Raw genomic sequence first — 40,850 nt, 5'->3', positions numbered from 1 at the left:
GGGCTTTGGCAAAGGCCTGCGCCGAGACTTCTCGTGCCAGGTCGGCGCGGTTCGCCAGGTTGGCGAAGAAGGCGTCCAGTTCAGACTGCACTTTGGACGTGTACCCACCGAGCAGGCAGGCGATCAGGCGGGGAAAACTGAGGATGCCTGTTCGGGAGAAAGCCTTCTCCGTCAAACGCGACTGAATGAAAAAAGCTTGAGAAAAAAGGAAGTTAGAGAACGAGTCAACGACATTGACATAAAGATCTTGGCATATAAAATCTTACCTGGGTATCAAGGGGATAGGCATTTTGCCAGGAGCCTGCCCGACGTGCAACCGGGTATCTGACCGTTGATCAAATTATGACAATGGCGCGTTACGTTGAGAGCATTGAGGCGAACCCCTGCATAAAACCAACTCACGTTACACCGCCAGTCGCCCCTGATGTCCTGGTGCAACGGTTCGCTGATATGGCCATTCTGCAAGGTCTGTAGCACTTGGCGGCGGCCAATGCGGCGCTCTTTCATCCGCAACTCCGCATGTTCAGTGAAAACAAGGCGGCGCTTTTGGCTGCCGGCCTCCTTGACCCACTCGATAGCTTGCTTATCGGTCGGCTTGATGCAGGAAATCTTGCTCATGGCAATACATTGTATGCCTCAGATGGCAATAGTTCAACGCAGGCACATCTACCTTGCCTGAACTGTCAGACAGCATTGACGACTCGCAGGCCGTGCCCCCGATCTTCGGCCGGTTGCTCGATACCGGCTTGATCGAGAATCCAGCCTTCAATCTTCGTGTGCCACTGGCGCAACAGGTCGAGCGGGCGAACCCGGTAATGCTTCTCCGCGGTGGCGCTTGGCTTGTGGCCCATGATCTGCGCAGAGACTCCCGCGGGGCATTCCACCCACTCGGCCAGCGTACCAAAGGACCGGCGCAGGCCGTGTATGCTCAGTGCTGGCAGCCCGGCAGCGGTCAATGCCTTGTTGTGCATGATGCGCGGCTCCTGCAGCCTGCCTGATGCCGCTGTGGGGCTGCTGAATACCCATTCATTGCGACGGGGCAGGGCGGCCAGCAGCGAAGCGACGTAGGGCGTCAGCGGGATAGTGCGCTCGCCCTCAACCTTGTCCTTGATGGTCAGGGCCTTCCACTGGAAGTCCACATCTTCCCAGCGGATACTGGCTACCTCTTCACGGCGCGCGCCAGTCAGCAGGGCCGTTTGCAGGTAGGCGGCGATGACGGGATTCTGAATCTGGCGCACGGCGGCGAACCATGCCGGCAGTTGCTCGCGTTGCAGGCAGTCGTCCTTGGTGGATTTCTTCGGCAGTTCGTCGCGGGCCATGCGCGTGATGCAGGCGTCGGTGCGTGCTTGGTCGCGGTATTCGGGGCGATCTGAGCACCAGTTCAGGAAAGCGCGCAGCAGGCCGAAGGCAAGGCGGGTATGGGTCGGGCGCTTGGCGGATTCATCTTGCAGCCAGACGCGCACGCGGTCAGCGTCGATCTGTTCCAGAGGAAGGGCCAGTAGCGGGCGCAGGATGCCCGGCAGAGTCTTGTCACTCTCGCCGGGTCGGCGCCCTTGGGTGCGGTGCTCCCCTCCTTCCTTGCTCACGGTCGCATGGTCGCCGAGATGGCTTTGACTCCACCGCGGGGCGCGCGCTTCGATGTACTTCTGCCAGGCTTCCATTGCCGGCGCGGCGATGCGCTCCAGCTCGATACGCTTGGCATCGGCTTCGGCGCGCTTGGCCTCGGCTTCGGCTATCCGGTCGCGCTTCTCTTGGCGCGGATCGTTACCTGAGTCAATGAGCACTTGCAGGCGCCGGGCCTCGTCGCGTGCGGCGCCAAGGGTCCATGCCTTGGTGCTGCCGATGGTCAGCCGAACCGATGCGCCAGACTCCAAGCGGCTCTGCAAGACGTAGACCTTGCTGCCGCCGGCTGACGCCTTCAGGCCGAGTCCGGTCGATTCGGTGTCCCATAAAAAGGACGCTGCTTTGCCTGCCTCGCAGACAAACTTGGACACTCGCCCGGCAGTGAAAGGAACCTTGTTTTCGCTCATCTGATGGCCTCCGGTTTTGCTTACCAGCGGAATCCAGTAAGCACATAGTAAGCAGATTATAGCAATTCCGTTCAACGTCGTGCAACGTCAATTTACGCTAGATTGTTGTTTTTACGACGTTTAACATTCTTCCGTACATCCCTTTCAACGCCGAAAAATGCCTAGAAGTTGGGATTCATAACCCATAGGTCGGTGGTTCAATTCCACCCATCACCACCAAAGAAACAAGCACTTAGCCTAACTCGCAAGGTTGGGCTTTTTTGCGGGGTTACGCCGGGAACATCCTCTTCAGTCACCGGCTGCATGCCAAGGGTGGCGGCGACGTACACCATGGCACTCCGGACGAGATCGTCGAGCAGGTGCTGCTGTGGGACAAGGTGAAGGACCAACTGAAGCGCAAGGCGACCGAACTCTCCCTGGAGGAACAGCAGAAACTCTGCATCGCGCGCCTGCTGCCGGTGAAGCCGAAGATGCTGTTGATGGACGAGCCCTGCTCGGCGCTCGATCCCAAAGGCACCGAAGCGGTCGAGGAACTGCTTTGGGAACTGCGCGGCCAGTATACGATTCTCATCGTCACCCACAACATGGCGCAGGCCCGACACGCCAGTGAGGAGTGCGTGTTCATGCTGATGGGCAAGGTGGTCGAACATGCGCGCACCGATGAAATGTTCGTCACCCCTGCGCACAAGGTTATTCGCACTCGGTATCGAACGCCAGTGAACGAAATTCTCGATTGACTGCGGCTACCACGGCCGGCGATACTTTCGAGCGTGCGGTTGAATCTCCAATTCCTCCCATTGCTCCCATTGCTTATTTGTCCATGCCCCAGGAACATCTGATCATATTCGCCGCGCGTCTCGTCGAGATGGCTGGCGTGGCCGCGCTTCTTGTCGGTGCGATACTGGCTGCCGTTACCTTCGCTCGGCGTCTGGTGCGGCGCGCGGTTTTCGAGGAGGCTTACCTGGGCTTGCGTGCCGATCTCGGCCGCGCCATCCTGCTGGGGCTGGAGCTGCTGGTAATCGCCGACATCATCGGTACCGTGGCGATCAAGCCCACGTTCGAGAACCTCGGCGTGCTCGCGGCCATTGTGGCCATCCGCACGCTCCTCAGCTTCACGCTCGAGCTCGAAGTAAGTGGACGATGGCCGTGGCAGCGTCGGGAATGAGAACTCAAAGGAGTAACCATGCGCTCTTGTCTTGTTCTCGTGTTGCTGCTGTGCCCGCCTGGCGTGCTCGCGCAAGTTGCTCCGCCGTCCACCGAACGTCAGAAGCAACTCGTGCATCTGGTCCGTCAGGATTGCGGTTCGTGCCACGGCATGACGCTGCAAGGCGGTCTCGGACCCTCGCTGAGACCGCAGGCCCTGCAGGACAAACCGGTTGATTCGCTGGTTGCCACGATCTACAACGGTCGGCCAGGGACGCCGATGCCTCCCTGGCGGCGCTTCCTGAGCGAGGCCGAGGTGCGCTGGATCGTCGAACAGTTGCAGGCGGGATTTCCCGAATAGCAGTTATACTGTTCTGTTGCGCAGCAAACGGTTTGAAGACAAGGAGAGCAGCATGGGACTACTGGATGGCATCTTGGGTGACATTTTGGGAAAAACGACGGGTGCAGCGCGGCAGACGCCGACAGAGGATGGCAACAGCAATCTGCTGATGGCTCTCCTGCCAGTCGTCCTGGGGATGTTGATGAACCGCCAAGGCAACGCTGGCGGTACGGGCGGTGGTGGTCTCGGAGACCTGCTCGGCAGCATGCTGGGCGGACGTTCCGGCCAAGGTAGTGGAATTGGCGATGTTCTCGGCGGTACCGGTGGCAGCACTGCTGGTGGTGGACTCGCTGCGGTGCTGGGTAGCGTGCTCGGTGGCGGTGCCAGCGGCGAGGGAGGTTCCATTGGCTTGCCTGGCCTGGGTGGCCTGCTCGAACAGCTCCAGCGTGCTGGCTTCGCCGAGCAGGCCAGTTCATGGGTGGGTAGCGGGCAGAACCTTCCCATCGCGCCGGAGGCAATGGGCCAGATCTTTGGCAGCGACGCGTTGTCGCAGATCGCCCAACAGGCTGGTGTCAGCGAATCAGAGGCGTCCGAGGGTCTGTCGCAGCTTCTGCCTGAAGTAGTCGACCGTCTCACTCCCGACGGCAACGCGCCGGACCTCGATCAACTGCGGACCAGTGTCGACTCCCTGACCCGGCAATTCGGCGGCTGAGTTTGCCGCAGCGAGCTGTTTGACCGGGCTTCTTGCGACTGCCGCTCGCGCAGGACTCCGAATCATCCAGCCAACGACAGAACCGCCTCGGCGAATAGCAACTACAAGTTCTACAGCAACGACCCACAGTGGCAAGTGATGGCTACCGGGCTCGGTAATACCGGTGCGCCATATACGGGGAGCGCGGCTGACTTGACATTGCTCACCAACGAGATCGTTGATGCTAACGGTGGTGGCAATTCGTCACTTGGATGGGTCGGGCTGACCGCTGGCCCTGCCAACGGTGGTGGGCCATGGGGCGCTAGACCAGGCATCGACGCCGCCGCGCGCTGGGTCTGGTACAGTAGTAATGGGGATCCGGATCCGACCACACCCGGATTCAATCATGATGAGTGGTTGGTTTTCCGGGTTGCCGTGGACGCGCCCGCAACGGTTCCCGAACCGGGCAGCCTGGCGCTGGCCGGACTGGCTTTGGCTGGGTGGGATAGGGCGGCGCAGAGGCTGATCGCAGTCAGACGCGCCCTGGATGGCAGCTGGCTCAACGCCGCCGTAGTCTTCCTGCGTGTGATCGTAGCAGAAACCATAACCCATCCGTGACGGGTCATGGTACTACTCATCACACACGCAATTCACTGGTCAGCCGCTGATCATTGCTGACGTGGCAAGGCTTCTCTGGTGATCCTGGCGCTGCCGCTGATGCATGGCAGGTGCTCGATCAGGCTTGAGCGGCAAAGCAGGGCTGGCGGTGTGCCGAGGAGCAACTGGACCGATCGAAGTCCCTGGATTGCAGGACGGAGATGAACAACCTGTCATCCTCACTGATGTGGCGTTCAAACCAGTACTCGCAGTAGCGCAGGAAGGAATGCGCGTCCTGCCCACCATTGATGACTTCACCCAGGGCCTTGTGCAGCAGGCACAGTGTATCGGTGTGAATCCTGGCATGATCGGTGAAATCCAGTCCCGCCTCGTCCGCTATCCGTTCTTCAGTGGCGAAATGCCTCGCGAACTTATCGATGAGCTTGCCGAATTCGTCGATCGGCACGTAGCTGAGCTCAAAACAGTTGGTCTTGAGCGAGTCGATATGGTTAAAGATGTCCTCATGCTGAGCGTCGACTTCCGGCAAATCGACCAACAGCGCTTCCGGAAGCAAGCCGGGAATGTACATTGTCATTTCAGGTCTCCTTTGGCAACGGATAGGTATCTTTTGTTATCCCTACAGTATAGGAGGAATGCCTGTAGAATTCCAGAGAGAAATTGGATTTAAGTCAGGCAAATATCTTCCTGGTCGTTGCTTGTCGGCCAGAATCATGCGCTCCTTGGCGAGCAACTCAAGCGCGCCGAGGCTTACATGGACAAGTCGCGGCAGCAGCGGCTGCGCACCTTGTCCACTTCTGGCGTCGAAGGTCCGGTCAAACTGTAGTCATCTCGTTCGCGGCACTGCCATCCAGAAAGGAGGATTCACCATGCCTCAGAAGTATCTGATTGACCAGCGGAGCAGGACGAGCGGCGGTGGTCCGCCCGACTTTCCTGCCTTGGCGCGCAAGGCCGCGGTCAGCGGGCGGCCAATCAGATTCTTCCGGTTTGCACGTTCCAGTCGCTCGGCCAGCCGCGGACTCGGCGGCGGTGCTTGCCGGCGACGCGGCGATGCGCGCGAAGGCAATTCCCCCACGACCCATTTGTCGCGCCCGCGCGGGTTAGTCATTCTTGCCTTGCCGCCATTCTCAGGCCGGTTTTCTTGAGAATGCCGGTCGAAAACAGTACATCATGCGAACGGCAGTCGCTCCCGATGATCTCGGCGATGCTCGCCACCTTGGCCAGAACCTCGGCGCGTGAACCGCCATGCACCATGGCAAACAGGTTGTATGGCCATTCGGGGAGCCGGCGCGGCCGGTGGTAGCAGTGGGTCACGAAATCGAGCCCGCCGACGCGTACGCCGAGTTCGTCGATACGCTCGTCCGGCACGTCCCAGACGCTCATGCCGTTGGCGGTATAGCCGATTGCGTAGTGGTTGGGCACCGCGCCGATACGGCGGATGACGCCGCTCTCGAGCAGGCGGGTCAGGCGCACCATCACTTCCTCGGGTGCGATGCCGATCGCTTCGGCGAGCTGGTGATATGGCCTTGTGACCAGCGGCAGGCCGTTCTGGGTGGCAATGACGAGACGGCGATCGGTCGCATCGAGAATGGCGGCGGCTTGAGTGCTCACGACCGCACCGCCAGCTTCATTTCGACGAAGTATTCCTGCAGCTTCGGAAAGGGAAAGACCGGCAGGCCGCTGGCCTCCTCGATCCGGCGTACCGCGGTGTCGATGCCGTCGGCGGTCTCGGTGGCGAGCACGAACCACATGTTGAACTCACAGTTGCGGTCGCTTTCGCGGCGGTAGTTGTGCGCTACCTCGGGAAAGGCATTGACGATTTCGAGGACGCGCAGCCACTCTGCATCAGGAACGCGCATTGCCGCCAGAACGAAGGCACCGCCCATGCGCTCGACCTGAAACATCGGGCCGAAGCGGGTCAGCACGCGCGTTGTCAGCATTCGCTGCAGGCGTTCGAGGAGTTCCGTTTCGCTGATGCCGAGCCTCTCGGCAATTTCGGCGTAGGGCCGTTCGCAGATCGGGAATCCGCCCTGCAGGCCGTCGATGATCGCGCGATCGGTCGCGTCGATGCTCGCCGCTTCACGCATAACGGGCACCGCACTGCTTGAAGCGGGTCAGCGAGAACAGCACCGCGTGCGCGTAATCGGTCAACTGCAGGCGTGCTCGCAGCTCGGCGATGCGGGCCTCGACTTCCGCCCGTGCCTGGCCGTGGATCATGCAGAACAGGTTGTAGCGCCAGGTCGGCGGCACGCGCGGGCGCCGATAGCAGAGATTCACCCCTGATTCGCACGCCAGGCGCTCGCCGATGGCGCTGACGCTGGCGTCGGGAATGTCGTGCACCAGCATCGCATTGGCCGTATAGCCGAGTTCGTGATGCCTGACGATCACCCCGAAGCGCTTGATGATTCCCTCTGCGCACCAGCGACGGATGCGTTCGAGCACTTCGTTCTCGTCGCAGCCGACCCGGCTGGCCAGCACCGAGAACGGCCGAATGAACAGCGGCAAGCCTTCCTGCAGGGCCATCACCAGACGACGTTCGAATTCGTCGAGCGGCGTCGGTGCAGCGAAAGGCTGACTGCACACGCGTACCTTGCTCGGCCTCTCATTCTGGCCGTCAAGCGCAAAACCCAGGTCGATGTGGTATTCCTCGAGCAGCGGCAGCTTCAACACCGGCCAGCCGGTCATTTGTTCGATCGCGCCCAGGGCCGCCTGCAGGCGCCCTTCCGACCCGGCAGTGGCGACGAACCAGAGGTTGTAGCAGTGCTCGCGTTCGTAATTGTGGTTAACCTCGGGAAAGCGGTTGACCGCCGCGGCAACCATGGCCAGTTTGTCTGCCGGTACCGCCATCGCTGCCAGCGTACTGGCGCCGATGCGTTTAGGAGCGAAAATGGCGCCGACGCGCGCGATCTTGCCTTCGCGACGCAACGCTTCCAGTGCCCGCAACACGGCTCCCTCGGCAACTCTGAGCCGGGAAGCCAGTTCGGCAAATGGCGCCGAACAGAGCGGAAAATCCCGCTGAAAGTCGTTGAGCAGGCGAAAGTTGATCGCTTCGTCAAGCGTGTTGTCGAGTCTGTTCATCAGAAGCCCGTGCGATTGGCGCGACTGGTGAAGAAAATCCCGCTCGGCGCCTGTACGTCCAGTTCGCCGAGCTTCGTGAACGTCGCCGTATCGTAGATCAGTACGCGGTTGTCGTCGCGAGCGGAAATCCAGATCTGCTCACCGCGCGGTGTGAACTCCATGTGCAGGACAGCCTTGCCCGGTGCGAGCGTTTTCACCACTTTCCCGCTCAGCGTATCGATCACTTCGACCCAGCCGTTGTCGGGAAACGCGTAATTGACCCACACCTGCCGGCCATCCGGCCGCGCCATCACGAACACCGGTTGCCCCTTGACCGGGATGTGGGCGATTTCCTGCCAGTTGCCGCCGGCAACGACCAAGACCTCGTGGCGGCCGATCGCCGGCAGGTAGGCGTTGCCCTGTGCCATGGACCAGCCGCGCAGGTGCGGCATCTTGAATACCGGCAGCTTTTCCTGGCCACGCCCATAGTTCCCGAGAATTCGCCGCGTGCCCTGTTCGGGCCGCCAGGTGTCGAGCAGGGCGACACCGTCCTCGCCGAACAAGCCGGCCAGGTAATATCGGCCATCGGGGGTCACCAGCCCGTCGTAGGGCTGTAGCCCCGCCGGATAGCGTTGCGTCTGCGGCTGCCGAGGGTCGGAGAAATCGCTGACCCAGATCTCGCCGCCATCGAAGAGCGCGTAGGCGAAACGCTGACCGACGAGATCGGCGAGGCCGACGACTTTCGAAAAACTTCCCGGCGCATACTCGGCAGGTACTTCGGAGAGCAGTTCGAGGGTTTCGGCGTCAAAAGCCTTGATGCCGCCGGGCGTGTAATTCTGCGCGACGACGATGCGGCCGTCCTGCGAGATCGCGCCGCCGATGGCGTTGCCCGACTGCAGCACGCGCTTGACGATACGTGCTTCGAGCAGATCGACCTTGCTCAGTCCGCCGTCACGCCCGAAGACGTAAGCATAGCGACCATCGCGCGCATAGACCACCGAGGCGTGCGAGAGGTCGCCGAGGCCACCGATGCGCGCATAGACATCTCGCCGGCTGGTATCGACGAGGCTGATCTGCCCATGCGCGCGCTCGATGACCACCCCGAGGTCACCGGTACCCCGCAGAGTCGGCGCGGCGCAGGCCGCGAGCAGGATAATCGACAGCAGGGTCAGTAATTTTTTCATGTTCATCACTCCAGAGGCGCCGCTGGCGCTCAGATGTTTTCCGCCGCGCAGCGCCAGGGCGCTGCTTGATGATCATTGCCCGCGCAGCACGCCGGCCTATTTCTTCCTGGACGGCGCACTGGCCTTGCACATCCTGCCGGGCATCAGCAGACTCGCCTGATAGGCCGAAATGGCGAGCAGTTGATCATTGTCGTACTTGCTGATGATTCTGAGCATCTCCGGGTTGGCGTTGCGGCGCTTGCCGTCGCGGATCTCGGTCATCTGGCGCAGCAGATATTTGTAGTGCTGCCCGGCGATCACCGGATAAGCCTTGTCCCTGAAGCCTTCGCCGCTGGCCCCATGGCATGCCCGGCACTCCTTCTCGTAAAGCACCTTGCCGGTCGCCACTTGCTGAGCGACGTCCTGCCCCTCGTATCGGCCATGCTCGACGGGAATACACAGCCCCTCGATGTAGGCAGCGACGTCGGCCAGCTCCTGCGGATCGGTCAGGAGCGCAGCAAACGGGTACATCGTCGGGTTGTCGCGCACACCGGCGCGGATGTCGGCCATCTGTTTGATCAGCACACTGCTGTGCTGGCCCGCAAGCTGCGGGATGCTGCCGTCGGAAAGTCCGCCTGCCGACGGCAGGTGGCAGCTACGGCACAACTCGTAGATTTCCTCACCACTCTTCCTGTTGCCCTTGAGCTCGAGCGCCTCGCTCTTCTCGCCTGCCGGCGCCTGCCATGGGTAATTCCTGACCTCGATGCCCGCAGCCCTGGGTCCCGGCGGCTCGGCATGCGCAAGCGCCGCGGCAAGCATTGCCAGAGAAAATCCCAGAACCCGTTTGTTCATTGTCCACTCCCTGCTGTTTGAGAACGGTATCGACCGCCGCCGGTCAACAGTTCACCGCGGCAATATGCCACAGATGGTGAATGCTGGCACTGCCGGATAATTTGATCTGAGTAAAATATTCTGGCAGCGGCCGCCGGCCTCTACCCTGAATCGCTCGTCCGCCGCCTGGCGGCTGCCTTGTTCGCCAGGGAAGCGCGCGCAGACGATAATGTGCCGCCGCCGCAAACACCAACCGATGCCCTTCCCGATGACCAAGAACCTGTTTCTCGATGCCGCCATCCTGCTCGCAATCACCATCCTCGGCGGCCTCGGGTACCAGCTGGCACCACTGCTCAATCCGAAAGCCGACATCGCGTTACCGCTGTCCGGCTGCAATCTCGACCGGCAGGCCTGCGTCGCAGCGCTGCCAGACGGCGGTCAGCTCGAGTTCTCGATTGAACCACGACCGATCCCGGTACTCCAGACATTGCAGTTGCAGGCCAGCTTCCAGGGTACCGAGGTGCGCAAGGTCGAAGTCGATTTTACCGGCAGTACCATGAATATGGGCTACAACCGACCGCGCCTCGAAAGGCAGGGCGGCAGTGAGCGCTTCACCGCGTCGGCCAGCCTGCCGGTGTGCATCACCGGCAGCATGGAATGGGATGCCACCGTGCTCGTCGACACCGGCAAGGCCGTCGTCGCCGTCCCCTTCCGCTTCGTCACCGGCCACTGAAACCGCGAGAGCCGATGCCGCGGCAGCGAAGCTTCGATTTCCGAGCCTTGCCGTGTGCGGCCGCGCCGACGACAGCATTTACGTGCTTCGCGAGTGAAGGGATGGGCAGTCGGAATGCGGGAATTCGGACGAAATGGTACGCCAGGATTTCGGGATGATTGAGTTGGCCGCCAGCCCCCCTTGGGCAGCATACTAGCTGGCAGCCGTTCCTTGCGCACGGATCAGCTACCCGTAGCGTGGTGATTGCTTCCTCGCTTACTGGCAATCTTCTCGTCCTCTTCCTCATCGCCCTGCGAATCGAGTACTTCCTGCAGGTCGTCGAGATCCTTTCGGTTTTGCCGTAAAAAAAAAGACCATCCCCCAGCCCAGCGTTGCAGCGATGACAGCGACCAGCGCGACGGCACCCCAATCGAGACTGGCCAGCGATCCAGAATCCATTGATCTCTCCTCTTTGTGACTGCGAACATTATGCTTCTTGCGGCTGATTGGCGCAGCATCTTCGGTCTGGATATGGCAAACGACAGAGAAATCAATTATCCTCGGGCCTCCAGAACATAATTAAAGATGGAGTTTGAAGGATGACCAACAAAGGGCAACTCTTACAAGACCCGTTTCTCAACACCCTGCGGCGTGAGCGGGTGCCGGTTTCGATCTACCTGGTGAACGGCATCAAGCTGCAGGGTCAGGTCGATTCGTTCGACCAGTATGTCGTCCTGCTCAAGAACTCGGTGACTCAGATGGTCTACAAGCATGCGATCTCGACGGTCGTTCCGTCGCGCCCGATCACCATCCAGCAGGACAGCGACAGCGAGGCATGATGCACTCTGCAACATCCTTGACCGGCTCGCCGCTGCTGTGGATAGCTGCGTCAAGCCCCTTCTTTTGCCCTTCACTGACGGCTGCAGCTTGCGGCAGCCTTTCCTAGATCATCGGCATGGTTGAACGCGCGGCCGCCAAAGAACGGGCGGTCATCGTCCAGCTCGACTTCGGTCGTGAAGACCTTGCCGAACAGCTTGCCGAAGTCCGATTGCTGACCCGGTCGGCGGGTGCTGCGGTCTGTGCCATCGTGCAGGGGAGTCGCCACAGCCCGGATGCAGCGACCTATGCCGGCAAGGGCAAGGTCGAGGAAGTGGCTGCCGAGATCAACGTGCACCAAGCCGATCTGGTGATCTTCAATCATGAACTCAGCGCCGGCCAGGAGCGCAACCTGGAACGCAGGCTGCAGTGCCGCGTCATCGACCGGACCAGTCTGATCCTCGACATCTTCGCGCAGCGGGCGCAAAGTTCGGAGGGCAAGCTGCAGGTCGAACTGGCTCAGCTCGAACACCTGTCGACACGACTGGTGCGCGGCTGGACCCACCTGGAACGGCAGAAAGGCGGTATCGGCCTGCGCGGCCCAGGAGAAACGCAGCTCGAAACCGACCGTCGCCTGCTCGGTATCCGCGTCAAGCTGCTCAAGGAACGCCTGGCCAGGCTCGAACGCCAGCGTGGCGTGCAGCGCAAGGCGCGCGGCCGGGGAGAGTTGCTGAACGTTTCGCTGGTGGGTTACACCAATGCCGGCAAATCGACGCTGTTCAATGCGCTGACGCATGCCGGCGTTTTTGCCGCTGACCAGTTGTTCGCTACTCTGGATACGACCACACGCAAATTGTGGCTGGGCGAGGCCGGCCATATCGTGCTTTCCGATACCGTTGGCTTCATCCGCGACCTGCCGCACTCGCTGGTAGCCGCTTTCCATGCCACGCTCGAAGCCACGGCCGAGGCGGATCTGCTGTTGCACGTGGTTGATTCGGCAAGTCCGGCGCGCGACGACCAGATCGCTGACGTCAACAAGGTGCTGGCCGAGATCGGCGCTGCCGATGTGCCGCAACTGACGGTGCAGAACAAGCTAGATCTTACCGGGCTGCCACCGGCGGTCGAGCGTGACGAGTATGGTAGAATCTCGCGCGTTCGCCTTAGTGCTGTCTCCGGCGATGGTTTACCCCTGCTGCGCGAGGCGCTTTCCGAACTGGCTCTGGCGAAGACGCGGGACTTGCAGGACCTACGGGATTTGCAGGAGTTGCGGGACAGCCGCGAGCGGGCAGCAGGTGCTGCCACTGTGCAGAATGTCGATAGGATTCTCGATTCAGATGGTTCCCCATGATTTATAGCCTTGGAGTTTTTATGTCGCTCAATGACCCACAGTGGGGCAATCGCGGCAACGATGGCGGCGGTGGCAAGCGGCCCAATCAGGGGCCGCCCGACCTTGAACAGTTATGGCGCGACCTCAATCGCAAGCTGTCCGCAATTTTCGACAGGAAGCGTTCTGGCAGCAACCAGGGCGGTGATCGCGGTGGCGATCGTCCCCCGATCCAGTTCAACAGCAGGTTCCTTGGCGGCGGCATTGGCTTGCTCCTGGCGCTGGTCGTGGTGGTCTGGCTGGCCAGCGGTTTCTATATTGTCGACGCATCGCAAAGGGGCGTCGTGCTCGAGTTCGGCCGCTACAAGGAGAGCACCGATCCGGGTTTGCGCTGGCGACTACCGTATCCGATCCAGGCGCATGAACTGGTCAACATCTCCGGCGTGCGCACCGTCGAGATCGGCTATCGCGGCAGCGAAAAAAAACAAGGTACTCAAGGAAGCACTGATGCTGACTGACGACGAGAACATCATCAACATCCAGTTCGCCGTGCAATGGTTCCTCAATGACCCCGTCGAGTATGTCTTCAACAACCGCCATCCGGACGATGCGGTGATGCAGGTCGCAGAAACAGCGATTCGCGAAATCGTCGGCAAGAACAAGATGGATTTCGTCCTCTACGAGGGGCGCGAGCAGGTCGCAGTCAATGCCGCAAAACTGATGCAGGAAATCCTCGATCGTTACAAGACCGGCATTCTGATTTCCAAGGTCACGATGCAGAATGCACAGCCGCCGGAGCAGGTGCAGGCGGCGTTCGACGATGCGGTCAAGGCATCACAGGATCGCGAACGTCAGAAGAACGAGGGTCAGGCCTACGCCAATGACGTCATCCCGAAAGCTCGCGGCACCTCCGCGCGCCTGCTCGAGGAGGCAGAGGGTTACAAGAAACGCGTCATCGCCACTTCCGAGGGAGATGCAAGCCGCTTCCGGCAGATCTACACGGAATACGCCAAGGCGCCGGAAGTGACGCGCAGTCGCATGTATCTCGATACCATGCAGCAGGTCTATTCCAGCACCAGCAAGGTGCTGGTCGATGCCAAGGGGCAGGGGAACCTGCTGTACCTGCCGCTCGACAAGCTGCTGCAGGCGTCCGGAGCCGCTGCAGCGGCCGCGCCTGCCGCTGGCAACCAGGAGCTGCCGGCAGCGGTGAGGCCGGCGCCGGTGGTTTCCAACGAGGTGCCGCCACAGGTGGTCGAGAAAAATGAAGCACGTTCGCGTGAGACGCTACGGCAGCGTGATCGGGAGTCTCGCTGATGAAAGCAAGCATTAATATCGTTGCGGCCGTTTTCGTGGCCGTGCTGGTGGTGCTCGGGGCGACCATTTTTACGGTTGATCAGCGTCAATACGCGATCATCTTTCAGCTCGGCGAAGTTCGCAATGTCATCGAGGAACCGGGCCTGTACTTCAAATGGCCGCTGATCCAGAACGTGCGCTATTTCGACAAGCGCATTCTCACCCTGGATAGCACCGAACCCGAGCGTTTCATCACCTCGGAAAAAAAGAATGTTCTCGTGGATTCCTTCACCAAGTGGCGAATCATCGATCCCAAGCTCTACTACATCTCGGTTGCCGGTGACGAATCGCGAGCCAAAACGCGGCTGACGCAGACCGTCAATGCCGGACTGCGCGAGGAATTCGGCAAACGCACCGTGCATGATGTGGTTTCGGGGGAGCGCGACAAGATCATGGCCCAGATGCGCGAGAAGGCCGACCTCGATGCCCGCAAGATTGGCGTGCAGATCGTCGACGTGCGTGTCAAGCGTGTCGAATTGCCCAGTGACGTCAGCGAATCCGTGTATCGCCGCATGGACGCAGAGCGTAAACGGGTGGCCAACGAATTACGTTCGCAGGGTTCCGCCGAGGCCGAGAAGATTCGCGCCGACGCCGACAAGCAACGCGAGGTGATCGTTGCCGAAGCCTATCGCGACGCACAGAAGATGAAGGGGGAAGGCGATGCCAGGGCCTCGGCGATTTATGCGCAAGCCTTTGAAGGCAGCCCGGAGTTCTACGCTTTCTATCGCAGCCTCGAAGCCTATCGCAACAGCTTCAAGGGCAAGAACGACCTGATTGTCGTCGAGCCCAACTCCGATTTCTTCAAATACATGAAGAGCATCAGCCGGAGTGGCGACAAAGCCGGCAAATGATCGATCATCTGCTGCTTGCCTTTGCCCTGATGCTGGTGCTTGAGGGGCTGCTGCCGTTCGTGGCGCCGAACGCCTGGCGTGAAACCTTCCGGCGTCTGATTCGCTTTTCCGACGGGCAGATCCGTTTCATCGGCCTGACCTCGATGCTGGTCGGGCTGGTACTGCTGATGATTTTCCGATGAACTGGCTACTGCCCGAACATATTGCCGATGCCCTGCCGTCAGAAGCTGCGCAGATCGAGCGGCTGCGCCGGACGCTGCTGGATCTGTTCCGCGTGCATGGCTACGAGTTGGTGATGCCACCGCTGCTCGAACACCTGGATTCCCTGCTCACCGGCTCCGGGCACGATCTGCGGCTGCGGACCTTCAAGCTGGTCGATCAATTGTCGGGACGGACGCTCGGCGTGCGCGCCGACATCACGCCGCAGGTTGCCCGCATCGACGCCCACCTGCTCAATCGCCAGGGGGTGACGCGGCTGTGTTACTGCGCCAGCGTGCTGCATACCCTGCCGGCATCGCTGACCGCGAGCCGCGAACCGATCCAGCTGGGAGCCGAACTGTATGGCCATGCCGGCGTCGCCGCCGACCGCGAAGTCATTCGCCTGATGGCCGCCGCGCTCGACGCTGCCGGCGTCCCGGCAGCGCGTATCGATCTTGGTCACGTTGGTGTTTTTCGCTCGCTGGCGGCAGCGGCCGGCATCGATGCCGAACTCGAGGGAACACTGCTGCAGTTGCTGCAAGCCAAGGACGTGCCGAGTCTTCGCGAGCCTTGCGGCCAGCTCGACGAACCGCTACGTTCTGCGCTGCTGGCGCTGCCCGACCTCTATGGCGGCGTCGAGACCCTTGCCGCGGCAGCCAGGGCGCTGCCCGCCTTGCCGGAAATCACTGCGGCGCTGGACACCTTGCGGCAGTTGCAGGAGTCTCTGCCCGATCTGCCGCTGTCATTCGATCTCGCGGATCTGCGCGGCTACCACTACCACAACGGCGTGGTCTTCGCGGCCTATTGCCCGGACTTCTCGAGTGCCATCGCACGCGGTGGGCGTTATGACGGCGTCGGCAGGGCTTTCGGCCGGGCGCGGCCAGCAACCGGTTTTTCGATGGATTTGCGCGAACTGGCGCGGCTGGCGGCGAATGGTACGCAGGGTACGCAGCCCGGGGCGATTCTGGCGCCTGATGCGGCGGATACGGCGGCACTGGCGGCAGCGATTGCCGCGCTGCGCGCGCAGGGCGAGGTCGTCGTCGAACTCCTGCCGGCCGAAATGAGCAGCGAAGGGCCACGGTGCGACCGCCAACTGGTCGAACGTGACGGGCAATGGCTTGTTGAGGCAATCACTGGAATGGATCACGGGAATGGCTAAGAATGTGGTAGTCGTCGGGACGCAATGGGGCGACGAGGGCAAAGGCAAGATCGTTGACTGGCTGACCGATCATGCCAGGGGTGTCGTTCGCTTCCAGGGTGGCCACAACGCAGGGCACACGCTGGTGGTCGGCGGCCAGGTCTACAAGCTCAACCTGGTTCCCTCCGGGATCGTGCGTGCGGGCGTCGATTGCTTCATCGGCAACGGTGTCGTGCTCGACATCCATCATCTGATCAGCGAGATCAAGGTACTCGAGGCGGGCGGCATCGACGTGCGTTCGCGGCTCAAGGTCAGTCCGGGCTGTCCGATCATTCTGCCTTATCATGCGGCCCTCGATCATGCACGCGAGGCGGCGAAGTGTGCGGATTTGCGCATCGGTACCACCGGCAAGGGCATCGGCCCGGCCTATGAAGACAAGGTGGCGCGGCGGGCGCTGCGGGTCTATGATCTGTTCTATCCCGACCGTTTCGCCGAACGGCTGAAGGACAATCTCGATTACCACAACTTCGTCCTGACCCGCTATCTCGGGGCCGCGGCGGTCGATTTCGATGCCGTATTCGCGCAGGCGATGGCTGATGCCGAAGAGATCAAGCCGCTGGTCACCGATGTGTCGGCAGCGCTGCATGCGCTCAACCAGGCAGGTCACAATCTGCTCTTCGAAGGCGCCCAGGGCGCCTTGCTCGACATCGATCACGGTACTTATCCCTTTGTCACCTCCTCGAACTGTGTTGCCGGCCAGGCCGCCGCCGGATCGGGGATCGGTCCGGGGATGCTGCATTACGTGCTGGGAATCACCAAGGCGTATTGCACACGCGTCGGCGGCGGTCCCTTCCCGAGTGAACTCGACATCGAAACAGCCGGTCAGCCAGGGCACCAGATGTCGCAGAAGGGGCGTGAAGTCGGTACCGTCACCGGTCGCAAGCGGCGTTGTGGCTGGCTCGATGCGGCAGCACTCAGGCGCTCGATCCAGATCAACGGCGTCACCGGCCTGTGCATCACCAAGCTCGACGTTCTCGATGGCCTGTCGGAGCTGAAGATCTGTGCCGCTTATCGGCTGGACGGCAAGCTCGTCGAGCTGCTGCCGATGGGCGCCGACGAGGTTGCTGCCTGTCAGCCCGTGCTGGAGACCTTGCCAGGCTGGTCCGAGTCCACGGTCGGTGCCAGCACGATGGAGGCCCTGCCGGCAGCGGCGCGTGCCTATCTGGCGCGCATCGAAGAAATCTGCGACATTCCGATCGACATCATTTCGACAGGACCGGAGCGTGCCGAAACGGTGCTTCGCCGACATCCTCTGGGGAACCCGGTATAGCAGCAGTCAGTCGATAGCAAACGAGGGAATCCGGCTGCATCTTCGTGAAAGCCGGGAGCCGAATCGGCAAGCATCTGATTCCCGTCGGTGCGGAGAGGGTGCAGCCAGAACTTTGCGGGAGGTGAACATGGGCATTCTCGATTGGTTCAAGAACCGGCCGGCGCAATTCGACCCGGATGGTGTCTCCGAGGAAATGGTGCGAGCGGCGGTCGACAAGGCGATCACCTTGACCAACCCGCGTCTGGCGGTGCTGCCTTCCTGCCACCGCCGCCTGACTCCGGCAGTCGAGACGGCCATCGAATTCCTCCGCACCCTGGTACAGGCGCTGCCCAGCGTGCACACCCTGTCGGCGACGATCTGGTCGGCCGATCCGGCCTTGCGGGCCTTCTTTGTCGCGCCGACGGATATCCCGGTGGTGCTCGGGCGATCCGACAATCTGCGCACCCTGTTCAACAAATTCCCCGAACTCGATGAGGCTTGCCTGGTCCTCGGCATGGCGTTCAACGAGCAGCGAACCTTCGGGATGGCGCTGCAAGGGGAGATGGTGCAGCGTGATGTGGTGCAAACCAGCGTCAGCTTCTCGGACCATCGCGCACATCTCTGTGGTCGCGACGAATCCCGCTTGCGGCGTGTCGTGGGGGTACAGGTTTTCGAGTACCTGCTGGCACAGGCCCTGTCGGAGATCGGCGAGGAACGCGTCGAAAGACAGGAACTGGAGGGCAACCGTGCGCTGATCCGGGCACGCCTGCGCCTGCTGCAGCAACAGGGACCGGGCCTCGGTTCAATGTTTGGCTCACAGCCGGCAGCACGTGGTGAGCAAGCCAGGCTGGAGGCAGAATTACTGGACAACGAACGGCAACTGCAAGCCATAGGTGGCGGCGAAACGGCGTTGGAAGCAGAACTCGAATGTCTGCAGGCGGTACTGGAAAACCCTGGCCGCTATCTGCGCGTCGAGCAGAAGCAGTTGCGGCTGACCACGATGAACGTCGTGACCGAGAAAACAAGCAATGAAATGGCCGCCGAGATCGATTTCGCCATCGCGGAGCTGACGGGTGCCCAGAAGGTGCGGCGGGCTTTCGTGCTCGCACGCGTCGCACGCAGCGAGGTGCCGTCCCCGGCAAAGATCAATTTTGACGATGCCGCGCGTTATCTCTGAGGCTTGCCCGGCAGCTTGCGGCGAAGGCATGTGCGCCGCGCCGCGGCTTGCTGGCGCCGTCCACAGCAGGGTGCATTACAAACCAGGACATTGGACGTGTGTTTTCACGTCCGCCATACGCCGAGGAGCGTCAGAATGACTCAAGAGGAACTCCGTGACCAACTGCTTTCGCCAGTCCTGCAATGGACCCGGCTGGGGCGGCAGAGCAGCGAATTGATCGTCGGTTCGCTGGAGGTGATCAGCGAACGCAGCAACGGTCTGCTGCGCGGCGCCATGCGGCGTGACCCGCATGACTGGAACGAAATGGGTCTGATGACCAGGGAGAAGCTGACGGTGCCGATCGAGGCCGCGGTCGCCATGCTCTCGGCGATCCCGAGCCAGGTGCAGCAGTTCGTGAGCGAGAGCACTGCGGCAAGCTCGGCAGTCGCCGGCAGTGCCCTGGCGCTCGCCAGCAGTCGCAGCCCCGCGGAGTTCAGCGCCCGCCAGGCAGCGTTTTGCAGCGCCCTGACCGGTCTCGCGGTGAATTGGTATCAGCTCTGGGGCCGCGCTGGCGCGGTCGTCGAGGAAGGATTGCGGCCGATTCTACGTCAGGTCAAGAGCAACGCGGAACGACTTGGCGACCGCTAGTTTTGGCATTGCCGTCAGCGGGACGGTGGCTTGAGCCGCGCTCCCGCGTACCCGAATCAAACCGCCATCACGATTGCGCCGTAGCTCGCCACGGTGGCGTCGCGCGACAGCAGCCGCATGGGCTCGGCAGTAGCCTGTGCAACGAGAATCCGGTCGAACGGATCGGCATGCCGCGGCGGCAGGGTTTCGACCACGACGGCGTGCCGCCAGGCTACTGGCAGTTCCCGGTAGCCGGCTGCGGCGCACAGCTCGGCAGCACGAGCTCCGCTCACCGGCATTTGGCCGCGCCCAAGTGCGTGCTTGATGGCAATTTCCCAGATCGAAGCGGCACTGACATAGATTTCGTTCCCCGGGTCGGCGATCAGGTCGTGCGCCATGGCACCCAGCCGGGCGGACCCGGTCAGCGCCCACAGGACAATCTGCGTATCGAGCAAGAGTCGCACGATTACTGTCCGCCGAGGAACAACGATGCCACTTCGGCGTTGTGTGTGTCGATGTTCTCGGGTACCTCGAACTCGCCCCGCGCCAGTCCGATGCGACGGGATACATCCTCCTGGATCGGCACGAGGCGCGCCACCGGCTTGCCGTTGCGGGAAATCACGATCTCGTTTTCTGCGCCCGTGGCGATCTGATCGATCAGGCGCGAGAGATGGGTTTTGGCGTCGAACAGGCTGACGGTTTGCATGCGCTTGCTCCAGAAATTGATTTGACTAGTCTAGTCAAACCAGACTAGTCAAACCAGAAAGTTCTGACAAGATCTTTGTAATCTTTCAAAGAGGTGGTTCTGGCGGCATGGACGCCGCCGCTGGTGTTGACACTGACCGGCTGTCCGGACGCTTCAGTCATTGCGGCGGCCGCCGGCGATGGCGCGCAGGAACTCGTTGCGCAACTGCGTCGAGCGCTCGAATTCTCCGCTGAACGACTGGGTGATCACCCGCTCGTCGCCGCGCCGGTCTTCACCGAGCAGCAGACACAACTGCTCGGCTTCGACCACGCAGGCCGCACCTCGTGCCTTGCCGTGCTGCATCAGCGCGTCGGCGATGTCGCGGGTCATCCATTCCTGGTAGGTGAAGCGATGACCAATCGCGTCGACCAGGCGGGCGATGCGGCCAAAGCCGTGCAGGCGACCGCCGGGCAGGTAGGCGACATGCGCGACGCCGCGAAAAGGCACCAGATGGTGCGGGCAGACGCCATGCACGGCAATGCCGCGCACCACCACCAGGTCGCTGCGCAGATCGGCAAAGCCGTCGCCGAGCGCGGTCGCCGGGTCGAGGTCGTAACCGCCGAGCAGGCGGCGCTGCCAGAGTTCGCGGACACGCTGTGGGGTTCGCCCGATGTGCGTGGCGTCCGGAGCAATCCCGCAGGCGGTCAGCAGATCGCCGACCGCGCGCTCGAAAGCGGCCGGGTCGAAGGCCTGCTGGCGCGGGATGCCGATCTCGCTTGCGGATACGGGTGCTGGGTCGTGTTGGCTGCAGTCAGACATGGCATGCTTCCTGTGTGCATGGGGGGAGGGTGATCATACGCCGTGCGTGGCGATGCTGATCGCGATTTCGTTTGCTGCAGCGGGCCATGGAGGCCGTTGATGAGCGATAATGCCGGGCTTGGGTTTCATGACCATTGGGAAGGACACGCATGAAGAGCGTTGATGATTTCCGTCTGCAGTTTGGCAACAAGGAACTGGTGCCGATCGTGATCGGTGGCATGGGTGTCGATATTTCGACCGCCGAACTGGCGCTCGAAGCCGCTCGACTCGGCGGCATCGGACATATTTCCGATGCCATGATCAATACCGTTGCCGATCGGCGCTTCAACGCCAAGTTCGTCAAGGACAAGCTCAGGCAGTACAAATTCAACGTCGCCAATACCGACAAATCGATGGTTCGCTTCGATCTCGGGCAACTCGCCGAGGCGACCCAGATGCACGTCGGCAGGACCATGGAAGCGAAGCGTGGCGAGGGCCTGATTTTCGTCAATTGCATGGAGAAGCTGACCATGAACGCCCCGCGCGAGACGCTGCGTGTGCGCATGGCGGCAGCGCTCGACGCCGGCATCGACGGCATCACGCTCGCCGCCGGCCTGCACCTCGGCTCCTTCGCGCTGATCGAGGAGCATCCACGTTTCCGCGATGCCAAGCTCGGAATCATCGTCTCCTCCCTGCGCGCGCTGCAGCTGTTCCTGCGCAAGACCGCCCGCTGCAAGCGACTTCCCGACTATGTGGTGGTCGAAGGACCGTTGGCCGGAGGACACCTGGGTTTCGGCATGGACTGGGCGAATTACGATCTGGCGACGATCTTCGCCGAGATTCATCACTATCTGCAGAGCGAGCAACTCGATATTCCCCTGATTCCGGCGGGCGGGATCTTTACCGGCAGCGATGCCGTGTCGTTTCTCGAAAGCGGTGCGGCTGCCGTCCAGGTGGCGACGCGCTTTACCGTGTCGAAGGAATGTGGCTTGCCGGAAGACGTCAAGCAACGTTATTTCGAGGCCAGCGAAGACCAGATCGAGGTCAACCAGATTTCCCCGACCGGCTACCCGATGCGCATGTTGAGCAACAGTCCGGCGATCGGCGACGGAATTCGACCCAATTGTGAGGCCTACGGCTATCTTCTCGACAGTACCGGCAATTGTTCGTACATCAGCGCGTACAACCGTGAGGTGGAAGCGAATCCCGGCGTCAAAAAAAATAGTGGTCCGCGACAAGACCTGTCTGTGTACGCAAATGCGCAACTTTGATTGCTGGACCTGTGGCCACTATGCGTACCGTCTGAAGGACACTTCCAGGCGCTTGCTGGACGGCAGTTACCAGTTGCTGAGCGCAGAGCACATCTTCCACGATTATCAGTTCAGTACCGACGGCAAGATCGCGGTGCCGGCATAGTGCCGCCGGGTGTTGCGGCAGCCGCCACCGCGAAGGGAGATTGACCGATGCTGAGCTATCGTCACGCTTTCCATGCCGGCAACCACGCCGATGTCCTCAAACATCTGGTGCTGGTGCAATTGACACGCTACCTCGGGAAGAAGGACACCGCCTTCTGGTATGTCGATACGCACGCCGGGGCGGGGTCTTACGCGCTCGATTCCGGGCATGCGGCCAAGCTGGCCGAGTATCGGGACGGTATCGGACGGTTGTGGGGGAGGAAGGATTTGCCGTCGGCCCTGCAGGATTATCTCGGACTGGTGCGCGCAATCAATCCCGATGGCCGCCTGAAAATCTATCCGGGTTCGCCTTCCTTCGCGCTGGCGACGATGCGGGTGCAGGACCGCTCGCGTCTGTTCGAGCTGCACAGTCGGGACGTGCTGCGTCTGCGGGAGAATTTCTCGACTTTCGGAAAACGCGTGATCGTTGAGGAAAGCGACGGATTGGCGGCCCTCAAGGCCTTGTTGCCGCCGCCGCCGCGGCGAGCGCTGGTCCTCATCGACCCGTCATACGAAGAGCGGCGCGATTATGATCGGGTGGTGCATTCGCTCAGAGAATGCCTGTCACGCTTTCCGGAGGGCACCTACCTGCTGTGGTATCCACAACTGACCCGGCTTGAAGCGCACGCTTTGCCGCCGCGCCTGAAGCGCCTGCCGGCAAGCTGCTGGCTGCAGGTCACACTGCGTGTCAGAACGCCAGCCAGCGACGGCTTCGGGATGCACGGCAGCGGTCTGTTCGTGATCAATCCACCATGGACCCTGCAAGCAACCTTGCAGGAAGTGATGCCCTGTCTGGTCGAGCTGCTCGGGCAGGATGCGGAAGCGGCTTACACGCTCGAAAGTCGGGATTCAGCCCGATAGGGGTCTGGATATCCCAGCGCAGCCAGTACCCGGCGCTCCTGGTTTTCCATTTCCCGGGCCTCCTTCTTGCCCGTTTCATGGTCGTAGCCCTGCAGATGCAGCATGCCATGGACGATCAGATGGGCGTAATGGGCTTCGAGCGACTTGCCCTGGGCGCTCGCCTCGATCGCAACGACCGGCGCACAGAGCACGAGATCACCGCAGAGCGAGGGTTCCTGCTGATAGGGAAAGGACAGGACGTTGGTCGCGTAGTCTTTGGACCGGTAGGTACGGTTCAGGCTGCGGCCTTCGTCGGCATCGACAAAGCGTACGGTGATCTGTCCGCCACCGCCGCAAGGGACTGCAGCGGCACGTGCCCAGCGACGAACCTGCGATTTCCTGGGGAGGTCCGGCCAGTCACCGGCGTACTGTACGCTGACCTGCAGCCGCCGCTCACGCTTCGCCATGCCCGGCCGGCGCGGCTGCGTGGGCTTCCAGCGCAGCGGTGTGCGCTTCGTAGGCCGAGACGATGCGCGCCACCAGCGGATGACGCACGACGTCTTCCTTGAGGAACTCGGTGAAGGCGATGCCGCGGACTTCCCTGAGGATCTGGCGGGCCTCGATCAGGCCGCTCTTCTGGCCACGCTGCAGGTCGATCTGGGTGACGTCGCCGGTGACCACTGCCTTGGCGCCGATGCCGATGCGCGTCAGGAACATCTTCATCTGTTCGGGCGTCGTGTTCTGCGCCTCGTCGAGAATGATGAAAGCGTGGTTCAGGGTGCGGCCGCGCATATAGGCCAGCGGTGCAATCTCGATCGCGCCGCGTTCGAACAGCTTGCCGACACGCTCGAAGCCCATCAGATCATAGAGCGCATCGTAGAGCGGTCGCAGATAGGGATCGACCTTCTGTGCAAGGTCACCCGGCAGAAAGCCGAGGCGCTCGCCGGCCTCGACTGCCGGACGGGTGAGCACGATGCGCTGCACCAGTTCGCGTTCGAAGGCGTCGACCGCCGAAGCGACGGCAAGATAGGTTTTGCCGGTACCAGCCGGGCCGGTGCCGAAGGTGATGTCGTGTTCCTGGATGTGCTTCAGATATTCGATCTGGCGTGGTGTGCGGCCGTGCAGCTCGGTCTTGCGGGTCAGCAGCGCCGGCGCCAGGCCGCCGCCCGACGCGATGTGGCGTACCGGTCGGTTGAGCAGTTCGATCAGGCCGAGCTGGATGTCATCGACCGACAAGGTGTCCTTGGCCTGCGCATAGAATTGTTGCAGCGCCTCGGAGGCGCGCGCCCGCTGTCCGGCTTCGCCGCGCAGTGTAAAACGTTCGCCGCGGCGGGCAATCGAAACGTCGAGGGCGGTCTCGATCTGGCGCAGATTCTCGTCGAGGGCGCCGCACAGATTGGCCAGTTGCTTGTTGTTGACTGGCGACAGCAGCAGTTCGGTGGCCCGGCTTTTCGGCGGCGAGTGGTATGCAGCAGCCTGTTCGGAAGCGTGTGTGTTGATCATGCGGTTTCCCCGACGATCTCGCCGCGCAGCGAGTGCGGCATGGCGGAAGTGATGCGGACATTGAGGAAGCGGTCGAGGAGGGGCGTGTTTCCGCCAGCCTCACCGGCAAAATTGACGACGCGGTTATTGTCGGTACGCCCCGCCAGTTCCCGGCAGTCCTTCTTCGACACGCCTTCGACCAGCACCCGCTGGACGCTGCCGACCATCGCTGCCGAAACCGCCTGCGCCAGTTCGTCGATGCGCTTCTGCAGGCGCAGCAGACGTTCGAGCTTGAGCGATTGCGGCGTATCGTCGGCAAGCTCGGCCGCTGGCGTCCCTGGGCGTGCGCTGTAGAGAAACGAGAACGATGCGTCGAAACCGACCTCGTCGATCAGTTTCATCGTTTTCTCGAAATCGTCGGCGGTTTCGCCCGGAAAACCGACAATGAAGTCCGAGGACAGCGAGAGATCAGGACGCGCAGCGCGCAGCCTGCGCACCAGGCTCTTGTACTCGAGCGCCGTGTAGCCGCGCTTCATCGCCGCCAGGACCCGATCGGATCCCGATTGCACCGGCAGATGCAGGTGCGAGACGAGCTTTGGCACCCGGGCATAGGCGTCGATCAGCCGTGCCGACATCTCGCGGGGATGCGATGTGGTGTAGCGAATGCGCTCGATGCCCGGAATTTCGGCGATGTATTCGATCAGCAAGGCGAGGTCGGCCGCCTCATCACCGGCGAGTGCCTGCCCGCTGCCCAGCATGGCGCCGCGATAGGCGTTGACATTCTGCCCGAGCAGGGTCACCTCCTGGACGCCCTGCGCGGCCAGCCCGGCGACTTCGGTGAGGACATCGTCGAAAGGCCGCGACACCTCTTCGCCGCGCGTGTAAGGCACGATGCAGAACGAACAGAACTTGCTGCAGCCCTCCATGATCGAGACAAAAGCCGAAGCGCCTTCGACCCGCGCTGGCGGCAGATGGTCGAACTTCTCGATTTCCGGGAAGGAGATATCGACCTGCGACTTGCCCAGGCGACGCCGGTCGGCAATCAACTGCGGCAGCCGATGCAGGGTCTGCGGTCCGAAAACCACATCCACATAAGGTGCGCGGGCGACGATCGCCGCGCCTTCCTGGCTCGCTACACAGCCGCCGACACCGATCACCAGATCGGGATTGGCGAGTTTCAGCAGGCGTACCCGACCGAGGTCATGAAAAACGCGCTCCTGCGCTTTCTCACGTATCGAGCAGGTGTTGAAGAGGATGATGTCGGCGTCGTCGGGCGTATCGGTGTGGACGATGTCTTCGGATGCAGCGAGCACGTCGGCCATCTTGTCCGAATCGTACTCGTTCATCTGGCACCCGAAGGTGCGGATGAAGAGTTTTTTTGGCCATGTTTACTATGTTTTATTGATTGATTCGTTAATGTGAAAGTCGCGTCAGCGACTCACGAATCTCCCCTCTCCACTCGCGGGGAGAGGGGGTGGGGGGAGAGGGTAACGGTCATGTCTTCCATGATCGGAGGCGCCTGGAAAAGTCATGACCGTTAGCGCGATCGCGACACCGAGGCTTCGCTCGGCGTCAGCATCCAGACGCGATAGATTGCGCCGGAAGCGTCGGTGAGATAGACGACCTCGACGGGATCCTGAATCTGTATCGGCAAAACCAGCAGGTTCTGCCGATTACGAAACTGCGCCGTCGGAGCGAGCGGCCATTGCTGGCCACTGATGGTCAGAAAACCATCTCCGGTCGGTGGCTGCAAGACCCCTTGCCTGGCCGCTTCAGGTAGTGTCCGCGCCATGGCCATCGGTTCATGCAGCAATCGCGGGTCAGGGGAGGGCGCCAGTGCGGCTTCGGCGATGGCGCTGAGAATGCTGTACAGGAGTGTTGCAGGAAGATCCATCGGCGCATTATAGACAAGCCCAGGCCACGCTGTCAGCGGATCTTGTACAAAACGCCGCTGCCTGGCTTGTTCCGGGCCGTAGGCGTGTCCCCTTGCAGTACAATCACACTTTTGCCGTAGTTACAATCTCTGAGAAAGGACGTCGCTGTGCTGGAATCCTATCGTGCCCATGTTGCCGAACGCGCTGCGCTCGGCATTCCGCCGCTGCCGCTGACTGCCAAGCAGACCGAGGAACTCATCGGACTGCTGAAGAACCCGCCACAGGGCGAAGAAGCAGCTCTCGTCGAGTTGATCACCTACCGCGTGCCGGCCGGCGTCGATGATGCCGCCAAGGTCAAGGCCGAATTCCTGGCGCGGGTCGCCAAGGGTGCAGAGTCCTGCGCGCTGATCTCGGCGGAAAAGGCCACCGAACTGCTCGGCACGATGCTGGGTGGCTACAACGTCAAGCCGCTGATCGACCTGCTCTCCGGTCCCACCGGAACGATCGCCGCGGCAGCCTTGAAGAAGACACTGCTGGTCTTCGATTTTTTCCATGATGTCAAGGAACTTGCCGGGCAAGGCAATGCGAACGCCAAGTCCGTGCTGCAGAGCTGGGCCGACGCCGAATGGTTCACCTCACGCCCCGAAGTGCCGGCTGCGCAAAAACTCACCGTCTTCAAGGTCACCGGCGAAACCAACACCGACGACCTGTCGCCGGCGCCGGACGCCTGGTCGCGTCCCGACATTCCGCTGCATGCGCTGGCGATGCTCAAGAACCCGCGTCCCGGAATCGACCCCGACAAGGCTGGCGAGCGCGGTCCGATCAAGCAGATTGAAGCACTTGCCAGCAAAGGCCATCTGATCGCCTATGTCGGCGATGTCGTCGGTACCGGTTCGTCGCGCAAGTCGGCGACCAATTCGGTGCTGTGGTTCACCGGCGAAGACATCCCCTACGTCCCGAACAAGCGTTTCGGTGGCGTCTGCCTGGGCTCCAAGATCGCGCCGATCTTCTTCAACACCATGGAAGACGCTGGTGCGCTGCCGGTCGAAATCGACGTCGGCCAGATGGACATGGGCGACGAGATCGAACTCAGAATCGACGCCGCCACATCGAAGGTCACCGCCTTGAAGAACGGTGCCGTGATCGCGGAATCACAACTGAAGACGCCGGTGATTCTCGACGAAGTGCGCGCTGGTGGCCGCATTCCGCTGATCATCGGGCGCGGCCTGACGATGCGTGCGCGTGAAGCGCTCGGCCTGCCGGCATCGACATTGTTCTGCCTGCCGCAGAATCCGGCCGATCCGGGCAAGGGCTACTCGCTGGCGCAGAAGATGGTTGGACGCGCCTGCGGTCTGCCCGAAGGCAAGGGCGTGCTGCCCGGCACCTACTGCGAACCGCGGATGACCACCGTCGGCTCGCAGGACACCACGGGCCCGATGACCCGCGATGAATTGAAGGATCTCGCCTGCCTCGGTTTTTCGGCGGACATGGTGATGCAGTCGTTCTGCCACACTGCTGCCTATCCGAAGCTGGTCGATGTCAAGATGCACCGCGAGCTGCCGAGCTTCATCAGCACACGTGGCGGCGTTGCCCTGCGTCCGGGCGACGGCGTCATCCACTCCTGGCTCAACCGCCTGCTGCTGCCCGACACCGTCGGCACCGGCGGCGATTCGCACACGCGTTTCCCGATCGGTATCTCGTTCCCGGCCGGTTCGGGCCTGGTCGCTTTCGCCGCTGCCACCGGCGTGATGCCGCTCGACATGCCGGAATCGGTGCTGGTGCGCTTCAAGGGCTCGCTCGCCGAAGCCGGCCAGCGCGGCGTGACGCTGCGTGACCTGGTCAACGCGATTCCCTACTATGCGATCCAGGCCGGTCTCCTGACGGTCGAGAAGAAGGGCAAGAAGAACATCTTCTCGGGGCGCATCCTGGAAATCGAAGGGCTGCCGGATCTCAAGGTCGAGCAGGCTTTCGAACTCTCCGACGCCGCCGCCGAGCGTTCGGCCGCGGCCTGCGCGGTGTCGCTGAACAAGGAACCGATCATCGAGTATATGCGTTCGAACATCACGCTGATGAAGTGGATGATCGCCAACGGCTACTCGGATGCGCGCAGCCTCGGTCGCCGCATCAAGGCGATGGAAGCATGGATCGCCAACCCCGAACTGCTCAGGGCCGACGCCGACGCACAGTACGCCGCGGTGATCGAGATCGACCTGGCCGAGGTCACCGAGCCGCTGGTCGCCTGTCCGAACGATCCGGACGACGTCAAGCTGCTCTCCGCGGTCTCCGGTACCAAGATCGACGAAGTCTTCATTGGTTCGTGCATGACCAACATTGGCCATTTCCGCGCTGCCGGCAAGGTCCTCGAAGGCCGGACCGACATCCCGACGCGGCTGTGGATCGCGCCGCCGACCAAGATGGACGCGATGATTCTCAACGAGGAAGGCTATTACGCGATCCTCGGCAAGTCCGGCGCGCGCATGGAAATGCCCGGCTGTTCGCTGTGCATGGGCAACCAGGCGCAGATCAGGAAAGGCAGTACCGCGATGTCCACCTCGACGCGCAACTTCCCGAACCGTCTCGGCATCGACACCAACGTCTTCCTGGGATCCGCCGAACTCGCCGCCGTCTGCGCGCTGATGGGCCGAATCCCGACGCCGGCCGAGTACCTCGAGCAGGTACAGACGGTCAACACCAAGGCCGCGGACGTCTATCGCTACATGAACTTCGACCAGATCAAGGAGTTCAGTGACGTGGCGGATACGGTGACGGTGTAAGCTTTCCCGGTCGCGTAGTACCACTCAACGGCCCGCCAGGCTTCGCCTGCGCGGGCCGTTGTACGAGATGGTCCAGCCGTTCCTATTTGCCGTTCAGTTCTCCCTATCCTGCAGGGTCGACTGCGCCATGGCCCTGACCACCGGACGAAGCTCCAGCCACCATTGTTCCTTGGGGCGAAAGTGAATCCAATCGACCATTTCAGACATTCTGCCCAGCGGGAAGAGCGTCACCTTGCCTTCGACGAGGCCAATGAACGCGCCGTCCGCCGAGCCGCTTGCCAGTTGTCCGCTCAGGAAGTTGATGCAATGCGCGGCCAGTCTGGTCCCCAGAATGCGATCGTACGGCGAAGGGTTACCACCTTGCTGGAAATGGCCCAAAACAGAGCGACGCACATCAAACAGGCCACGACCTTCCTCCTCGAACAGCGCGCACATGAAGTCGGTCGTGTATTGCGGGTTGGCTCGCTCGTTGCGGATGGTCAGATAGAGCCGTCGGCCAGCGTGGAAGGCTTTGACCATACGCTCGACCTCGGCTTGCAGGTCTTTCAGCGTGACCCCTTCCTCGTGCAGATAGACGCGCTCCGCGCCACCGGCGAGACCGCTCATCAGCGCCAGGTAGCCACAATAGCGCCCCATGGTTTCCACCACGAAACAACGCTTCGCGGCCATCGCCGATTGTTTGACGCGATCCAGAGCGGTGACAATGGCGTTGAGCGCACTATCCGCGCCAACGCTGAGTTCCGAGCCGGGCAAGTTGTTATCGATCGTCGCCGGCAGGCAGATCATCGGGATCTTGAAGGCTGGATAGCGGTCGCGTTCGCTGTGCAGTTGATAGGCTGCCTTGTAGGCCATCCAGCCGCCGATGATCAGCAGGCCTTCGATCCGATGGGTTTCAATGGCACGAGCAACGGCGTACAGTTCCTCGATGCCGGGAATATGGCGATTGGTGCCCAGTTCACAACCCCCCAGGCCGGCCCACCCTTCAACATCGCCCCAGGTCAGTTCCTCGATTCGGCCGGCAAGCAATCCCTCGAAACTGCCACGCACTCCCAGTAGTGTATGGCCGCGGTCCAGGCCGAAGCGCACCGCGGCGCGCACGGCAGAATTCATTCCCGGCGCTAGTCCGCCCGCATGAATGATCGCCAGGCGGCGGGGCTGGCTTGGCGTGGTGACACTCGGTGACGCCTCGGCAATTGCCCTGAAAACTTCGAACATCTCGGTAAAACTGCCGCCACGCAATTCCATTGCCGTGGAGTACTCCTGTTCGGCAATCTTCTGCGCAACGGCACGGGTCTGCTCAACGCACTGCATCAAGGGCACCCGCTGAATGCGGTTACAGCGAATGCCGATCAGTTGCGGTTCACTTTCCGGTGTTGCAGACAGCACCTCCTGAACGGCGGCATGACCGAGCAGGGTGCTCATCCAGCGGTCGAAGCTGCTCGGGGTTCCGCCACGCTGCACATGTCCAAGAATGGTCACCCGGGCATCCTCACCGAGTCGCTCTTCCAGAACCTGCCGCACATAGTCGCAACTGATGGGATTGCCGGCACGGTCCTGGGCGCCTTCGGCGACCACGACAATGCTGTCGCGACGACCAGCGGCGCGCCCGTTGCGCAACAAGCCGCACATCTGTTCCTCCCAGCCATTGGGCGGAGGATTTTCGGGGATGAGCACGTAGTCGGCACCGCCGGCGATGGCGCTCATCAAGGCCAGATAGCCACAGTGTCTGCCCATGACCTCGACTACGAAACTGCGCTGATGACTGGCGGCGGTGCTGGCGATGGCGTCGATCGCTTCAGTGATCCGATACAGGGCGGAGTCGGCACCGATCGTCATGTCGGTCCCGACCATATCATTGTCAATCGATCCGACCAGGCCGGCAATCATCAGTGCCGGATGCTGGCAGGCCGTCTGCTCATCGATCTGTCCGTTTTGCACCAGTTCCGCCACCAGTCCGGGCCATTCCCGGCGAAAGGTGTCCGCGCCGCTCAGGCTACCGTCACCACCGATGATGACCAGCCGGTCGATACCGTGCTGGAGCAGGTTGTGGGCGGCGCGCAGGCGCCCGGCGCGTTCGCGGAAGGCTGCGCAGCGAGCCGTGCCGATGATCGTGCCGCCGCGATGCAGGATACTGCCCACATCATCCCAGAACTGTGGCCGGATGCGCTCGCCGCCGTCCACCATACCTTGATAACCTTCGTAAATGGCGTACACCACGGCACCCTGATGCAGCGCCGTGCGGACCACTGCGCGTACTGCCGCGTTCATGCCTTGGGCATCACCGCCGCTGGTGAGGACGCCGATACTCAGGGGGGGGACTTTTGTTGTTCATATTCATGTGGGCAATCTCGAGAAGGAAAGGAGGGTCATTGGTGCCGGGAGGAGTATAGGTGGCCCTGTCGACAGCGGTCAATCCGGGTTCCTTGCCGGGGTGGGAATCAAAGTGGTCAAGCGCAACGGACTCCAGACTCCACGACCAGCCAGCGGTTAGCGCCACCAGGCGACTCCCTCGCATCAGGCACACCAGACCGCGATTCCCCGCTGGAGACGGGGGCGCCCAAGAATCGTCAAATACTGTTGGCAACAAATCCTTTTCTGTATTAAGCTTATATCCAAACATCATTTCCCTCCTTCGGTCGATCAACGATTTGACAAAGTCATCTTGCCGGACCGAAGCGGCGGCTGCCCAGCCGCCCGAATTACAGCAGTCGAAGGACTGGATCCGGCAATGCATAGACATGAGTGATGACCAAGTCCTGAAAAACAGCGAGGCATTCGGGAAGTTGGAGCGGGGTGCCGACGGCTGCGTGCTTCGGTGGCACCCTCTGATTGATCACATGATCGACGTGGCGGCCTGCTTTCATCGCCTGGCGCATTGTCGCTCGATCCGGCGTGCAATGGAAAGGAGCGCAGGGCGCCAACTCACATCGCAGGATATTTCCCGTTTGGCGGTGCTGGCCTTCCTGCATGACGTTGGCAAGGCGAATAGCGGATTCCAGGCCAAGCGCTGGAAAGATAAGCGAGATATTCCGAGATACTGGCCGCTTCACGCCGGGCATGGGGTCGAAGGACTAAAACTTTTCAACCCCGACAACCGGCTCGACGGTCTGATGATGCTGCTACCTGTCGAGCACATGTCGCTTTGGGGGGATGCCTGCTATCGCTTGCTGGTGGCAAGCATCAGCCACCATGGCCGACCGTTGGTGGATGGCCCGGCTGACTGGAGTCGAAGTATCTGGAAAGCGGTTCCCAACGCGTACGATCCTGCTGTTTCCCTGAAAGAAATCGGTTGCTACGCTCGATACCTTTATCCGCTGGCTTTCGAGGCTGACGGGGAGGACTTGCCCGGTGCATCGGCGTTCGGGCATTTGTTCGCCGGCCTGGTCCAACTGGCTGACTGGCTGGGATCGGACACCCGCTTCTTCGAGTATTCCGGTCCGGGCGAGGCAAGGGCGGTGAGTGCACCGAAACTGGCGGACGATGCGATTACCACCCTCGGCCTGAACGCCGAAGACTGGCGCGAGCGACTCACCGCGACCGAGCCTGACTTTGCCAGAACCTTTGAAGGGTTCCCTCCACATCCCATTCAGGCAGCCATGGGCGACGAGAGTCTTGGGCCACTGGTGATCCTTGAATCGGAAACCGGCAGCGGCAAGACCGAGGCCGCGCTCTGGCGATATCTGCGGCTCTTTCGCGCAGGAGAAGTGGATAGCCTCTACTTTGCCCTGCCGACACGTGTCGCCGCGAGCCAACTCTACAAACGCGTGCAGGACACTCTTGATCGCCTATGGCCGGAGAATCCGCCGCTGGCCTTGCGCGCCTTGCCCGGCTACGTCGCTGCCGATGGCCAGGAAGCCAGGGCGCTGCCCGATTTCAAGGTGCTGTGGGCCGACAACCCGGACGATCAGGCGGCCCCGCAACGCTGGGCCGGCGAGAACGCCAAGCGTTTTCTCGCTGCTCCGGTTGCCGTCGGCACCATCGACCAGGCACTGCTTGGCGCCCTGCAAGTTCCCCATGCCCACCTGCGCCATGCCACCCTGGCGCGCAGCCTGCTGGTGGTCGATGAAGTGCACGCTTCCGATGCCTACATGACGGTTCTGCTCGAACAGTTGCTGAAGGCACACCTGAACTGCGGCGGACATGCCGTATTGCTCTCCGCGACGCTGGGCTCCAGCGCGCGCAGCCGTTATCTCCGATTGACTCCGCAAGGCCGGACCTCCTCGCTGCCCCCGGTGATGCCTTTCGACGTTGCGTGCAATGTGCCTTATCCGGCGATTTCGGATAGCCACAGCCCGCGCCGGGTAGCGAGAACAGGGCAGTCCAAGCCCGTGCGCTGGAGCACGCGCGACATCATCGACTCCCCCGAGCAGATTGCCGAACTGGCGCTGGCGGCTGCCGCTCAGGGAGCCAAGGTGCTGATCGTTCGCAACACCGTACCTGCCGCAATCGCCACCCTCGCGGCATTGGAAGCACAGGTGCCCGACCCCGCGTGGTTGTTCCAGGTGAATGGCGTGGTCACGCTGCATCACAGCCGTTTCAGCCGCCAGGACAGGCCGCTGCTCGATGCCGAGATCGAACTGCGCCTAGGCAAGGAGCGGCCAAGTGGCGCCCTGATCGTTGTCGGGACGCAGACGCTCGAACAGAGCCTGGACATCGACGCCGATTTCCTGATCACCGACCTTTGCCCGATGGACGTGCTGCTGCAGCGTGTCGGTCGTCTGCATCGCCACGCCAACGAGCGCCCAGCGACTTATCGCATCGCACAGGTTGTGATTCTGACACCAGCAGGGAATGACCTGGCGCCACTGTTGGACCACGCGAAAAACGGGCTCGGGCGCCACCGGAACGGCGGCGGTGTGTATGACGACCTGCGCATCCTCGAAGCGACGCATCGCCTGCTGGCCGACAAGCCGGAAGTGAACATCCCCGACGACAACCGCTATCTGGTGGAAGCAGCGACGCATCCAGCGCGGCTTGAAGCCTTGCAGACCGAACTCGGCGAGGCGTGGCAAAGCCTCGCGGCAAAGCTCGAAGGAGATACCAGTGCGGAAAATACCATCGCTCATCTGCATACGCTGAACGTGGAAAAGGAATTTGGCGAAGAGGAATTTCCCACAGGCGTTCAAGTCGGCACCCGGCTCGGCGCGCAGGACCGGGTGGTGCACTTTGACTTGCAACAACCCGGCCCCTTTGGCGAACCGCTCAAGTCATTGCCCATCCGCCACCACCTGCTGCCCAAGGACTTGCCGCTGGATGCCGAACCCACCGCAGTCGCACACCAGCAAGACTGCGCCACTTTTCGACTGGGCGAAGCCCTTTTTCGCTACAGCCGCCTGGGGCTTGAACGCCTCAAGGATCAATAATCCGTTGCCGGAGATTGCCCGTGACCCTCCTCTATAACCTGCTCGATGAACCCCTGATCCGAACCCGGCTGGTCGCTGATGGGCAGCCCCGGTCCTTCAGCCTGCCCGGCCTGTTCGTTGCGCTCGGGCAGGACGCGATAAGGGACTTCCCCGCCTTGCGCCCGCATCAACGCCACCCTTGGCACGCCTTTCTTGTGCAACTGGCGGCGATCGCCCTGCACCGTGCCGGGCGAAGCGAGCTTTTCGATAGCGAGGCGACCTGGAAACAGGCTCTCCTGGATCTCACGCCCGAACATCCGGATGGTGCAGCCTGGTGCCTGATTACGCCGCACGACCGACCCGCGTTCATGCAGGCGCCGGTGCCGGGAGCGAATGTCGATGGCTGGTCGAGCGACCGCCCTACGCCTGACAGCCTGGATGTGCTGGTGACCTCAAAAAACCACGACTTGAAGCAGGGACGTATGCGGGCGGCTGGCCAGGACGACTGGGCGTTTAGTCTGATAAGCCTGCAAACCCAAGCACCTTACCCGGGCTCCGGGAATTTCGGCATTGCCCGGATGAATGGTGGCTCCTCCAGCCGACCAGGGCTGGGTGTCGATCCGTATGGGTATATTGGAAGGAGGTGGCGTCGAGATGTTCTGGTTGGTTTGGGACATCGTTCGGACGTGCTTACCATCGGTTACAAAGAAAACTTGGGTTTTGCTTTGCTTTGGCTGTTGCCTTGGGATGGCGAGAGCGGGTTGTCGTTTTCTCAGCTTGATCCTTATTTTATCGAGGTCTGCCGCAGAGTGCGTTTGGTACAAACCGCGGATGGGATATCTGCGTTAAGGGCCACCACAAAGGGGCCAAGAATATACAAAGACGAGGCAAAGGCTCGCAAAGGATATACGGGAGATCTATGGACCCCGGTTCATGTGGCTGAGGGCAAATCTCTCGGTGTATCAGTAAGTGGATTCAGCTACGAACGAATGGCGGAACTTGCGTTTGGCTCCGACTACAAGAAGCCTCCGGCGCAGGTCGTTTATCATTCAGACACTGGACCGCGATTGGAGCTTGTCGCCCAAGCCATCGCTGGTGGGCAGAGTACCACTGACGGTTATCACGAGCGACGGATACTGCTATCGCCGACCGTCCGGAAGTTGATGCTTCAAGGGCAGAGTAACCACCTCGCAACAACTGCCAAAGAACGCGTTCATGCAGTCGGGCAACTTGCGTTCTTGCTGAGAAACGCGATAAAGACGTTGTTGGATGGCGGCAAATCCAGAGCTGACCCAAAAGGCATTCCGGAGAGCATCAGCAAGAAAGCTTCGTTGCTAGCGGCGCCATTCGAGCAAGCCGAAGACGCCCGTTTTTTCATCGCCCTGAACGAAGAAATGGAGTCCGAGCAACCCGACAACGAGCGCCTGCAATGGTTGTTGTCGATGGCCGATGCTGCCGAAGCCATCCTGAAACACGCATTCACCGCCGGACCCCAGTGCGGCGAGCAGCGCTACCGCGCTCAGACCGCAGCCTTATCCCGATTCCACGGTGGTTTGCGGAACCCCAAGACGCTGCCAGACCTGGCCAACTACCTTCGCCAACGATCCATTGACAAGGAACTTCCATGAGCACCCATGATGCCGGTCCGCCGGAGCAGCCCCCGCTTGCTGAAAACTTATCCCCAAAGCAGGAAAGCCCGATTTCCAGACTGGCGAGAATCATTACCAAGGCTGCCCGTTTCAAGGGCGATGCGCATGGACTGGACAACGGCGAGCATGCCGCCTTGGCACGCCTCGACCCCGACGCCGAGTTTCGCCCCCATCAAATCGCTGCCCTGTCGCGTGCGCTGGTCTATGCCGATCTCGCACCCGAAAATTGGCAAGCCGATACCTGGCGTCGTTGGGCGATGATTGCCCACGGAATGGCATTGGCCGGCCACGATGGCAGCCGGCGCCTGGGGCAGCAACTCAGCGCGGCGGGGGTTTCCGAGTCGCGCGTCACCAAGTTGCTGACTGCGCGCGGTGATGCTTTCCGGCAACTCGTTCCGCGTTTGCTGCGACTGCTGGCCAGCAAGGAGGGGCAGTCGCCCAACTGGTTTGATCTCGGCAATTTGATCCTCAGCCAGGGGCGCGATGAACAAGCAGCCGAAGCCATCCGCCTGAGAATCGCCGGCAGTTTCTTCTCTGCCGAAGCCAAGAAACCCAAACACTGATTCACTCACTGGAGCCTGACCATGTCGACCCCGCGTTTCATCCAGATTCATACCCTGCACACCTACCCGGCCGCACTGCTCAATCGTGACGATGCAGGACTTGCCAAACGATTACCATTGGGCAACGCCGTCCGTACCCGCATCTCTTCGCAGTGCCTGAAGCGACATTGGCGGGTAGTGGAAGACCAGTTCGCCCTGTCTCGTCTGGACGTACCGATGGCGATTCGCTCGCGTGGCACGCTCGAATTGATCAGAAAACGGATTCAGGAAAGCGGTGTTTCGGCGGTCATGGCTCAGGCCGCAGCCGAAGCCATGCGGGATGCTGGTCTACTGAACAAGGGAGGCAAGGAAAAGAAGGGGGAAGATGCTTTGAAAACCGGCCAGGCAGTCTTGCTGGGCAAGCCTGAAATCGACTATCTCGTCCAACGGTGCGTCGAACTTGCGAGTGGTAATGTGGACGAAAAAAATGCTCAAGGAAACGATTGCCCTATGGCTGAAGGGCAAAGACGAAAAGAAAAATATCGAGGCCATGAAGCACGGTAGTGGCCTCGAATCCGCCTTGTTCGGTCGCATGGTGACGTCCGACGTGTTGACCAGTCGCGAGGCGGCCGTCTACGTCGCGCATGCTTTCACCGTCCACCAGGCACAGGTGGAAAACGACTATTTCACGGTGGTGGACGATCTGTTGCAGGACGCCGGGGAACTGGGGTCGGCCGGCATCTTCGACACCGAACTCGCCTCCGGTCTGTACTACGGCTATGTCGTGGTCGATGTGCCGCAACTCGTCCAGAACCTGGAGGGCGAGGATTTCAAGGATTGCTTTGCCTCGGGCACCCCAGCCGAGCGTCGCGCTCTTGCCGGGCGGGTCGTACAGCATTTGCTGCACCTGATCGCCACGGTCAGCCCCGGCGCCAAGCGCGGCTCCACCGCGCCTTTCGACTGGGCCAAGTTCATGCTGATTGAAGCCGGCGACTGGCAGCCCCGTAGTCTGGCCGGCGCCTTCCATGATGCGCTGCCGCTCGATGGAAAGGAGGGCACCATTCGCCAGCGGACCATCGATCGGCTGACCAGGGAAATCGGCGCCATGGACGACGCGTATGGAGCGCCCTTGTCACGCCGTTTTCTTGCCGTTGACCAGGAGGTGCAAGTCCCCGGCGCCGAGCGGCTGAACCTGGGCCATCTGGCGGATTGGGTAAAGGAAATCATCGAACAAGGGGCGTGCTGAAATGCCTCGTCATCTCTTGATGCGTCTGGAGGCACCGTTGATGGCCTTTGGCGGCGAGACCATCGACAACTACGGTGTGATTCGCGACTTTCCCGCGCTGTCCATGGTCACGGGTCTGTTGGCAAATGCCCTGGGCTATCGGCGGGAAGAAAGCGAATTGCACGATCGTTTACAGGCCCGTTTGCTGGTGGGCGCACGCCTGGATCGTGAGATTCAGCGTCTGACCGATTTTCAGACCGCGCAACTGAGCAAGGATGACAAGGGCTGGACAACCTGGGGAATGGCCGAGGAACGTCGCGGAGGGGCAGAGTCCTACAAGTCGCCTCATCTGCGCTACCGCGACTACCACGCCAGCCTGAATGTCCTCGTCGCCCTGCGCCTTGAGCCTGCTGCCGAATCCCCGACGCTTGATGATCTGGCACAGGCCCTCGACCATCCTGCCCGCCCGCTTTTCATTGGCCGCAAGAGCTGCCTGCCCAGCCGGCGCGTCTTCGCTGGCTGGCACGAAGCCGAGAACGTGCTCGCTGCCTTGCAAACGGCGCAATTGCCCGACAAGGCCAGGCACCTGCGGATGCAGTGGCCGGATGGCGAGGGCACCCTTGCCGGCGACCGCCCTCTGGATCTGTGCGACGAGCGCAACTGGAGGAGCGGCGTCCATGGCGGTTGGCGGCCAGTGCGCGAAGGCAGCTTCGCTTTGCCGGGATCGCCGACATGAGCTTGCAGCTATTGCGTCTGCAGCCGGACCCCACGGCCTTGGCTCCCTGGGCGACTCGCCATCGGCTGCTGTCGCCGGATGGCGATTACGGCTATGCCTTGCATGCCTTGCTCAGCGCAGCTTTTGGCGACCTGGCGCCAAAGCCGTTCCATTATCTGGGCGGGCGGCAAGGTCTGCTGGCTTACACCTCGGCCGACCTGGGGATGCTGCGCATGAATGCCAGCCTCGCACCGCCGGACGTAGCTCGGGCGCTGGGGTTGAATCATCTGGATGCCCGCCCGTTTCCTAACGCCTGGCGGGCAGGGCAGTGTCTGGGTTTCGAGGCACGGATTCGTCCGGTGGTGCGCGGCAAGGATGGGCGAGAGAGGGATGCCTATCTGCATGCCGTGGAGGGCACGGTCGACACCGGACAAATCGCTGGCAACGGCAGCATTGCCCAGCGCACCGTCATCTACAAAGACTGGCTGGAGAAGCAGTTTGGGCTTGATGGCGCAGCGCAGATTGTTGAAGCCCACCTCGACTCCTTCCGGCTCACGCGTGTCCTGCGTAAAGCGGGAAGCAGCGACAACGGCAAGCGGAAAACGACCAACAACGCCGGGCCGGATGTCGTTTTCAAGGGTCACTTGCAGGTCGGAGACGCGCCAGCTTTCAACCGTCTGCTGGAAAGAGGGGTCGGCCGGCACCGGGCTTTCGGTTTTGGCATGTTGCTACTCAGGCCCGCCGGGTCATGCTGAAGGGACGACTCGGTCTGGAAACGGCCCGTGTTCCGCATGCCGACCGGCACGGCCTGATCTGGCTGGAGCGCGGAGAACTCTGCGTCATCGATGGCTGCCTGCATTTCATGGCTGGCAAGGACTCGCTGACTCCCTACATCCTGCAGGTGCCGCATCAGGCCGTGTCGATGATCCTGCTCGGGCCGGGAAGCAGCGTCACCCACGATGCGCTTCGCTTGCTCGCGCGCCATGGAACCCTGATGGCCGCAGTGGGGCAGGATGGAGTGCGAACCTACACCGCGCCACCGTTGTTGCCCGATCGCTCGGACGTGGCCAGGCGTCAGGCGGAACTTTGGGGTAACCCGCGCCGACGCATCAGCATTGCTCGGCACATGTACGCGCTGCGTCTGGGAGAAGTTCTGCCGCACCGCGATCTGGATACCTTGCGTGGGATCGAAGGTGCCAGGGTCAAGGCGATCTATCGCCTGATGGCCGAAAAATACGGCATCCCCTGGGAAGGAAGGCACTACGACCGGGGCGACCCCGGAGCGGCGGACATGCCGAATCAGGGAATCAATCACGCGGCCACGGCCGTGCAGGGAGCCGCAGCCATCGCCGTGCAGGCGCTGGCGGCGATTCCTCAACTCGGCTTCATCCATGAGGATTCAGGGCAGGCGTTCGTGCTCGACATCGCCGACCTCTTCAGGGAAACGGTGACCCTTCCAATCGCCTTCACGGCAGCAAAGAAATCCATCAATGGCGACGAAACCACCATCGATCGCCTTGTTCGCCGCGAGGCGTCCACCGTGTTTCGCAAACAGGATGTCATCGCCAGCATGATCGACAAGATCAAGCTGGTGCTACGGACGGAGGAAAACGATGGCACTGGTAGTCATAGTGACGCGTGATGTGGCATACCGATACCGTGGCTTCCTGGCGTCAGTGATGCTGGAAGTCGCGCCAACCGTCTACATCTCGCCGCGTATGAGCCCGGCAGTCAGGGGGGCGCGTATGGGACACCTTGTCGGACTGGTATTCTGCAGAACCGCAGGGTAGCGTCGTCGTCGTATGGCGGGATCTGAATGAAACCGGTGGCGTCGGAATCAAGACGCTGGGGGGAGCCGCCGAAGGAACTTGTCGAGGTTGACGGCCTGTGGCTGGTGAGGCGAATGGTATAAAACGATTTTTAACAACGTGAATCGAAGTTATTATTTCTTCCTGTGGTTCATAGGGTTACCTACAAGAGTTTCCCCCGCGCCAGCGGGGATAGGCCCTGGCTGCTGACGGGGGAAGGGCCGATGCTCCTGTTTCCCCCGCGCCAGCGGGGATAGGCCCTCGCGGCGTAGGCCGCTTCAAAGGGGGAATTCGTTTCCCCCCGCGCC

40 protein-coding genes and 4 pseudogenes are annotated in these 40,850 nt (G+C 61.7%); 27 read left to right on the top strand and 17 right to left on the bottom strand.

The features are described 5' to 3' along the window. Positions 1–273 precede the first annotated feature (273 nt). Together E4Q08_RS12955 and E4Q08_RS12950 are read right to left on the bottom strand one after the other, a co-directional pair. The gene (locus E4Q08_RS12955) at positions 274–618 is read right to left on the bottom strand and encodes a DUF4258 domain-containing protein (protein WP_169070678.1); all 345 of its coding nucleotides are present in this window, start codon (positions 616–618) and stop codon (positions 274–276) included. A 65-nt stretch (positions 619–683) separates the two neighbouring features. After that, on the bottom strand, positions 684–2,030 hold the full coding sequence (locus tag E4Q08_RS12950) for a tyrosine-type recombinase/integrase (RefSeq protein WP_169070677.1): 1,347 nt from the start codon (positions 2,028–2,030) through the stop codon (positions 684–686). A gap of 260 nt (positions 2,031–2,290) precedes the next feature. On the opposite strand from E4Q08_RS12950, the gene E4Q08_RS12945 reads away from it, so the two are divergent. The 5 genes from E4Q08_RS12945 to E4Q08_RS12925 all read left to right on the top strand — a co-directional run bounded on the left by E4Q08_RS12945 (position 2,291) and on the right by E4Q08_RS12925 (position 4,822). Beyond that, entirely contained in the window at positions 2,291–2,767 is a 477-nt protein-coding gene (locus tag E4Q08_RS12945; RefSeq protein ID WP_248594894.1) for a phosphate ABC transporter ATP-binding protein, read from the top strand. 83 nt (positions 2,768–2,850) lie between these two features. Then, entirely contained in the window at positions 2,851–3,195 is a 345-nt protein-coding gene (locus E4Q08_RS12940) for a DUF1622 domain-containing protein (protein WP_034911267.1), read from the top strand. 18 nt (positions 3,196–3,213) lie between these two features. Further along, on the top strand, positions 3,214–3,534 hold the full coding sequence (locus E4Q08_RS12935) for a c-type cytochrome (protein WP_169070676.1): 321 nt from the start codon (positions 3,214–3,216) through the stop codon (positions 3,532–3,534). 73 nt (positions 3,535–3,607) lie between these two features. After that, positions 3,608–4,225: a YidB family protein gene (locus E4Q08_RS12930; protein ID WP_248594893.1), complete on the top strand. Its 618-nt coding sequence runs from the start codon at positions 3,608–3,610 to the stop codon at positions 4,223–4,225. A gap of 192 nt (positions 4,226–4,417) precedes the next feature. Continuing rightward, positions 4,418–4,822, top strand: coding sequence for a PEP-CTERM sorting domain-containing protein (locus E4Q08_RS12925; RefSeq protein WP_169070674.1), 405 nt, complete (start codon positions 4,418–4,420; stop codon positions 4,820–4,822). Positions 4,823–4,940: 118 nt separating this feature from the next. On the opposite strand, the gene E4Q08_RS12920 is transcribed toward E4Q08_RS12925, so the two are convergent. Further along, positions 4,941–5,390, bottom strand: coding sequence for a hemerythrin family protein (locus E4Q08_RS12920; RefSeq protein ID WP_211203412.1), 450 nt, complete (start codon positions 5,388–5,390; stop codon positions 4,941–4,943). Positions 5,391–5,513: 123 nt separating this feature from the next. Between E4Q08_RS12920 and E4Q08_RS25455 the strand changes: the two genes are divergently transcribed. Beyond that, positions 5,514–5,645, top strand: a complete 132-nt coding sequence (locus E4Q08_RS25455; protein ID WP_256435984.1) for a hypothetical protein — start codon at positions 5,514–5,516, stop codon at positions 5,643–5,645. A 48-nt stretch (positions 5,646–5,693) separates the two neighbouring features. Here E4Q08_RS25455 and E4Q08_RS12915 read toward each other — a convergent pair whose 3' ends face one another. The 6 genes from E4Q08_RS12915 to E4Q08_RS12890 all read right to left on the bottom strand — a co-directional run bounded on the left by E4Q08_RS12915 (position 5,694) and on the right by E4Q08_RS12890 (position 9,891). Continuing rightward, on the bottom strand, positions 5,694–5,927 hold the full coding sequence (locus tag E4Q08_RS12915; RefSeq protein WP_034911539.1) for a hypothetical protein: 234 nt from the start codon (positions 5,925–5,927) through the stop codon (positions 5,694–5,696). Next, a complete protein-coding gene (gene ahbB, locus E4Q08_RS12910; RefSeq protein WP_169070673.1) occupies positions 5,924–6,430 on the bottom strand; it encodes a siroheme decarboxylase subunit beta in 507 nt (168 codons plus the stop codon). The genes E4Q08_RS12915 and ahbB (E4Q08_RS12910) overlap by 4 nt, the downstream gene beginning before the upstream one ends. Next, positions 6,427–6,906, bottom strand: coding sequence for an Lrp/AsnC family transcriptional regulator (locus tag E4Q08_RS12905; protein ID WP_169070680.1), 480 nt, complete (start codon positions 6,904–6,906; stop codon positions 6,427–6,429). Before E4Q08_RS12905 ends, ahbB (E4Q08_RS12910) begins: the two co-directional genes overlap by 4 nt. Continuing rightward, complete coding sequence (gene ahbB, locus E4Q08_RS12900) at positions 6,899–7,897, bottom strand: siroheme decarboxylase subunit beta (protein WP_169070672.1); 999 nt, start codon at positions 7,895–7,897, stop codon at positions 6,899–6,901. The genes E4Q08_RS12905 and ahbB (E4Q08_RS12900) overlap by 8 nt, the downstream gene beginning before the upstream one ends. After that, positions 7,897–9,060 (bottom strand): cytochrome D1 domain-containing protein, encoded by a 1,164-nt coding sequence (locus E4Q08_RS12895; protein WP_169070671.1) that lies wholly within the window; start codon positions 9,058–9,060, stop codon positions 7,897–7,899. The genes ahbB (E4Q08_RS12900) and E4Q08_RS12895 overlap by 1 nt, the downstream gene beginning before the upstream one ends. 96 nt (positions 9,061–9,156) lie before the next feature. After that, entirely contained in the window at positions 9,157–9,891 is a 735-nt protein-coding gene (locus E4Q08_RS12890) for a c-type cytochrome (protein WP_034912829.1), read from the bottom strand. Between the two features lie 247 nt (positions 9,892–10,138). Here E4Q08_RS12890 and E4Q08_RS12885 point away from each other — a divergent pair, with 247 nt between their 5' ends. The 10 genes and pseudogenes from E4Q08_RS12885 to E4Q08_RS12840 all read left to right on the top strand — a co-directional run bounded on the left by E4Q08_RS12885 (position 10,139) and on the right by E4Q08_RS12840 (position 19,375). Continuing rightward, positions 10,139–10,603, top strand: coding sequence for a hypothetical protein (locus E4Q08_RS12885; RefSeq protein WP_169070670.1), 465 nt, complete (start codon positions 10,139–10,141; stop codon positions 10,601–10,603). A 578-nt stretch (positions 10,604–11,181) separates the two neighbouring features. Continuing rightward, the gene (hfq, locus tag E4Q08_RS12880; RefSeq protein ID WP_034912835.1) at positions 11,182–11,421 is read left to right on the top strand and encodes an RNA chaperone Hfq; all 240 of its coding nucleotides are present in this window, start codon (positions 11,182–11,184) and stop codon (positions 11,419–11,421) included. A gap of 116 nt (positions 11,422–11,537) precedes the next feature. Continuing rightward, positions 11,538–12,746 carry a GTPase HflX gene (hflX, locus tag E4Q08_RS12875; RefSeq protein WP_034912837.1) on the top strand — a complete coding sequence of 403 codons (1,209 nt, stop codon included), beginning with the start codon at positions 11,538–11,540 and terminating at the stop codon, positions 12,744–12,746. Positions 12,747–12,766: 20 nt separating this feature from the next. Then, a pseudogene (gene hflK, locus E4Q08_RS12870) lies at positions 12,767–14,036 on the top strand (FtsH protease activity modulator HflK). Next, positions 14,036–14,926 carry a protease modulator HflC gene (gene hflC / locus E4Q08_RS12865; RefSeq protein WP_169070669.1) on the top strand — a complete coding sequence of 297 codons (891 nt, stop codon included), beginning with the start codon at positions 14,036–14,038 and terminating at the stop codon, positions 14,924–14,926. The pseudogene hflK and the gene hflC overlap by 1 nt, the downstream one beginning before the upstream one ends. Beyond that, the gene (locus tag E4Q08_RS12860) at positions 14,923–15,108 is read left to right on the top strand and encodes a DUF2065 domain-containing protein (RefSeq protein WP_034926320.1); all 186 of its coding nucleotides are present in this window, start codon (positions 14,923–14,925) and stop codon (positions 15,106–15,108) included. Before hflC ends, E4Q08_RS12860 begins: the two co-directional genes overlap by 4 nt. Further along, a complete protein-coding gene (locus tag E4Q08_RS12855) occupies positions 15,105–16,283 on the top strand; it encodes an ATP phosphoribosyltransferase regulatory subunit (RefSeq protein WP_034912844.1) in 1,179 nt (392 codons plus the stop codon). The genes E4Q08_RS12860 and E4Q08_RS12855 overlap by 4 nt, the downstream gene beginning before the upstream one ends. Then, positions 16,276–17,592, top strand: coding sequence for an adenylosuccinate synthase (locus tag E4Q08_RS12850; RefSeq protein WP_034912846.1), 1,317 nt, complete (start codon positions 16,276–16,278; stop codon positions 17,590–17,592). The genes E4Q08_RS12855 and E4Q08_RS12850 overlap by 8 nt, the downstream gene beginning before the upstream one ends. A 127-nt stretch (positions 17,593–17,719) precedes the next feature. After that, the gene (locus E4Q08_RS12845; protein WP_034912848.1) at positions 17,720–18,748 is read left to right on the top strand and encodes a hypothetical protein; all 1,029 of its coding nucleotides are present in this window, start codon (positions 17,720–17,722) and stop codon (positions 18,746–18,748) included. A gap of 135 nt (positions 18,749–18,883) precedes the next feature. Then, positions 18,884–19,375 carry a hypothetical protein gene (locus tag E4Q08_RS12840; protein WP_034912850.1) on the top strand — a complete coding sequence of 164 codons (492 nt, stop codon included), beginning with the start codon at positions 18,884–18,886 and terminating at the stop codon, positions 19,373–19,375. Positions 19,376–19,431: 56 nt separating this feature from the next. On the opposite strand, the gene E4Q08_RS12835 is transcribed toward E4Q08_RS12840, so the two are convergent. From E4Q08_RS12835 to folE, 3 genes are all read right to left on the bottom strand, one after another. Next, entirely contained in the window at positions 19,432–19,818 is a 387-nt protein-coding gene (locus E4Q08_RS12835; protein ID WP_308240133.1) for a type II toxin-antitoxin system VapC family toxin, read from the bottom strand. A gap of 2 nt (positions 19,819–19,820) precedes the next feature. Beyond that, entirely contained in the window at positions 19,821–20,060 is a 240-nt protein-coding gene (locus E4Q08_RS12830) for a type II toxin-antitoxin system Phd/YefM family antitoxin (protein ID WP_034912855.1), read from the bottom strand. A 153-nt stretch (positions 20,061–20,213) separates the two neighbouring features. Then, a complete protein-coding gene (gene folE / locus E4Q08_RS12825) occupies positions 20,214–20,858 on the bottom strand; it encodes a GTP cyclohydrolase I FolE (protein ID WP_169070668.1) in 645 nt (214 codons plus the stop codon). Positions 20,859–21,007: 149 nt separating this feature from the next. On the opposite strand from folE, the pseudogene E4Q08_RS12820 reads away from it, so the two are divergent. Together E4Q08_RS12820 and E4Q08_RS12815 are read left to right on the top strand one after the other, a co-directional pair. Next, positions 21,008–22,253, top strand: a pseudogene (locus E4Q08_RS12820) (nitronate monooxygenase). Positions 22,254–22,300: 47 nt separating this feature from the next. Next, positions 22,301–23,152 carry a 23S rRNA (adenine(2030)-N(6))-methyltransferase RlmJ gene (locus tag E4Q08_RS12815; RefSeq protein ID WP_034915053.1) on the top strand — a complete coding sequence of 284 codons (852 nt, stop codon included), beginning with the start codon at positions 22,301–22,303 and terminating at the stop codon, positions 23,150–23,152. On the opposite strand, the gene ybeY is transcribed toward E4Q08_RS12815, so the two are convergent. From ybeY to E4Q08_RS12795, 4 genes are all read right to left on the bottom strand, one after another. Then, positions 23,119–23,598, bottom strand: a complete 480-nt coding sequence (ybeY, locus tag E4Q08_RS12810) for an rRNA maturation RNase YbeY (protein WP_034915056.1) — start codon at positions 23,596–23,598, stop codon at positions 23,119–23,121. The two genes, E4Q08_RS12815 and ybeY, sit on opposite strands and share 34 nt — an antisense overlap. Further along, positions 23,585–24,634 carry a PhoH family protein gene (locus E4Q08_RS12805; RefSeq protein WP_169070667.1) on the bottom strand — a complete coding sequence of 350 codons (1,050 nt, stop codon included), beginning with the start codon at positions 24,632–24,634 and terminating at the stop codon, positions 23,585–23,587. The genes ybeY and E4Q08_RS12805 overlap by 14 nt, the downstream gene beginning before the upstream one ends. Next, a complete protein-coding gene (miaB, locus tag E4Q08_RS12800; RefSeq protein WP_169070666.1) occupies positions 24,631–25,959 on the bottom strand; it encodes a tRNA (N6-isopentenyl adenosine(37)-C2)-methylthiotransferase MiaB in 1,329 nt (442 codons plus the stop codon). The genes E4Q08_RS12805 and miaB overlap by 4 nt, the downstream gene beginning before the upstream one ends. Positions 25,960–26,150: 191 nt before the next feature. Further along, the gene (locus tag E4Q08_RS12795; RefSeq protein ID WP_034913394.1) at positions 26,151–26,507 is read right to left on the bottom strand and encodes a hypothetical protein; all 357 of its coding nucleotides are present in this window, start codon (positions 26,505–26,507) and stop codon (positions 26,151–26,153) included. A gap of 147 nt (positions 26,508–26,654) precedes the next feature. Here E4Q08_RS12795 and E4Q08_RS12790 point away from each other — a divergent pair, with 147 nt between their 5' ends. Beyond that, positions 26,655–29,261, top strand: a complete 2,607-nt coding sequence (locus E4Q08_RS12790; protein WP_169070665.1) for a bifunctional aconitate hydratase 2/2-methylisocitrate dehydratase — start codon at positions 26,655–26,657, stop codon at positions 29,259–29,261. Between the two features lie 93 nt (positions 29,262–29,354). Here E4Q08_RS12790 and E4Q08_RS12785 read toward each other — a convergent pair whose 3' ends face one another. Then, a complete protein-coding gene (locus tag E4Q08_RS12785) occupies positions 29,355–31,529 on the bottom strand; it encodes a 6-phosphofructokinase (RefSeq protein WP_169070664.1) in 2,175 nt (724 codons plus the stop codon). A 470-nt stretch (positions 31,530–31,999) separates the two neighbouring features. On the opposite strand from E4Q08_RS12785, the gene cas3 reads away from it, so the two are divergent. From cas3 to cas2e, 8 genes and pseudogenes are all read left to right on the top strand, one after another. Further along, positions 32,000–34,624, top strand: coding sequence for a CRISPR-associated helicase Cas3' (cas3, locus tag E4Q08_RS12780; RefSeq protein WP_169070663.1), 2,625 nt, complete (start codon positions 32,000–32,002; stop codon positions 34,622–34,624). Positions 34,625–34,644: 20 nt separating this feature from the next. Next, positions 34,645–36,231, top strand: coding sequence for a type I-E CRISPR-associated protein Cse1/CasA (casA, locus tag E4Q08_RS12775; RefSeq protein ID WP_169070662.1), 1,587 nt, complete (start codon positions 34,645–34,647; stop codon positions 36,229–36,231). Then, positions 36,228–36,815 (top strand): type I-E CRISPR-associated protein Cse2/CasB, encoded by a 588-nt coding sequence (casB, locus tag E4Q08_RS12770; protein ID WP_169070661.1) that lies wholly within the window; start codon positions 36,228–36,230, stop codon positions 36,813–36,815. The genes casA and casB overlap by 4 nt, the downstream gene beginning before the upstream one ends. A gap of 21 nt (positions 36,816–36,836) precedes the next feature. Then, positions 36,837–38,040: pseudogene (gene cas7e, locus E4Q08_RS12765) on the top strand (type I-E CRISPR-associated protein Cas7/Cse4/CasC). Position 38,041: 1 nt separating this feature from the next. Further along, the gene (cas5e, locus tag E4Q08_RS12760) at positions 38,042–38,755 is read left to right on the top strand and encodes a type I-E CRISPR-associated protein Cas5/CasD (protein ID WP_169070660.1); all 714 of its coding nucleotides are present in this window, start codon (positions 38,042–38,044) and stop codon (positions 38,753–38,755) included. Further along, positions 38,752–39,489 (top strand): type I-E CRISPR-associated protein Cas6/Cse3/CasE, encoded by a 738-nt coding sequence (cas6e, locus tag E4Q08_RS12755; protein ID WP_169070659.1) that lies wholly within the window; start codon positions 38,752–38,754, stop codon positions 39,487–39,489. Before cas5e ends, cas6e begins: the two co-directional genes overlap by 4 nt. After that, the gene (cas1e, locus tag E4Q08_RS12750) at positions 39,483–40,376 is read left to right on the top strand and encodes a type I-E CRISPR-associated endonuclease Cas1e (RefSeq protein WP_169070658.1); all 894 of its coding nucleotides are present in this window, start codon (positions 39,483–39,485) and stop codon (positions 40,374–40,376) included. The genes cas6e and cas1e overlap by 7 nt, the downstream gene beginning before the upstream one ends. Then, positions 40,348–40,646: pseudogene (gene cas2e, locus E4Q08_RS12745) on the top strand (type I-E CRISPR-associated endoribonuclease Cas2e). Before cas1e ends, cas2e begins: the two are co-directional and overlap by 29 nt. Positions 40,647–40,850: the final 204 nt, after the last annotated feature.

The sequence above is a fragment of the Candidatus Accumulibacter contiguus genome (assembly GCF_012940005.1).
In the GTDB taxonomy this organism is placed as follows: Bacteria; Pseudomonadota; Gammaproteobacteria; order Burkholderiales; family Rhodocyclaceae; genus Accumulibacter; species Accumulibacter contiguus.
This window is presented reverse-complemented; position numbering and strand designations above follow the sequence as displayed.

Excerpts from the sequence above, each read along its gene's own strand:
- E4Q08_RS12955 (WP_169070678.1), bottom strand. The coding sequence starts at position 618 with ATGAGCAAGATTTCCTGCATCAAGCCGACCGATAAGCAAGCTATCGAG.
- E4Q08_RS12950 (WP_169070677.1), bottom strand. The coding sequence starts at position 2,030 with ATGAGCGAAAACAAGGTTCCTTTCACTGCCGGGCGAGTGTCCAAGTTT.
- E4Q08_RS12940 (WP_034911267.1), top strand. The coding sequence starts at position 2,851 with ATGCCCCAGGAACATCTGATCATATTCGCCGCGCGTCTCGTCGAGATG.
- E4Q08_RS12935 (WP_169070676.1), top strand. The coding sequence starts at position 3,214 with ATGCGCTCTTGTCTTGTTCTCGTGTTGCTGCTGTGCCCGCCTGGCGTG.
- E4Q08_RS12920 (WP_211203412.1), bottom strand. The coding sequence starts at position 5,390 with ATGTACATTCCCGGCTTGCTTCCGGAAGCGCTGTTGGTCGATTTGCCG.
- E4Q08_RS12915 (WP_034911539.1), bottom strand. The coding sequence starts at position 5,927 with ATGACTAACCCGCGCGGGCGCGACAAATGGGTCGTGGGGGAATTGCCT.
- E4Q08_RS12905 (WP_169070680.1), bottom strand. The coding sequence starts at position 6,906 with ATGCGTGAAGCGGCGAGCATCGACGCGACCGATCGCGCGATCATCGAC.
- ahbB (WP_169070672.1), bottom strand. The coding sequence starts at position 7,897 with ATGAACAGACTCGACAACACGCTTGACGAAGCGATCAACTTTCGCCTG.
- E4Q08_RS12895 (WP_169070671.1), bottom strand. The coding sequence starts at position 9,060 with ATGAAAAAATTACTGACCCTGCTGTCGATTATCCTGCTCGCGGCCTGC.
- E4Q08_RS12890 (WP_034912829.1), bottom strand. The coding sequence starts at position 9,891 with ATGAACAAACGGGTTCTGGGATTTTCTCTGGCAATGCTTGCCGCGGCG.
- E4Q08_RS12885 (WP_169070670.1), top strand. The coding sequence starts at position 10,139 with ATGACCAAGAACCTGTTTCTCGATGCCGCCATCCTGCTCGCAATCACC.
- hfq (WP_034912835.1), top strand. The coding sequence starts at position 11,182 with ATGACCAACAAAGGGCAACTCTTACAAGACCCGTTTCTCAACACCCTG.
- hflX (WP_034912837.1), top strand. The coding sequence starts at position 11,538 with ATGGTTGAACGCGCGGCCGCCAAAGAACGGGCGGTCATCGTCCAGCTC.
- hflC (WP_169070669.1), top strand. The coding sequence starts at position 14,036 with ATGAAAGCAAGCATTAATATCGTTGCGGCCGTTTTCGTGGCCGTGCTG.
- E4Q08_RS12860 (WP_034926320.1), top strand. The coding sequence starts at position 14,923 with ATGATCGATCATCTGCTGCTTGCCTTTGCCCTGATGCTGGTGCTTGAG.
- E4Q08_RS12855 (WP_034912844.1), top strand. The coding sequence starts at position 15,105 with ATGAACTGGCTACTGCCCGAACATATTGCCGATGCCCTGCCGTCAGAA.
- E4Q08_RS12850 (WP_034912846.1), top strand. The coding sequence starts at position 16,276 with ATGGCTAAGAATGTGGTAGTCGTCGGGACGCAATGGGGCGACGAGGGC.
- E4Q08_RS12845 (WP_034912848.1), top strand. The coding sequence starts at position 17,720 with ATGGGCATTCTCGATTGGTTCAAGAACCGGCCGGCGCAATTCGACCCG.
- E4Q08_RS12840 (WP_034912850.1), top strand. The coding sequence starts at position 18,884 with ATGACTCAAGAGGAACTCCGTGACCAACTGCTTTCGCCAGTCCTGCAA.
- E4Q08_RS12830 (WP_034912855.1), bottom strand. The coding sequence starts at position 20,060 with ATGCAAACCGTCAGCCTGTTCGACGCCAAAACCCATCTCTCGCGCCTG.
- folE (WP_169070668.1), bottom strand. The coding sequence starts at position 20,858 with ATGTCTGACTGCAGCCAACACGACCCAGCACCCGTATCCGCAAGCGAG.
- E4Q08_RS12815 (WP_034915053.1), top strand. The coding sequence starts at position 22,301 with ATGCTGAGCTATCGTCACGCTTTCCATGCCGGCAACCACGCCGATGTC.
- ybeY (WP_034915056.1), bottom strand. The coding sequence starts at position 23,598 with ATGGCGAAGCGTGAGCGGCGGCTGCAGGTCAGCGTACAGTACGCCGGT.
- E4Q08_RS12805 (WP_169070667.1), bottom strand. The coding sequence starts at position 24,634 with ATGATCAACACACACGCTTCCGAACAGGCTGCTGCATACCACTCGCCG.
- miaB (WP_169070666.1), bottom strand. The coding sequence starts at position 25,959 with ATGAACGAGTACGATTCGGACAAGATGGCCGACGTGCTCGCTGCATCC.
- E4Q08_RS12795 (WP_034913394.1), bottom strand. The coding sequence starts at position 26,507 with ATGGATCTTCCTGCAACACTCCTGTACAGCATTCTCAGCGCCATCGCC.
- E4Q08_RS12785 (WP_169070664.1), bottom strand. The coding sequence starts at position 31,529 with ATGAACGCGGCAGTACGCGCAGTGGTCCGCACGGCGCTGCATCAGGGT.
- cas3 (WP_169070663.1), top strand. The coding sequence starts at position 32,000 with ATGAGTGATGACCAAGTCCTGAAAAACAGCGAGGCATTCGGGAAGTTG.
- casB (WP_169070661.1), top strand. The coding sequence starts at position 36,228 with ATGAGCACCCATGATGCCGGTCCGCCGGAGCAGCCCCCGCTTGCTGAA.
- cas5e (WP_169070660.1), top strand. The coding sequence starts at position 38,042 with ATGCCTCGTCATCTCTTGATGCGTCTGGAGGCACCGTTGATGGCCTTT.
- cas6e (WP_169070659.1), top strand. The coding sequence starts at position 38,752 with ATGAGCTTGCAGCTATTGCGTCTGCAGCCGGACCCCACGGCCTTGGCT.
- cas1e (WP_169070658.1), top strand. The coding sequence starts at position 39,483 with ATGCTGAAGGGACGACTCGGTCTGGAAACGGCCCGTGTTCCGCATGCC.